A 57,671-nucleotide genomic window follows, 5' to 3' on the forward strand; every position below is an offset into this window, starting at 1 on the left:
CTTTTAGTCAAAGTGGTAATTTCTGCGGTGAAACTGATGCAGAATTGACAAAAGAAGGCTTACAAATGGCAGAGAGTTTTGCCGATGTTTATCACAAATTGAAGTGGGAAGCGGTTTATGTTAGCCCAATGAAGCGCACAATTGCAACTGCCAAACCATTTTGTGATGCCATTGGTATGGATATGCAGTTGCGTGACGGACTTAGAGAAGGTAGTTACGGTAAATGGGAAACTAAAAGTAAATCGTTTGCCCAAGAGAAGTACGCCGAAAACTATGTTAAATGGTTGACAGAACCTGCTTGGAATGCGCCCATTGGCGGAGAAACGGCGGTAGATATTGCTAACCGTTCGATGCCTGTAATTGCGGAAATTCAAGAAAAACATCCCGCAGGTAATGTTTTAGTAGTGTCCCATAAAGCGACGATTCGGATTCTGCTTTGTAGTTTGCTGGGTATTGATTTGGGACGCTATCGCTATCGGGTGAATATTTTGGTTGCGTCGGTAAGTATGGTTAAATTTGATGTGAATGGCCCTTTGTTAGAAATACTAGGCGATCGCCATCATATACCCGATCATCTCCGCTCTCGTGCCGGAACCTAAGCGGCTGTCTCTAAATGAAATTCCATCATCTCAGCATTTTGCTATCGCTGACAGCTACCCTCGCAAAAAGTTATGCTTTATAAATAATTAAAAAATTCCTGAGGAACTAACCTCAGTTCACCAGCTTTAAAGCGAGCAATTTCTAACCACAATGCCCGATGATGATGGTTTCCTGATTCAGAAAACATCAGACTTTCGATTTGGTAAAACTTCGGTTCGGCAAAATCACATTGATAAAGTTGAATTATTTCATGACCTTGCCGATTGTTATAGATAAATAAGTTTTCGATACAACCCAAATAGCGAATATTAGTTAACTGGGCTTGAATTTCTTCTTGAAATTCTCGCTGCAAAGCTTTGTGACTGGTTTCCCCAAAATCAACACCACCACCCAAGGCGCGGTAGAAAGTAGACTTGTCTGCTGGATCATAGCCTTCAGAAACAAAAATGCGATCGCCATCCCGAATTAGTCCTAAAGCTATGACCCGAATTTCTCCTGACTTACCCATTTTGTCAACTAATTATCGTAAATAGAGTACGAGCGGCTGTCCTCCTCTTCAATCGGCCAATCTTCATTTTCGCCGCCAATATACAATTGTTCAATAGTGACATATTCTTCGCTTAATTGGGTGAGAGCGTTGATTAAAATATCCAACGCGATCGCATCGCTAGTTCCTAAATCAAACCAACAACGCGCCCATTGTCCTTCATACTCAATCTCGCCCATATTGTGCATCAGTGCTAACAGGCTTTTGTCATATCCTTGAGGATCATAATCCATATAGCTGATTTCCAGCCCGGTTTCCTGAACTTGCAGGTTTTCGGCGTTAAATGCACCTAATTTACCTAAATAAAACCAAGAGTTAAACACCTCTTCTATATACTCTTTTTCTCGCTGCGAAGGTATGGTGCTAAACTGTAACCAAATCCAAACATCAAATGGATTGAATTCACGAAACTGAATGTGCATTCAATATATCTCAATTACTTTTACTCAAATAAGCATATCAAAGTGGTGAGTTAAGAGTGAACTACCTACACTGACCGCTTGCTGCAGTGTAGGCTTCCCAATTCATTGGGGATTGCCTCAGACTTGGTGGATTTTTTACGTCCACAAGCCTTTGGTCTTACATCCCCTCCTTGGGCAGAAGCGCTAGTTCCTAACGCCCATAATCGCAAACCTTCATTTCTAATATTGATTGCAGCATTGATGTCTCTATCATGCTGACGCAGGCAGTGTGGACAATCTACAAACCTAACACCCAATGAATCATAACCCTTGTGCAACATTGGAATTGGTAGTAGATAGAAGCCGAAATTTCCAGCTACTATTTAGCCGACGAAATTAAAGGTACTTACAGAGGAATGATGATTGCCATTCCCCCTAATGAGTGGTGTGTTTTTCGGAACATGACCTTCTCAGAATTATCGCAAACTCTCAAACATCTGGCAGGCCTTGTCAAGCTGAGAACTTTTCGCCGTCATCCGCGCGCTCCTAAGAAAGCTCAACCTAAACGAACTTATCTCAAGAACAAGCCTCATATCTCAACTGCTAAGATTCTAAACCAGAAAAAGCTGCAAAATCACACACCTTGAAAGGGCTAGTTTCTAGGACTTACACCTTGACAAAGTAGACGAACAATGCAGAAGCAGGAATCAGGATAAAACAGGCGATCTCTAGGACAACATCTTCTGTGCGAGACGCTACACGAAAGACGAACGCTAACTAGTTTTGCAGCCAACGCCAATTGTAGCGGTTCCAATCATAAACGCCGGAAATTTCCAATTCAGAGCCATTATAAAAGCGCACAGTACAATTGCAAGATGAGTCTTGAGCTTCACTAGTGTCATCGACGCGAATCACTGTACAAACAAACCATTCCCGCTTGCAAGGGCCATCATCTTGTACCCATTCCCAAAGAGCGTTGGAAACTTCAATGCGATCGCCTATTTTTAACTTAATTCCATCTTTAAAATCAGCATACTTGTCAAAATGATATGTTTCAACTCGATTTAACCATTGCAAACCATAGCGTTCTCTAATAAACTGCACTGAGCCTGAATCTTGATTATGCAGCCAGTCATTCAGTAATTGCACTTTCCAAGTACGCTTTTGTTGTTCCTCGGTTTGAACAAACTGTAAAAATACTAACAATTCTTCTGGAGCTAATTCATCTAAAGGATTAGCTATCTCAGACATCCTAGCGGGGGAATTCCCTGGAATTTGCTTGACTACTTGCAGTAATATCTGTTTCTGCATCTCAGAGAGAGGACAGCTAGCTACATCACAACGTTTAAAAGCTGTTTGCAATGCTGTTTCAATCTCGTCTGGGTTCATAGGTTAATAGCAATTTAAGGGTTATGTGATTAATTATTACAAAAGTTAAATAAAAGTCTCCAATCTCTTCGTTATGAAATTCAGGTAAGCTGAGGTTAAAAACAGTGCTAAGTGTTGAGTAATCACGGTAACTCTTCAGCACAAAGTCCACTGAAATTAACTAGCTACCTTTTGAAATATGGAAAAACAAAAGACCAGAACATTTTTATTAAATTTGCCAACTTTTGTCATGCAGAACTACTCGAAACTAACTCAAATAATCTTGACTTGCTGCTTCATATTGCTGATATCTTGGGTATTTATCCCTACAGCTGAAGCCTTGACACAGATTAAACTATCTGACATTTCTTATAAAGATTGTCCCCCAGAACTGGCCAAAGGAGCCGTTACTAGTGGTGGTAGTGCAGCAGCCGCTAATTGTTTTATTGTGACAGGTAAAGCAGAAAATGGCACTTATAAAACTGTCTACGACGCAGATATCTATGGTCGGATTTATGATGCGAATAACGACCCTGTATTGCAAAACCGTACCCGTCTTGGTTCTATTGCTGAAGTTCCCCCAGGAACTAGTGATTTTGAACTAAGAATTTCTGTCCCAGCAAATCAGCCACTACCTTTGCAATTAAAGCAATTTAAAGCCTCAGGATTTAGCAGTCAAGTCCGGCGTTAAGTCATGAGTGCTGAGTATAAATTTAGGATTTTTCTCAGCTTTGACCTAAGTGACTACGCTTGGCTAACAAATAATTAAGTCTGGGTTAACTAACCCAGACTCAACATCATTAAAGTAATTTGATAGTTACACAAAGCCTTGTAGACCACCAACCAGACCACTTACTACTTGGCCTACTATTTGTAGTAGTATGATTGCCAACATTGGAGAAATATCAATACCACCCAAGGGAGGGATGAAAGAACGGAAAACATTGAGATATGGGTCAGTAACTTGGCTTAAGGCAGAAAAGGGTTGATTGTACCAGTTAATAGTTGGGAACCAAGTTAACAGAACTCTAATAAATAAAAGAGCAGTATATATCTGTATGAAGGTATTAAGAGTGCTAATCAGTAAGAACATGGATGTTTTAGTTTCCTGCTAAGTTTTACAAGCGTCCTTATAGTTGATTTTAGTTTAGTCGCTGTCATGGTGTCTGTGAATTAGTGCTCATTTTGACTATGACTAGCATTTTGGGCGTATTTGATGAGTCTGATTGAGTCAGGCTATTGGTAGATTATGACATCAAGTCCATTAAAGCAGTTATAGTTGAGTGCATATTTGCCAGAAGCCGCAAAACCTCCTTGCTTGCCAGCTTCATAATTTAACGTTGCCTAGAAAAATATACTACTCTTGTAGTGAGGAACGATCGCCTGAGTTGGGAGTAGCATTACCGTTAACGTTACCCAATTGATTTCGCACTTCATCAATTGTGGCATTTAACTGAGCGATTTTATCTTCGAGCGATCGCCTAGCTGATTCCATTTCCAAACTTCCTGTGTCTGAGGCTCTCATCCGGCGTTTTGTGAAAGTTTTTTTCCCTTCTACTGCACCATTATTTAGTTCAGTTTCTTCCTCGATTGATTCTGTATCGAGCCGAGAAGTAATTATAGCCCCCAATAGGCCGCCCACTACACCACCAAAAACAGCCCCTGCTATAAAACCACTAGCAAAACCATCACGCTGACTCATATTTACCGCCTTGAAGCAATCTTACATCTTTTATTTTGTTGAGCGATTTTCCTTCTCTAGCTGCATAGTAGCTTAAGTACCAAAAATGCGATCGCCTGCATCTCCTAATCCCGGTACAATAAAACCGCGATCGTTGACGACTTCATCAATAGTTGCAGTGTAAATTATCAAACTTGGATAAGCCGCACTCAATTTTTGTAACGCAGGCGGAGCCGCCACTACACTGACAATTCGCGTCAAAGCAGGATCTACCCCCCGTTGTGTTAATTCTGCCATCGCCCGCATAATCGAGCCGCCAGTTGCTAACATCGGGTCAGTAATTAGCACCCTAGTTTGGGGGTCAAATTTCTGTGGCAATTTATTGAGATAACACCGAGCTTCTAACGTTTCTTCATCACGCGCCAAGCCCAAATGATAAATCGAAGCCAAAGGTAACAAAGTTTGCGCGCCTTCTAGCAAGCCTAATCCCGCTCGTAAAATCGGCACTACTGCCACAGGAACCTCTGGATTAATAAATGTTGCTGGGCAAGTCTCCAAAGGAGTCTGCACCGTGCTTTCTAGCGTCGGCAACCACTCTCGCGCCGCTTCGTAAGTGAGCCATCGACCTAACTCAGTAATCGCACTCCGAAATAATACTGAAGGTGTAGCAGCATCACGCGCAACTGCTAGCCAGTGCTTAATTAAGGGGTGGGGTGGAACGTAAACACGCAACTGTACCGTCATAGCCGAAAATTGGCACTTTTGATTCTAGATGAACTGAAACCTCATCATACTCCTTCCTGCGTATGGCTGACAGCTAAAATCAACACCCTAAAAATTATTGAAAATCTTTTTCATTAACAGTTGACAGCTATTCTCAATCACAGTTATATTATTAGTCAGTGTTCTCCTCTCTTTAAGGATCGGCAGACGGGATTAGCCAGCGGTAGCAGGCTTGTCCCTCTTTTTTTGTGTGTTGGTCATTAGTCAATTGTTTGGGTTTGAGGTGTAAAAACACAGTGATGAGGAAAATCGCTAAATTTGCTCCATAAAATGAGATGAGCCAAATCTTTTTGTATTTTGTATTTTGTAATACTAATAACCAAGGACAATTGACTAATCACAAAGGACAAATTATCAATGACAAAAGAATTTGATGCCATTATCATCGGCTCTGGTATAGGTGGCTTGGTGACAGCAACTCAACTAGCAGCCAAAGGCGCAAAAGTCTTAGTGCTAGAAAGTTATCTGATTCCTGGTGGTAGTGCAGGCTATTTTGAACGTCAAGGTTATCGCTTTGATGTTGGAGCCTCAATGATTTTTGGACTAGGACACAAAGGTACAACAAATTTATTGACGCGCGCTCTTGATGCCGTAAATGTTCATCTAGAAACAATACCCGATCCAGTCCAAATTCATTATCATCTTCCCGATGGATTAGATATTAAAGTTGATCGGGTTTATGACAAATTTTTGCAAAATCTTACTGCTTACTTTCCTCAAGAAGCAAGAGGTATTCGTTGCTTTTATAACGAATGTTGGCAAGTTTTTAATTGCCTTAACAGTATGGATTTATTGTCACTAGAAGAACCTCGGTATCTCATCCGAATGTTTTTACAGCACCCTTTAGCGTGTCTTGGTTTAGTGAAATATTTGCCAAAAAATGTTGGAGATATTGCCCGACTTCATATCAAAAACCCCCTGTTGTTGAAATTTCTGGATATGGAATGTTACTGCTGGTCGGTAGTTCCAGCGAACATGACACCCATGATTAATGCGGGGATGGTCTTTTCTGACAGACATTATGGTGGTGTGAATTACCCTAAAGGCGGAGTCGGAATCATTGCTCAAAAATTGGCAGAAGGCTTAGAAAAAGCTGGAGGTCAAATTCAGTATCAAGCTAGAGTAAAAAAGATTCTGATTCAAAAAGGCCGTGCTATCGGTGTTGAACTAGCTAATGGTCAAATTTATCGAGGTAAACGCATAGTTTCTAATGCTACACGCTGGGATACATTTGGTAAATTAATTCCCGTAGATAAAATACCCAATAATGAGAAAAAATGGCAACAACGTTATGAAAAATCACCAAGCTTTTTGAGTTTACATCTCGGGGTGAAAAGTTCTGTTTTACAAAAAGATACAGAATGCCATCATATTTTATTGGAAGATTGGGCAAACATGCGCGCCGCAGAGGGGACTATCTTTGTTTCCATTCCCACATTGCTCGATCCAGATTTAGCACCTGAAGGATATCACATTATTCATACCTTTACGCCTCACTGGATAGATGAATGGGAAGGGTTATCTGTCAGTGAGTATGAAGCGAAAAAAGAAGCAGCCGCTTGGCGAATTATTGACCGCTTAGAAAAAATTTTTCCTGGTTTAGATGCAGGCTTAGATTATTTAGAGGTAGGCACACCCCGCACCCACCGCCGCTTTTTAGGGCGAGAAGACGGCACATACGGGCCAATTCCCCGACGCAAATTATGGGGTTTATTAGGAATGCCCTTTAACCGCACAGCTATTCGAGGACTTTATTGCGTCGGTGATAGCACTTTTCCCGGTCAAGGGTTAAATGCTGTAGCTTTTTCTGGCTTTGCTTGCGCCCATCGCATCGCTGTAGATTTGGGAATTGGTAAGTAGGTCGTTTCAATTCAAGCAACTTGAGAAATTCGTTGTTGGATAGGAATTTTGACGAGAAATTCTGTACCAGATCCGGGAGTAGATTTACAGCTAATGTAACCACGGTGCTTGTCTACAATAATTTGGTGGCTGATAGATAAACCTAATCCAGTACCTTTACCTGTGGGTTTAGTCGTAAAGAAAGGTTCAAATAACTTTGCTTGGACTTCTTGGGAAATTCCAGGGCCGTTATCCACAATGCGAATCACAACCCAATCATCACCAATTTTGTGGGTATGAATTTCAATTCGGCTAGGGTTGTGGTGAATTTCTTCTAAAGAACGGCGTTTATCATATTCTTCTAAAGCGTCAATGGCGTTAGAAAGAATATTCATAAACACTTGGTTAATTTGCACAGCGTAACATTCTACGGGTGGTAATAGACCATAATATTTGATGACTTCAATTTCGGGATGGTCATATTTTTGTTTAAGTCGATAATTTAAAATTGTTAGTGCCCCTTCTAGACATTCATGAATGTCTGTTTGGCTGAGGTTTGTATCGTCTGTACGGGAGAAGATACGCATAGATTTGACAATTTCTCGAATGCGGCGTGCGCCAAAATTCATAGAATTGAGTAACTTTAATAAATCACTTTCAATAAATTCTAGGTCTGTGACTTCTAATTGTGCTTGAATGCGCGATGTTGGCTGGGGATATTCGGCTTGATATAAATGCAAAATATTTAATAATTCTTGAGTATATTCGTTGGCATGAATGAGATTGCCATAAATGAAGTTTACGGGGTTATTAATCTCATGAGCGATGCCTGCAACCATCTGTCCTAGGCTGGAAAGTTTTTCACTTTGAATTAATTGAATTTGGACTTTTTTGAGGTTGTCGTAAGCTTGGCTAACTTCAGCAACTTTCTGCTCTAATAGCAGATTTTTATGTTCTAGTTTGACAGTTAAATCATGTAATTTTAAGTGTAATTTAACTCGTGATAAAACTTCTTCTTGTTGAAATGGTTTAGTGATATAGTCTACTGCACCAACTTGAAAACCTGCGATTTTGTTGGTGGTATCAGATAAGGCCGTCATAAAGATAACGGGAATATCTTGAGTATGGCGATCGGCCTTTAATAGACGACAGGTTTCAAATCCATCTATTTCGGGCATCATAACATCTAATAAAATTAAGTTGGGTAGAGCATATTTAACTCGCTCTAGGGCGATTTTTCCTGATTTTGCTACCCACACTTCTAGACCTGCCTGATCTAAAGCATCAGACAAAACACCTAAATTAGCAGAATTATCATCAACAATTAAAACTGTTGGAGTTTGTTCGATTGTAAGGCTCATAAAGCTTACTTGTGAGGGTGAATTAATGCCAGAATTTCTTGGTCTTGAAAGTCTTGTGCTAGTTGATGCAGCTGTTTAGTAAAGGGAAGATATTTGGGATCTATTTGTGAGATTAACGCTGCTTGTTTTATGATTCCCTTAAAATTCCCCTTCATTACTAATTCATAAAGAGTTTCTATCTCGGCAGGAGGTGGCAATACTAGTTCAGTACTATCTAGAATTAATGGGTTTTCTGTGGTTTGCTCTTCATACAGCCACTCTAAATCGAGATATTTTCGCAATTTTTGAAATAATGCGATCGCCTGCACTGGTTTCGCCATAAAATCGTTACCACCAGCTTCAATGCTGCGATGTTGGTCGCTTTCAAACACGCTGGCTGAAGACACAATAATGATGATGTGTTTAAAAGTTTCGGACTGGCGAATGCGGTGAATTAACTCAAAACCATCCAGTTCTGGCATTAACAAGTCAGTAATCACTAAATCTGGCTGAAATTGGGCGATTTTTTGCCAACCTTCTGCACCATCATTGGCTTCTGTAACTTCAAACCCAATGGGAGCCAGCAAGTTATAAATCACAGAGCGATTTTCCCATTTATCATCTACAACTAAAATCTTGGGTTTGCGGTCTTTAATGCCGATAATTTGTCCATAATCATCAGCTTGGGAAGTTTTCACCCATTCTTGCGCTTCTGGTAAGTCAACATCAAACCAAAAAATACTGCCAATGCCAATTTCACTTTGAACGTGAATAGTACTATCCATCAGTGCCACAATTCTTTGGCTAATGGCTAATCCTAAGCCTGTACCTTCGATTTGTCGCCGTCTGTCGCCTACTTGCTCAAAAGGTTGAAAGATGGCTTGGAGTTTTTCTTGGGGGATACCTACACCTGTGTCGCGGACTTCAAAGCGGATTTTACCTTCGGCGGCATAGCTGATGGTAAAGCTGACTTGACCCGCATCAGTAAATTTAATGGCGTTACTGAGGAGGTTAATTAAGACTTGGCGCAGGCGTTTTTCATCGGCGCGGATACCAATGGGTAATTCGCTGGCAAATTGATAACTGAATTGAATACCTTTGAGTTCCGCACGAATGCGACACATTTCGGCAACACCTTGCAGAAAAGCCGGCAAGTGGAAATCACTGGTCATCAGTTCCACTTTTTGGGCTTCGATTTTTGACAAGTCGAGGATGTCGTTGATTAAGGTGAGCAAATGGGAACCACACTGATAAATCACATCAATGCGCGATCGCTCGTCTTGTTGAAGATGTTTGGAACGTTGTAAAATTTGGGCATAGCCGAGAATACCATTGAGTGGTGTGCGTAATTCATGGCTCATGTTAGCTAAAAATTCGCTTTTGGCATAACTGGCTGCTTCTGCGGCTTCTTTGGCTTGGGCGAGGGCAAATTCAGCTTGTTTGCGATCGCTAATATCGCGTGTTATGGCAACCATACCGAGAATATTGCCTTGGGTATCTCGCCAAGGTGCTTTTGTCGTGAGAAAAGTGGTTGTCACTGCATCTTTGACAACTTCTTCCTCAAAAGTCTGGGGTTTGCCTGTGGTGATCACTTCCCGGTCTTTTTCCATGATTGCCGAGGCTAAATCTAAAGGCAAAATTTCCGTGTCGTCTTTGCCAATAATCTCTTCGATTGGTTTGCCGATAAAATTGGCTAAATTAGAGTTTAAGGCGACATGACGACCTTGGCAGTCTTTGACAACAATAAAGTCTGGCGTACTTTCTAAAATCGAAGCTAGGAGGATGTTGTTTTCGCGTAACTCTTCTTCAGCTTGTTTGCGATCGTGAATATCAGTACAAGTGCCAACCCATTCCTGGATACTACCATCTGCCGTTAATATCGGTACACCCCGCGTGATGATATGACGATACTCGCCATCATACCGTCGCAGTCGAAATTCTTGCTGATATTTGGTGCGCGTTTGCACAGCAATTTCCCATGCTTGCGCTATGTGAGGACGATCATCAGGATGAATCGCATTTAACCATCCCCAACCTTGAGACTCTTCTATGGTTTGTCCAGTAAATGTGTTCCAAGCTTGATTTTCATAGGTCGTCACGCCATTGGCTGGTACTGTCCAAATCATTTCCGAAGTGGCAGTACTCAAATATCGATAACGTTCTTCGCTACGTTGAAGAGCAATTTCAGTTTCTTTGCGTTGTGTAATGTTTTGGGTAAACATCATGATGCCACCAATTTCACCATTAGCGAGATGCCAAGGACGAATTGACCAATTCACCCATTCTATGGAACCATCAGCACGGGGGAAGGAATCTTCTTCTTGTTGAGCAATTGCTCCTGCTAAACACTGTTGGTGAACTTGTTTCCAGGCTTCAGGTACATCAGGAAAAATTTCGTAATGAGATTTCCCAATAATGTCTTTGGTTAATTTATAGTCTTCTAGCCATTTATGGCTGACAGCTAGATAGCGCATATCTCGATCAAATATGACTATCCCCATCGGGACATATTCAATTGATTGATGTATGGCTTGTTCTATTAAATTGAAATTTCTTTCAGTTTTGGCTTCCATCCCCTCAGATTGAGCTTGTTGGGGGTTGGTTTGCTCTGATGTTTCGCTCATGCTTGTTGGTTATTTGTTCTCCTGCAAGTTTTCTGAGGGGAACCCACTATGTAAATGTGTGGGTTAATATCGGGAAATAGATTGGAGTCGTTAGCAAACCTACCTGATATTCAGAGTTCCCTAAAAATTCAGCAAACGAACAACAAAACAGTGAAGATGAGCAGATTAAATTTATTTAATAAAATTAAAATTTATGATTTATAGCGTTGCCAATTCTGGTGATGTACAAAATCACAGCCTACGCAGAAGCTCATTGCCCCTAGCTGATACTAAAAATATCTATTTGATTTATAGCGTTGCCAATTCTGGTGATGTACAAAATCACAGCCTACGCAGAAGCTCATTGCCCCTAGCTGATACTAAAAATATCTATTTGTAGAGTTTTTTCTCACCCAGAGTGAGAATACCCCATATTTGGGGCATCCTATGATTTTAAATTTGTTCAAGTCGAAATAATTTGAACTTTACTTGCGGCTGTTGTGGCTTTTTCTCTTGCTTGTTGAACATTCTCAGCCTGAGCTAAAGCGACACCCATACGGCGATAAGGATGAGCCGAAGGTTTACCAAATAATTTTATATCGACATTTTTTTGGGCTAAAGCTTCAGCCACACCAATAAAAGAAATTGAATCTGATTTTTCTGAGGCTAAAATTACTGCACTCGCTGAAGGGCCAAACTGTTCAATATGAGGAATGGGTAAGCCTAAAACCGCCCTTAAATGTAATTCAAATTCATTCAAATTTTGAGAAATTAATGTCACCATCCCTGTATCATGGGGTCGGGGTGAAAGTTCCGAAAAGATGACTTCATCTTTAGTGATGAAAAATTCCACACCAAAAATTCCGGCTCCACCTAAAGCATCGGTGACTTTTTTCGCTATAGCTTGAGATTGTAAGATTTTATCTTCAGCTATGCCTGCTGGTTGCCAAGACTCTTGATAGTCGCCTCTTTCTTGACGATGACCGATAGGTGAACAGAAAATTGTTGGGGCATTCCATTGCTTAATTGTCAGCAATGTAATTTCAATTTCAAAGTTAATAAATTCCTCTACAATGACTTTTTGACTATCACCTCTAGAATTTGCGATCGCATAATTCCAAGCCTGTTCAACTTCATCTTGATTCGCCACTACAGATTGACCTTTTCCAGAAGATGACATTACAGGTTTGACTACATTGGGAAAGCCAATTTCATCAGAGATTGCGATTAATTCTTCTAAAGTGACAGCATAACCATATTTAGCAGTTCTAATGCCTAACTCTTTGTTTGCCAATTCCCGAATTCTATCGCGGTTCATTGTGTAGTTAGTCGCCGCCGCCGTCGGAATAACTGTAATCCCTCTTTGTTCAAATTCTAGTAGCTTTTCTGTTCTAATTGCTTCAATTTCTGGTATTATTAAATCAGGCTGATGCTTTGTCACCACTGCTTCTAAATCATCCGCACTCAGCATAGAAATAACTTCCGCACAATCAGCAACCTGCATCGCTGGGGCATTGGCATAGCGGTCAACAGCAATTACATAATTACCCAACCGTTGCGCCGCAATTACGAATTCTTTTCCGAGTTCGCCTGAACCCAAGAGCATCAGTTTTTTGGGCAACTTAATCGAATCACTCATCAATTTATCCAGAAAATTTTCAGTATCATCATCTTATAATTTTTTGGATTTTAATCATCATTACTTTGATGAGTAAATTTAGCCCCGCGCAACTTTAAATCTTGATACTGTAGCTGAGTTAAACCACTACCTTCACCAAACTGACATCCTGCGACTAAAGCCTCTGTCCAAATAGTTTCATTCAGCGTTGCACCTGTTAAATCAGCGTTGCGTAAGTCTGCTTTCGTAAAGTTAGCAAACAGGAGGTCAGCATTAACTAGGCTGCTATGTTGTAGATTTGCATTAGTTAAGTTACCTCTAATAAAATTTACCTCATCTAATCTCAAATTAGATAAATCAGCCCCAACTAAATAAGGAAACTTTAGCTGCTGAGGATTTTGTAAGAATCGCATCATACACACTATATTGGCTTCATTTAATTGAATTTTGGTTAAAAACTCATAACGCCCTATTCCCAATTGCTTGAGAGTTTTTAACCGTTGTTCAGGATGCTGTTGTAAAAATTCAATTGCTCTATTTTGTAATTCTCGAGTGGATGAATCAAGCATTATGAATATTAAACACTGTTAAGAAATATTTTATACTTATTTAATAGGCAAGACTATCTTAATTGTAGTACCTTTGTTAATCCGGGAAATACATTCAATAGAGCCACTATGTTGCTCAACAATGATTTGATGGCAAATAGATAAACCTAAACCTGTGCCTTGACCAACAGGCTTAGTAGTAAAAAAAGGTTGGAAAATACTTTGACAAATATCTTCGCTCATCCCACAGCCATTGTCAGTAACTGAGATAGTAACTTGATTTTCCTGGGATTGGAATGTGCTAATCCAAATAGTTGGGATTTCATCTTTATTACCATTAAAAAAGCTTTCTTTTTCAGTTAAAGCATCAATGGCATTAGTAATTAGGTTGAGAAATACTTGATTTAAAAGGCGAGGATTACAATAAATGCGGGAGATTTTTCCGTAATCTTTCACTACTGAAATAGCGTGGTTGTTACTGGCAAAACGGTTAAGTCGATGTTGCAAAATTACAAGTGTACTATCAATACCTTGATGAATATCAGCTTTTTTATAGTCAGATTCATTCAAGCGCGAAAAACTAGAGAGTGATTCCACAATTTCACTAATTCTAGTTGTCCCAGTCTCCATTGATTCTAACAGTTTTGGTAAATCTAGATGGATAAACTTTAGGTCGCTGTTGGCAAGAGCTTTAGCAATTTTAGCTTCTGGGTTAGGATATACAGTGGCATAAGTCGCTAAAAGATTGAGTAAGTCAGTAGTATATTGGCGCAGATATTGTAAATTACCATGAATAAAACTGATAGGATTATTAATTTCATGGGCAACACCAGCCACCATTTTTCCTAACGCTAACATAGTTTCGCGTTGAATTAATTGCATTTGATATTGCTGTGTTTCTTTTAATTTAGATAATGCCGATTCTGCATTTTCTTTGGCTAGGCGATATTGTTCTTGAACTAAAAATAAGCGTTGTAATGTTCTGTAATAAATAGTAACACTAAATAAGACAAATAATGAGCCAAAAAAGAAAACCATTCCCGTGAGTAAGGGTATCCACTCAAATAGGCGGTTAATCGTTAAATAAATACATAAGGAATAACCACCTAAGAAAAAAACCATCAGCGAAAACATGATTCGCCAACTGAGTTTATCTGGTGCTATCTTGAATAATTTCAGAATTTTTCGTGTTTTGAGAATGGATAGTACCATTACTCCAGCGCCAAGACTAATCAATGTGGAAATCAAAGCCAGAATTATTGATGAACTTAACATCGTATTCAGCCAAAACTAAGAGCAAAATAGGCTAAACTTTCACCAAACACATAGGGAAATATTCGTTTTGAGTTGACGGTATCACAGGAATTTTAGTAAGAGAAATGATGGAACCAATATTTTAAACCTGACTGGCTAAAGTTGAAAATATTTTAATGGCAGCATCATAATCTCATCATAAAAATACCCTTACCAAAGAGCAAGGGTTGACAGACTCTATCAAGACAAATCAAAAAAACTTCAAGACAGCTTCATTAATTTTAAGATTCGATTTCGGCTAATTCTAACCAGCGTTCTGTAGCAGTATCAATTGCTTGTTTGAGGTTTTCTACTTGTTCGTAGATTTTTTGGACTTGGCTATAATTTCCTGGCGCAACTTTATTCATGGCTGTTTCGGCTTCAGCTTTTTCGGCTTCTAGTTGAGAAATTTTAGCTTCTAATTGTTCAAATTCACGCTTCTCCCAATTGGATAACCGACGGCGTTTTTTGGGTTCGCTATCTTTAGTTTGAGTAGCTGTTTGGGCTGCGGAATTTTTAGGTTTTTCTTGAGTTTTTGCTGCTTCTTGTTGTGCTGCTTCTTCGGCTTTTTTATAATCGAGATAAACTGAATAATTCCCCGGATATTGCCGAATATTGCCGCCTTCTTCTAAGGCAAAGATTGTGTCTACAGTGCGGTCTAAAAAGTAGCGATCGTGCGACACTGCTATTACACTACCAGAAAAGTCTTCTAAATAGTCTTCTAAGACTGCTAATGTCTGCACATCTAAATCGTTAGTAGGTTCGTCTAAGATTAAAACATTGGGCGCGCTGATTAATATACGTAGCAAGAATAAACGGCGTTTTTCGCCACCCGAAAGTTTATGAATTGGCGCGTACTGTTGGTTTCCGGGAAAGAGAAACCTTTCTAACATTTGGGATGCAGTAATTTTTGTGCCATCAGCAATTTGCACAAATTCGCCTTCTTCTTTGATGTAGTCAATCACGCGCTGATTTTCATTCAAAGCTGTGAGTAATTCTTCGGAATGTTGGTCAAAATAACCAATGTGAATTGTCGAACCAATCTCTACATTACCAGAATCTGGCTGTACACGTCCGGTAATCATATTCATTAAAGTAGACTTACCTGCGCCGTTTCCGCCAATAATACCAATGCGGTCTTCGGGGCTGAATTCGTAAGTAAAATCTTTAATCAGAGTTCTATCGTTATAAGCTTTAGAAATATTCTGGATGTCAATAACTTTTTTACCGATGCGGCGGCTGACTGTGGAAATATCTACTTTGCCTAAACCTTGTTTAAATTCGGTTTCGCGCATGGCATGGATGCGCTGAATTCTGGCTTTTTGTTTGGTACTTCTAGCTTTGGGGCCACGCTTTAACCATTCTAATTCTCGCCGCAATACTCCTTGATGTTTGCGTTGAGTGCTGGCGGCTGATTCTTCGGCTAGGGCTTTCTTTTCGAGGTAATATGAATAGTTACCTGTGTAGGTGTAAATGTCACCTCTATCGATTTCGATGATGCGATTGGTGACTTTATCTAAGAAATAGCGATCGTGTGTAATCAATAATAATGCGCCGCGAAAGCGATTTAAATAACTTTGTAACCATTCTACAGAGAGTGCATCTAGATGGTTTGTCGGCTCATCCATCAGTAAAACATCTGGTTCTGCAAGCAAGGCTGTAGCTAAGGCTATGCGCTTACGATATCCTCCCGATAATGTAGCTATGGGTGCATCAAAATCGGCAATTCCTAATTTTGTCAGAATTATTTTCGCGTTAGTTTCTAGTTCCCATGCGCCTGTTGCGTCCATTCTTTGCATAACGCTAGACAGGCGAGACATTAACTGAGTATCTTCAGGATAATGGGCGAGTTTATCTGATAGTTCTTCGTATTGGCGTACTAATATCATTTGTTCGCCACTGTCAGCAAAAACTTGCTCTAAAACTGTGCGACTTTCGTCTAAATCTGGTTGTTGGGGTAAGTAAATGATTTTAGCACCGGAGTTGGTGATAATTTGCCCACTATCAACTGTTTCTAGCCCGGCAATCATTTTTAATAGTGTTGATTTACCAGAACCATTAGTACCAATTAAACCAACTTTATCATTAGCATCAATGCTAAAGTTAGCGTCTTTTAATATTTCTTTGATACCAAAATCTTTTTTAACAGATTGGAGCGTAATAATACTCATAATATAGATTTGTTATTTGCGATCGCCCGCCAGTAGGCAAGGTTCTTACCTTACCTACATTGTCCCAAATTTTAGGCAAATAAATCGAGGGGTAGATGTCCATACATTTCGTTGATTCCTCTTTCATCATAAGATTGGCAAGATACTAATACACCGCGATGATGTCCAGCGTAGGAATCAAGGTAGCACAGACCATTTTTGCCGTTTAATTTGATATAAACTGGCCCTTCGGTGGTGGGTAAATCAGCTGGGACTCCATAACCTAAAGCCCGTGAGTAAGTTTTCATCGCCAGTAGAGCTTCGGCGGCTGTGTCAGCACAAATGCCCAATATTTGATAGTCAGAAAGTTTGGTAATTAAAATTAAAGACTGACGCACCAAGGCTTTTTCCGCATTATCAAGGACTGGGGCAATATCTAAACAGTTGAATTTGTTGAGGAATTTTCTAGCATCAGCAACAGTCAGGGGGAGTTGGTTGGAGTTTGGCATAGATTTAATCATGGTTTTCGAGAATTTGCCTTTTGTGTGAGGTGAACAGAATCAATTTTAGATTTTGGACTTGGGATTTAGGATTGAATCTTGACTATAAAAGAAAGCAACGTGGGTGAGCATGATTCCTGGCATAAAGCAAAAAATCTCCCATCTTTAACCTAAAATTGTCACTGTGAAATATATTTGGTTAATTTACCTAAACTACTGTTGATTAGGAACATTCCCCAGGTTGAAAATAAAGGGTACACCACTTTGGGATTTATCACCCATAACCAAAACTTTTGGCATTTGTGCGCCACCTGTTTTCCAGGCTTCAATTGCTTCTTTTTGCAAAACTAACTGTCCGCCTTGAGCTTTGAGCGTCTCGGCTAAAAGTCTTTGTGCTTCGGCTTTACCTTTAGCGCGATTAATTTCTGCCTGGGCTTCTTGTTCTGCTTCTCTGGCTATATAAACGGCTCTTTGGGCGCGTTGTTCGGCAATTTGTTTTTCTTCTACGGCTCTGGCAAATTCAGGCGAGAAAGTCAAGTCAACTACACTAGTATCTAGCACAATTATTCCGTATTTGTCTAAGCGATCGCCTAACGCATTATCAAAGTCTTCTTTTAGTTCACTCCGTTTAGTAATAGCCTCTTCTACTGTTCTTTTGGCTGCTGCAATTTTAAATGCTTCTTGGGTTTGGGGAGCAATGATTTTTGATACTATATTTTCTAAACTTCCTTGTTTTCTTCTCACTTCTACTACCTGTGAAGGATCAAGACGGAAGTTAATGGCGAATCGTGCCGATAAATTTTGTAAATCTTTGGTGGAACTTTCGGCTGGAACTTCAAATTTCTGTACTGTTAAATCATACACATCGATCACGGAAATCAAGGGCGGTTTCAAGTGAATTCCCTCCAATAAAGCACCATCTCTAGCTTTCCCCAAAATACTAATCACGCCTGCTTGCCCTGGATTGATAATGATAAAGGCATTCAGCCCAATAATCACCAGTATTCCTAACAAAATTCCTAAAATTGTCGTTTGCCAATTACCAAATTGTTGATTTCTCAAGGTTGTATCTCCTTTTGGATTTTCCCGCAACTCCCATGTGATTGTGAGACTATATTTGCCTGTTGAGGCTGGCTAAATTTTACAAAAGTCAGATACTTCCTCTCCGTGTTATTATCAAATGCACACAATTTTAAACGACTGTGGCCATAGCATTTAATTCTCGTCAGATATTAAACCAGCGTAGACATTCAGTGCATCCCCTCCACCGCCTGCTTGACTACGGACACCAGTATCGTAAAGAAATCTGGTTGGCAATTGGTTGTTCTGTTCTGAACAAACTTTTTGATTTAGCCCCACCGGGGTTAATTGGCGTAGCAGTGGATGTAGTAGTCAAACAGCAGGATTCTATCATTGCCCAGTTGGGTGTCAAAGATGTCTTTGGACAATTTTTAATTATTTCCCTACTCACGGTTGTCATCTGGATACTAGAGTCAGTTTTTGAGTACGCTTACGCCAAACTTTGGCGCAATTTGGCGCAAAATATTCAGCATAACCTGAGATTGGATGCTTATAACCATCTACAAGATTTAGAATTAGCTTATTTTGAAGAACGCAGTACTGGTGGTTTGATGTCCATCCTTAGTGATGATATCAACCAACTAGAGCGTTTTTTGGATGTGGGAGCCAATGACATTATCCAGGTAGCCACGACAGTAGTCATTATTGGTGGAGCTTTCTTTATCTTGGCTCCTAGTGTAGCGTGGATGGCGATGTCGCCGATGCCCTTTATTCTTTGGGGTTCCTTTGCTTTTCAACGCCTGCTTGCACCGCGTTACGCTGATGTGCGCGAAAAGGTAGGTTATTTAAATGGGCGACTGGTAAATAATTTAAGTGGGATTACTACTATTAAAAGTTTCACCGCCGAAGATTATGAAAGCTATCGTTTAGCCCAAGACAGTGAAGCTTACAAAAAAAGTAATTCTAAAGCAATTAAACTCTCGGCTGCATTTGTTCCCCTCATTCGGATGCTGATTTTAGTTGGTTTCACCGCATTACTATTATATGGTGGAATGGCTGCGGTTGCGGGACAAATGACTGTTGGCACTTACAGCGTGTTGGTGTTTTTAATTCAACGGTTGTTGTGGCCTTTAACTAGGTTAGGTGATACCTTTGACCAATATCAACGGGCGATGGCTTCAACTAACCGGGTGATGAATTTATTAGATACACCAATTGCCATTCATCCGGGAAATATCGCCTTACCTGTGGAGAAAGTGCGTGGCGAAGTGCAGTTTAAAAATGTGACTTTTGCCTATAAAGATAGATTATCGGTAATTACTGATTTATCTTTGCTGATTCCGGCTGGTAAAACCATCGCCATTGTTGGTTCGACGGGTTCCGGGAAAAGTACTCTGGTGAAGCTGTTACTGCGGTTTTATGAGGTACAAAACGGCAGTATTACGGTAGATGGAATTGATATTCAAGACTTAGGTTTGCGTGATTTACGCCGTTGTATTGGCTTAGTTAGCCAAGATGTGTTTCTGTTTCACGGTACGGTAGCGGAGAATATTGCTTACGGCACGTTTGATGCGACTACCGAAGAAATCATCCAAGCGGCGAAGGTGGCAGAAGCCCATGAATTTATTCAACATCTGCCCCAAGGTTATGAGACAATTGTCGGGGAACGGGGACAAAAGTTATCTGGTGGACAACGCCAAAGAATTGCGATCGCTCGTGCAGTGTTAAAGAATCCGCCAATTTTGATTTTAGATGAGGCGACATCAGCTGTAGATAATGAAACCGAAGCCGCTATCCAGCGATCGCTAGAAAAGATTACAGTAGATAGAACCACAATTGCGATCGCTCATCGTCTTTCCACAATTCGTAATGCCGACTGTATATATGTCATGGAATATGGACAATTAGTCGAGTCGGGAACCCATGAGGAGTTGTTGGAGAGAAATGGAGTTTACGCGAGTTTGTGGCGTGTGCAGAGTGGTTTAAGATAAGTTTCGCGCAAAGGCGCAAAGGCGCAAAGAAATGATGTTTGGTAGTACCCAGCCGGAAACAGATGATAATAAATGGCGTAGTCAGTTGGATAGGTTTGTGAAGGCAAATCAACAAGAATTGGCGGCGTTATCTTGGGCATTATGGTTAGAAAATGGGGATAGCCAGGGTACTATCGGCATTGATTTACAGCCGACTCCGCATTTTGTTTATTGTCCCCAAGAAGCGGTAGAGAAATTAAACGAGAATGTGGAAAATCGGCTGCAAGAAATTATCGGAATTATTGCCCATCATCAGCCAGAAGTGGAAGTGTTGATGATTGGTATTGGTAAGGGAGAAGTTAAGTTAATTCAATTTGCATCAGAACCAACACCGCCTGAATGTTTTGCCCAAGTTGGTCAAGATGTAGATGGGTTGTTGGATTTGTTGGAACAGCGAATGAGTGGCGAGATTGTTGTTTAACGCAGAGGAATGTTGAGGAAAGCGCAAAGTTACGCAGAGAAAGATATCAATTTTCTCTGCGTGGCTTTTTGATTTATTTGCTGTGCCAAAGTTGGTAAAACTCTGGATAGTTTAGATTTTTGAGTGCCAAATTCAATTTTGAATCTTAACAGCTTATCGTTTTTAAGCACTTATCTATAAAAACAGAAAAAATTAAAAACCTCGGATATTTAGATACCGAGGCAGGGTTATATGCTAGCTAGCGGTTTTGATTACCGTTTTTATGTAGTTAATTTTTAGCTTATTTTAAGATTGCTGCTCTACTATCATGAGTAGGATAGCTCATACTAAAAAATTCAACAAAACCTCTAGCTAAAGATATAGAGACATTTCATAAAGCTTCGATTAATCGTTGCTGGGCATTTCGGCCTCAGCAATTGCTTGCTCTAAGAAAATCTTTGCATCTTCTACCTGCCCAGCTTCTAAGCAAGCATGAACGATTTTACACCATTCTACTAGCACTTTTAGCTTTTGGGTGCGACTATCAATAATGAGTGAATTTGGAACTGTAGAGTAAAGGCGAAGATTATGCATTGTGATACCTCCTGAGAAAATTTTCCTGTATCTCCATACTTCACAAATTCTCCTTTCTATTAACTTGCACCTCAGATAGATAATTAAAAATCTTTAATGTTATCTTAAGATTCTAATTTAGAATTATTTCACTAGCGATCGCAACACACATTTGGCAGAGATACAAGTAAATTTATCTCTACCCATCACTCTTTAGAGTTATCTTGAGATAGTGAAAAACTATCTTTGATATAAACTACAATTCTATTTGCCCAATTTCGCAAAACCCAAATTTTGAGCAATATCTACTTTAATACCCTATTCCATTACTGCTAACACAGACTTGGGCAATAACTTATCTTTAAACCAGACAATTCTTGCTGGTACATCATTTAATTTTACGCCAGCCTTGTCTAAATTCAGCCGCTCAGAAATTGCCAAAATCAAATTATCACATCCTGCCCGCCGCACCTGCGAAAATTTCTTTTGTAAATATTCTGGTCGCCAATAACCAACGATTTCTAATAAAAATTCCCTCCCATCAGGATGCACTAAGCGAAAATCAGGAATCATGACACTTCCAGGAATAGGAATTAAATCAACTTCTCGCTCTAACACCCAATCAGTTTTTAAAGCATCCCATTTATCAGCAAAAGAAGCCTCTAGCATACTATCGTAAGGCTTACCTTTAGAATAATGCGATACTAAACCACATTCAGAATTGAGAGTAAATCTGCCTGTTTTCCATGTATCTGTGTAAACATCACGGGTTTGTAATGTAGCTGAAAGACTCCATTTTGTAACATGCAGTAAAGCCGGAATTAATTTAGCGATCGCCAACCCATAACGCGTACTAGGATTAAATAAACTCGTCGGCCCATCTACCGTAATTGTAAAGCCGTGGTCAGCATCACCTTCTATATAAGCCATAAGTTGAAATAATTTTAAATAGCGAAATAACAGCTTATATTCTCCCGGTACATTGCGATGAGCATTTAACACTAACTGACTCGCTTTATAAAAAATTCCCTGCACTTGAGACAAATTATATCTATTTAAGATATCTACAGGCGAAGGGGTATCAAATTGCGTCAAAATTTTATTTTCTGATAAGTCAGCATACAAACCAGTCTGCACCTGTTCTAACAAAACTTCTCGCTCTAATTCTTGACTTAATTCATCAGCGATTTTGCTTAAAGTTGCTTGGGTTGATTCTCGACTCGCAACAGACTTCGCCGCCAAAGCAAAAACCCGTTCTCTTAACATTGGTGGTTCCAAAGGACTTACTACTTCAAAAGTACAAAAATTGCTTTTGATAATATAAGCTAATCCCCGTTTTATCCGATAATCTGTAGCATCACCTTCTAAATCTAAAAGCTGCTTTTCTAACTCCCCTTGAGTTTTACCTTGCGCCGCTTGAAAACACGCAATTAATTCATTAGTCAATGCCAAATGTTTATCATCAATCTTCAGCCTCTTCGGAATGATTTCTTCTCCGTTTAGGCGATGGCTTAGTAACTCCGTTGGTAACATCTTGTGAATTTTTAGTTGAATATTTTATTTCTAATTGTTCTGCCGCTTTTAAACCTTTTTCCTTACCACTTCCATAGACCACCTGCAAATTCCCTTTCTTCTCTGTGCGTCCTCCGCGCCTCTGCGGTTCGTAATCTTCCCCTCGTCGCCGCGCCGAAGTCCCTTCCTCACTCGTATCTTCTGCGATTACCTCATACAAAATCGCTTGTTTATTTTCCACATTTCCCTTACGTAAAACCCTCCCCAAACGTTGAATATATTCCCGTGTTGAACCTGTTCCCGAAAGAATAATTGCCACCGAAGCCGCCGGGACATCAACACCTTCATTCAACACATGAGAAGCCACTAAAGTATTATATTCACCTTCGCGGAATTTGGTTAAGATTTCATGGCGTTCTTTGACTGGGGTTTGATGAGTAATTGCCGGGATTAATAAGTCTTGGGAAATTTTATAAACCGTCGCATTATCAGCAGTGAAAATTAACACTCGTTCAGGATAATGGGTGGCTAATAAATCCGCTAAAATTCGCAACTTACCATCAGTTCCTAAAGCGATTTCTTTGGCTTCACGATGTGCTAACATAGCTCTACGGCCAACTTGCGATCGCGCACTCATCTGCACAAACATTTGCCAACCTTGAATACTTCCCAAAGAAATTTTCGATTGGCGTAAAAAATCATTGCGCGTTTGAATTAATTGATTGTATCTTTCGCGCTCTAGTTGGGATAATTTCACTTTTATTTGGACAATTTCATGTTCAGCTAAGGCTTTCCCCGCTAAATCTTCCGCACGTTTACGATATACCTCTCGACCAATCAAAATATTTAAATCAGCGTGTTTCCCATCTGTGCGTTCTGGTGTAGCTGATAATCCTAACCGATAAGGTGCGATCGCATATTCGGCAATTACCTTGCTAAAATCTGTCGGTAAATGATGGCACTCATCAAAAATAATCAAAGCATATTTATTGCCCAAAGCTTCTGCATGAATCGCTGCGCTATCGTAAGTCGCCACCAATATCGCTGTCTGATCCCGCGAACCGCCGCCTAGTAACCCCACCTCAGCATCGGGGAAAGCCGCCACTAAATGTGCATACCACTGGTGCATCAAATCCAAAGTTGGGACAACAATCAACGTAGTGCGGGGTGTGGCTTGCATCGCCATCTGTGCCAGATAAGTTTTACCCGCCGCCGTTGGTAGCACTACTACACCTTGTCTCCCCGCCAACTTCCAAGCCGCTAAAGCTTCACTTTGGTGGGGGTAAGGTTCCATTTCTAAACTCGCCACCAACTCTATCGGATAAAATGCTTTTGCCTCATCGATAAAATCTACATCTTCCGCTTGCAGTGCTTCTACTAAAGCGCGGTAACGAATCCCCGGAATCCGAAACTTTTCCACACGGTCATCCCAGGTAGCATAATCCATCCAAGCTTTACCGCGTGGTGGTGGGTGCAAAATTAATGTACCGCGATCGAAAGTTAATCTGGAAGTGCGAGCCATTGTCAGTTGGTAGAAGCAGACTGTAGGAGGCGTGAAAGAAGATGAGTTTCTTGTCTCAGTTCCTTCTTGATTATTAATAACGCAAAATGAGTATGATTACTGAAAATTTCTCCAAGGGGTGTTTGTATACATCAGGACTTACGCAAAAATTCGCAATTTAACAAATCAAACCCCAGAATAGCCACTGCGCTAGGCAGTTTTCCCGACTCCTTCAGTGGCGTGTGCAGATTTTAATAGTTGATGTTTTAAAAATTAGCCTGATCAAGAATATCAAAAGCAGCATTTTTAATTATAAATTTCCTTAAAATACACATATTCACAAATCAAATTATCACTTGATTGTGAGTGAGTTTAAACTTATTTTGGTTGATAGACAAAAGTTTATTTAAATTTCGCGTGATTTGAATAACATACATTTGTAACTATTTGCAAAAAACTAATTGTAATTTTACGTCTTTAGATAGATAAATACCTAAAACTATATGTATACAGGAATTCTGGGTGCAAAATAGATATTAAGCAATGGCTATGCCAATATCTCTGGCAAACCAAAAATGCTTCATCTATCTAAAGAAGTACTTTTAGCTAGCAGCATCAAAGGAGAAGCTACTTGAAAGGAATACGCTTTTTGTTTGCAACATACACTGTAGCAGTGCTAGTTGTCAGCATTGCAGTGTTGCTCACACTATTACTACAGCCATTGCTCCAACCAACTATATTTTTATTATTTTTTGCTGCTGTAGTCATCAGTGCTTGGTATGGTGGCATCAAACCAGGATTGCTTGCTACGGGTTTATCTGTTTTAACTGTTAAATTCTTTTTTTTAGAAATAAAATATTCGCTGCTGATTGTAGATAAAGATAGTTTAGTGCGTTTAAGCTTGTTTGTCTTAGTAGCAACACTAATGAGCATTTTAAGTTCCGAATTACGTGATGCCAAGCAGCGTTTAGAAGTCAGTCTGCAAAAACTAAATGCCACTGAAGCTAAGTTTAGAAGTTTAGTAGATGCCAACATTATTGGTGTAATTTTTGCTGATATAACAGGAGAAATTATTGATGCTAATGATGCTTTTTTAACAATAGTAGGTTATACACGAGAAGATTTAGTAGCTGGGCGAGTGCGTTGGCGAGATATGACACCGCCAGAATATTTAGCAATCTGTGAACGGGCAATTTCCCAACTGCAAATTCAAGGCAAGGTGATGCCTTATGAAAAAGAATATATTCGCAAAGATGGTAATCGCGTAACTGTACTTCTAGGCTGTGCTGCTTTAGCAGATAATCAAGAACAAATAATTGGTTTTGTTTTAGATTTAAGTGCTAGTAAACAGGCTCAAAAAGCACTGCAAAAAAGTGAAGCTAGATTACGAACACTCACAGAAAAGGTGCGTGTGATTCCTTGGGAAGCGGATGCTACTACAGGCGATTTTACATATATTGGGCCACAAACTACAGATATACTTGGTTATTCTTTATCCGACTGGTATAAACCTAATTTTTGGACAGCACATATCCACCCAGAAGATAGAGAATGGGCGACTAAATATTGTATTGAATCTTCTTTAATTAAAGATAATTACGAATTTGAATATCGAATGTTAGCTGCTGATGGCAGAGTTATATGGCTATATGACATTGTAAATGTCGTGCGGATAGCAGGTAAGCCAAAATTACTATATGGCTTTATGTTTGATATTAGCGATCGCAAACAAGCAGAACAAGAACGCGAACAATTATTAGAACGGGAAAAAGCCGCCCGCACCGAAGCCGAAATCGCAAGCCGACTCAAAGATGAGTTTCTCGCTACACTTTCGCATGAACTGCGCACTCCGTTAAGTGCCATTATTGGCTGGGCGCAGTTACTCAGAAACCGCAAATTTAATGAAAATACTATTAGTAAAGGTTTAGAAACTATCAGTCGCAACGCCAAAGCCTTAGCAGAAATCATTGAAGATATTCTCGATGTTTCGTGTATCATCCAAGGCACACTGCATCTTAACACTCAACCCGTGCAATTAATCCCAATAGTAGAAGCCGCTATTGAGAGTGTGCATTATGCTGCTAATGCCAAAGAAATTCAAATCAATTACACAGTGACAGCAGATGCAGAATTAGTTGTCGGTGATGCTAAACGCCTGCAACAAATTATCTGGAACTTACTCTCCAACGCTGTTAAGTTCAACTCCCATCAAGGCAGAGTGATTGTGCAAATAGAACGCATAGATGAAACAATCCAAATTAAAGTTAGTGATACGGGAGTGGGAATTGCACCCGAATTTTTGCCTTATGTGTTTGACCGTTTTCGCCAAGCTGACAGTTCCACTACGCGATCGCACAACGGGTTAGGATTAGGACTAGCAATTGTCCGTCATTTAGTAGAATTACACGGCGGTACAGTCACCGCCGAAAGCCCAGGAAAAGGACAAGGAGCAATTTTCACCGTCAATTTACCAATGAAAGCCGCAACTGAGTAGAAACGTTGTATACAACGTCTCTACTTAATTTTTCCCTGATTTGTTAAGCCGAAAAATTAGCATTGTGTCGCAGTAAATTCATAAACTCCTCACGAGTCCGCCCATTTTCTGCAAACACACCACGCATTGCACTAGTCACAGTCCAAGAACCAGGTTTCTGCACACCGCGCATCACCATACACATATGGGTAGCTTCGACCACAACAGCAACTCCTTGGGGTTTGAGTAACCCTTGCAACGCATCAGCAATTTGTAAAGTTAGACGTTCTTGCACTTGTAAACGTCGCGCGTACATTTCACAAATGCGCGCGATTTTCGATAACCCTATCACCTTACCATTAGGAATATAAGCAACATGAGCGCGACCAATTATCGGTAAAATATGATGTTCGCAAGAACTAAAAATATCGATATCCCGAATTAATACCATTTCATTGGCATCTTCTGTAAAAACTGCACCATTGAGCAGTTCATCTAAAGATTCATGATACCCTTTAGTGAGAAACTGCAAAGCTTTGACAACTCGCTTGGGAGTATCTATTAATCCTTCTCGGTCAGGATTTTCGCCTAATCCAATCAGCAAAGTACGTACAGCTTGCACCATTTCTGCTTCTGTGACTTTTGGTAACTGCTGAGTAGGTAAAGATGAAACTACTTGAGCAGCAGAATGAATATCGGGACGAATCGATAGAGTCATTTTATTGTTTAATTGGGAGAAATTTTGAAATTAGTTGATAGTCAGATAGGCAAAATGACTATTAACTAATTTAACTAACTTAATACTTCTTAATCATATCAAACATTCAGTAAGTTGTGCATAAATTTGTTGAGGCTCTAATTTTCTTCCAATAAAAACTATTTGATTTTTTGGTGGAGTTAGCCATTCATCAGCGTGTAAATTATAACGAGGGCCACTCAATTGAAAAATATGGCGCAACTCACTATCACTAAACCATAAAATTCCTTTAGCGCGAAATACATCTGCTGACATTTCTTCAGTCAAAAAATTCTCAAATTTATGCACATCAAAGGCTCTCTCACTTTGGAAAGAAATTGAAATAAATCCATCATTTTCTAAATGATGTGAGTGATGATCGTGATGATGGTCATGCCCATGATGATGATCATGATCATCATCATCATCATAAGGAATATACTCATCTTTTGGCGTTAAACCCACATTCAAAATTAATGGTAATGCTATTTCCCCAAATTTGGTGTGTAAAATTCTCGCATCGGGTTTGACATCTTGAATAAAGTTTTCTACTTCTGTAATTTTTTCGGGAGTTGCTAGATCAGTTTTATTCAGGAGAATAATATCGCCATAGGTAATTTGCTTTAAAGCTGCTTCACTTTGAAAATGCTCTTGGTTAAATGTTTCAGAATCTACTACAGTTAAAATTGAATCAAGGCTGGTTAAATCTCTTAACTCTGTCCCCAAAAAAGTTAAAATAATGGGGAGTGGGTCGGCAACTCCTGTGGTTTCAATGACTAAATAATCAATTCGTTCTTCTCTTTCTAATACTCGATAAACAGAATCAATTAAACTATCATTAATCGTACAGCAGATACAGCCATTGCTGAGTTCAAGCATATCTTGATCTACAGAAATCAATAATTGGCTATCTATGTTAATATCACCAAACTCATTCACAAGCACAGCAACTTTTAAATCCTGTTTATTTTTGAGGATTTGATTGAGGAGAGTGGTTTTGCCGCTGCCTAAAAAACCCGTGATAATAGTTACAGGCATTCCATGTTTGGGGATATCTAGGCTGAAATTTTCAGTTGGAGTTGTTACTTGAGTCATTAATTATCTCTACCTTTGATGATTAGCAAAATTGCTGTGGTTTGATTGCAGTCAAAATTTAGTGGACAACACCAAGAATTCACTACCTCACTAATTTTGAAATTAGGAAAATTGCCCAAAATTGATTAGCTTGCTTGTACGCTCATCACAGTGGGAGAAAAAGCGACACTCGGTTTCACAATGGCTGGGACAATTTTTTCACACGCCATTCTTGCACCTGATAAATTTCTGGCTGTCGGCCCTACTTGCAGCGCAGCTAAACCACCCATAATAAATAATTCACAGCCAGGCCAACGCAGACAAGTATCTAATACTGGCAAGCCTTTAACGATGGGAATAGGGTAAGCCGCTAGAATATTTTTTAATAAAGGTTCAGTGGTGACATCAAATTTAGTCCCAGTAGACAGCCAAATATAATCACACTCATGTTGGCTACCATCACTACATTGAATGTGCCAACTTTCACCCAACCATTGAGCTTTGACAATTTGGCAGTTTTCGTCAATTCTGATGTTACCACTACGCATTTGTCGCCGCAGTTGAGTAGCGATCGCCGGGGTCATCGAACCACCATTTCTCGCTTGCTGAATCATCTCAAAGCGTCGCTGCCAATTTGATTCAGCAAAAAAATCTTTGAGATACTTTGGCCCCAACCAACCTGGTTCCGCATCAAACAACTTTTCTGCTAACTGTCGCCGAAGGAGTAAATGCACCTTTGCACCACGAGCAATTGCCCCTAGTGCCAAATGTCCACTCGTCAACCCACCACCAACAATTAATACTCGCTGACCCGCCAACTGCAATTTCCTCAAATCAATTGTTTGGGAATGGCAAAGTCTATCTGATGGATATGTTGGAATGTTTTTCACCCAATCAGGTATTTGTTGTTTAGCACTACCTGTGGCTAACACTACCCGCTGTGCTATTACTTCTTGTCCGTCTTGCAAACATAGCCGAAATCGAGAACGCACACGATCAGGTAAGGGTTCAATACTCCTCACCCCTAAAGGAATAACTTGGTTTTGCAACTGCCAAACTCGAATGACATCTTGGCAAAAATCTGCAAATAATTGCGTCCCTGGTAAATCATAGGGGGCAAATAACTCATGGGGACGAGGTTCCGCAAACTTGCGTAAAGCAAACGCATTGGGGTCGGGATGATGCACGGCGGGTGAGCGCAAATGCGGAATTTCAAATGCTGCAAATTGCTGCTTCCAGCGACTCATCCACATCCCACTGGGGTCAAATACCCAAAATCTACCTCTGATTGATTGTCGTTTTTGCAACAAATGGGTAGTTACAGTCAGCGCATGAGGCCCTGCACCAACAATAGCCAAGTCAATGTTTTTAGTCATTTTTCATGCTTGAAGGGAAACAAAGATAATTTCAGACTTCATACTTCTTAATCAACGCGACTTCTTTGGCGAAGTAGGTCAAAATTAAATCTGCGCCCGCACGTTTTATACTGGTTAAGCTTTCTAAGATCATTTGTTTTTCATCTATCCAACCCATTTGTGCAGCGGCTTTAATCATGGCGTACTCACCACTGACGTTGTATGCAGCAATCGGTAATTGGGTAGTGCGGCGGATTTGTTGAATAATATCTAGATAAGCCAGTGCAGGTTTCACCATAACAATATCTGCACCTTCAGCAATGTCTAGTTGGACTTCTTTTAAGGCTTCTCTAGCATTGGCTATGTCCATTTGATAAGTCTTTTTGTCGCCAAATTTGGGAGCGGAATCTAAAGCATCCCGAAAAGGTCCGTAATAGGCAGAGGCGTATTTGGCGGAGTATGCCAATATCCCTACATTGCTATAACCCTCAGCATCTAAGGCTTGACGAATTGCGCCGACTCTGCCATCCATCATATCGGAAGGAGCGACAAAATCGGCTCCAGCTGCGGCTTGTGCCAGTGCCATTTTGACTAACACTTCTACTGTCTGGTCATTTAAGATAGTGCCGTTTTCATCGATTAAACCATCGTGGCCGTGTGTGGTGAAGGGGTCAAGAGCAACGTCGGTAATGACGACAATTTCAGGAACGGCTTGTTTGATAGCTTCAATGGTTTGTGGGACTAATCCTTTTGGGTTGTAGCTTTCAGTTCCTGTGTCGTCTTTTTTGTATTCGGGGATGACAGGAAAAAGTGCGATCGCATTTATTCCTAAGCTAGACACTTCGGCGATTTCTTTGAGCAGCAAGTCTAAAGAATATCGATAACATCCTGGCATAGAAGTAATCTCTACTTTTTGCTCTGCCCCTTCCATAACAAACATGGGATAAATCAGGTCATCTACACTCAGCGTCGTTTCTCTCACCATTCGCCGCAGTGTTGCAGTCCGACGCAAACGCCGGGGACGTTGTGTGATGTGTGAGGGTTTGATGGACATGTAAATAAAATGATAATCATTATTAAAATCCAGTATAATAATGATTATCATTTTTGCAAAGGAATCCTTTCAATATCTTGCACACAGACAAAACCAGCCTGTGCGGTTTCCCAACTCTTGATAGAGATACCATCAAAAAGGTAAGGCAACTGACCCTACCAAATATTTTGCTGCACTAGAAAATCAAGATTTAGGCATTGTTAAACGCCAAAGAAAACCAAACATGAAGCTCATCGTTGCGCCCTTCCCTGAGAAACAACGAGGCACACCTGAATTTTTTTCAGCCACCTTCCCAAATCCCCTTGACTACTGCCTTACAGCTTTAACTTGTTACCAATGGTGCTAACCCCATCCCCTAAATTGCAAATTTCCTAACTCTTTATTGTTCCACAAAACACTTTTGCAAGGTTATCTTAACTATTTGAAACAATTATTCATATTCCCTGTGTATAGAAAAAGTATTATTGTCTGTAGCATATTTGCTTATACGCGTTAAGTTGTAATTTAATTCTACATGAATAGATAGAAGTGCGGAATGTGGGATATATGTTTTTCCGGTTCCCCCCTAGCCCCCAGGGCTGTTTCATTCGCTCAGATGAGGATTTTGTCAAGAGTATCAGCCAAAAATTTTAGTGAGTCGGCAATCGAAAAATTACTGTTTCAAGCAGAAAATTTAAGTGTGATCGCCTGGTTCATCAGGAAATTAAGTTGTTGAACTACCTGACTTTTTTGATTGATACGCTTGTAAATTATGGACTTTTAGGGAATGAAACAGTCCTGCTGGGGGCTAGGGGGGATCTGATTCTATGCAGCTTCATAAAAAACTGGTATAACGCAGTGAAACACAACAATCCAAAATCTCAAATTTGATGATTTAGCCTGGTGTGCGGACATAAACTTCCTGACCACGAGAATCGTAAATCACCAGTGGTAAATTAGCATTCTCACCAATAACGCTGAGGGCTTCTTGTAAAACTTGCCAGTGATTTGTGACTCCAATTGCTGGGTTAGGATTTTCAGGATTGGCTTGTGTCAAATTAGTTTGGATGGTTTGTTCGTACTCAGGGGTAGTAGTAACAATAATCCCTGTATTGTTGATAGTGAAGGTGCAGATGCGAATTTCACTAGTACAAGTTTTATTTAAGTCGAGGCGAGTTTGTTGCAAATTATTAGTTTGTTGGACTTTTGCTTGTGCTTGTTGGAGGCTAGCTGAGTAAGGTGCAACCAGACTTTGGGCTTGGGCGTAGTACAAGCTATCTTGAGCAACATTTTTCGCTGTTTGTAACGCTTGCTCCCAGTAGGCGGCAGCAGCTTGCCATTGATTAGATTTTTCGTAGGCTTTAGCTTGTCTGGCAATGTCAACTGCTTGCAGATAGCTTTTGGCTGCTAATTTTTCTAAGGTGGCGCGATCGCGCGTTTTGGCTAATTGGGGTTTATATTCAATTAAGAGCTTTTGTGCTTCTGGATAGGCAGGGCTACTAGCCGGAATAATAATCAAAGCATTCACCGCAACTTGCCAAGTAGATTCGGCCTTTTGCCAATCGCGCAATGTTTTAGCAGCAGTTTCTTGCTTGCTAGCAACCTGAGCGACAACTTTCGCCGCCGCGAGTTTTTGTATCCATCGCTCTTGAACAGCTAACTGCTTATTAACAGATTGCAAATTGATGCGATACTTTAACAATTTTGGCTGAATGAACCCATAAAGTTCACTGTTAGGATTAACAGCTTCTAAAGGTGCGATGGCTTGTCGCCACAGGTGTTGTTGAGCTTGCAATTCCTTTAAACTATTTTGAGATGTGAGAGTTTTCTGCTCGGCATTAGCTCCTGTCTGTAAAGCGGAAACTACTAGGCTAATCTTTTGGGACTGTCCAGACAAACTTGTTTTGAGTTCCTCGGCTTGCTGATAACGCGGCGACCATTGGGGAATCACTGTCAAAGCGTTGCTAGTTGTTTCTAACTTGTCTTTGACGGCTAATAATTCTTTTTCTGACTTAGCGCGGTACATTAGTTGCCGAGATTCTGTTTTGAGTTGCTCTGCGTCTGCTATTTCTTTACACTCAGACATCACGCAAGGGCGAGTTAATAAATATGCACTAATGCCCAACACAATAATTCCTAACAACCCTCCACCTAGCAACAGTGGTGAAATCACCAGCCGTTTGTGTCTGAGAGTAGTTATATCTGGTGCATCGGCTAGGGGGTCAAATATTTCTTCTTCGGGTTCGGCGGTTAAATTTTCATTCACAAACGATTCATCAGGGTTTCCCAGAGGTGGAAATAACTCCGCATCCGGTAATACATCCTGCGCCCAGCCCCCTTGGTTGCCTAAAGGTGGAAATAACTCGGCATCAGGCAATTGTGTAGTGTTTTCTGGCTCTGGATGAGTATCTTCTTTTTCCTGGTGTTTGATGGTAATTTCTCGTTTGGCATAAGGCAATTTTTCGCCATTCATCCGCAAGAAACACTGCACCCGTTGTTCGCTGTAACTTGGTAGCGACTGTAATGCGTCTTCAAGCACAGCAAAAATTTGCTCGATGTCAACTATTAAGCCGACTGGATGTTGAATAAGAATCATCAACTCGTCTTTGTTGACAGCACACTTAATTTGGAAGACTTGACCAGATGGAACTTGTGCAAGAACTTGCTCTTGCAAGGTTCGGGCTAAAAGCTGTAAATCTTCCTGCTGGACTGCTACTTTCATAGAGCGTTCCCGCTGGTTATCTATAATTGTTTTTTTATCTTTGAGGGAAATAGAAGAATCACTTGCGTTTGTTGAATGCAGATGCACAATTTAACCAACCACAGCCGAAAATAAAATAGACCAACTTTCTAACACAGATTTTGGCTATTTCGCAAAAATTCGATATCAGTAATTATTCGTATTTTTAGGAATTGTTGATTTGATGTGCGCGAATTTACTAGTTAGGTAATTAATAATAAATTTAAAATCTAGAATTATCAGGAATAAATTTTTATCTTTAGAAAGATAGTTAATTTGTATAAACTAAAGATTAGATATTGAAATTTGATGAATAGCCGGGGGCTATCAGGCAACAAAACTTATACCTATTTTCTGCCTCTTTGAGTAGTTTACAAACCTCAGCAGAATGCTACATAATATCTCAAAATTTCCCGATACAGCCTCAACAATCGGTAGTGAGAGTTAGCGATCGCCTGATTGGATGAGTAAGTTTACAAATTAAGTATAACTGTTATATCAGTGACAAAATTATCTCAAATGGTAGAAAAAACACTATACCAGAGTTTTTTGACATAGTTGCTAGTTTTGTTATATGCTGGCAATTCCCCTGAGGATATTAATTACATTCTATAGCTCTAAAGCAATGGATTAATGATACAAAATAATGGCTAGATTTGCCAAATTCGATAGAATTGATCCATCAAAAATTAATTTATACAGATAAACTAGGCTTGATCAGACCATTATATTGCTGTAAAAAATAAACAACAGCACCAAAATACTTCTGAGGAATTTAAACATCAGGTGCATAACAATGGATTTATTAGAGTATCAAGTTAAAGAATGGTTTAGGCAAATAGGTATTCCGGTGTTGCCTTCCCAAAGAATCGACCACCCCACAGACCTCAAACGATTAAAGATTCGCTATCCCATTGTCCTCAAATCTCAGGTGTATGCTGGCGAAAGAATCCACGCCGGCGGAGTGCGAATCGTCGAAACAACAATCGATGCGATCGCCGCAGCCCAAACCATCTTCAATTTGCCAATTTGGGGCGAGTTACCAGAAGTTTTATTAGCAGAAACGAGATACGATAGCAAACAAGAATTTTACCTAGCTGTAGTTTTAGATACCGCAGTCTGTCGCCCAGTCCTTTTAGGTTGCAAAGAAGCCGATATTGACTGGGAATCGGCGGGAGAGAAAATGCAGTATGTCGTCGTCGAACAGGAATTTTCGCCCTTTTACGCGCGGCGATTGGCTTTAAAAATGGGACTCCAAGGCACACTGATGCAGTCAGTTAGCAATGTGGTGGAGAAAATGTATGAATTATTTATCCAAAAAGATTTGGACTTAGTAGAAATTAACCCCCTCGCCGTGAATGCGGCTGATGAAGTGATGGCTTTAAATGGCAAAGTCAGTATTAATGAGCGGTCAATTAGTCGTCATCCCGAAATTAGTGAAATAGCCGCAAAAATTAACAATCGCCACAGTCATAATCAAACCAACGGCCGAGCAAAAGATTGGAGTGGTGGAGACAACCACGGCAAAATTGGCATACTGGGCAATGGTACGGGTTCAGTAATGGCGACATTTGATTTAGTTACCAGCACAGGCGGAAATCCAGGTCATTCGATGAATCTGCGACATGGTTTTTTAAGTGATACTTCCCCGACTACATTTTGCGATCGCTTGGCTAAAGGTCTAGAAATTCTCACAGCTGACCCCAGCATTCAAGTAATTTTAATTAACCTCCTCGGCAGTATACCCAAACCCGAAGCCGCCGCAGAAGTAATTGCCAAATTTATTCACGACCATACACAAGAATTTGCCACTCGGAATCATCGCAACTACCAACAGATAGATATTCCCCGCTTAGTAATTCGTCTAGCTGGTTCAGAATTAAATGCAGCGAAAGATTTATTGGCAACCCTGGAAAATCAAGGTCAACTGATATTAGTTGAAGATTTAGATGAAGCAGTCGCTCAAGCTGTGCGACTGGCCAAACCAAGTGCCTATCAATCCCTCAAAACTATCAAAACTAAAAGTTAAAACTGCATTTTTTTATGAATCTCACGCCAGATAGTAAAGTAATTATTCAAGGCTTCAGTGAATTTATTTCCGCCACTCATATTGCCCAAATGAAGGGCTACGGCACAAATTTGGTAGCTGGGGTAAATCCTGGTGGTGGTGGTCAACAGCAATATGATTTACCTGTATTTGATTTAGTAGAAGAAGTCGTGGCGCAGTTTGGCACAATTGACACCACAATTATTTGCGTCCATCCTTATCAGGTATTAGATGCAGCTTTAGAAGCGATCGCCTCTAATATTCGGCAAATTATTATTATCTCAGCTGGTGTACCACCATTAGATATGGTGCAGTTACTCCGCAAAGCCGAAGCCTGCGAAACTTTGATTGTCGGGCCAAATAGTCCCGGAATTATCGTACCTGGCAAAATTCTTTTAGGCACTCATCCGAGCGAATTTTATACACCCGGCCCTGTGGGAATTGTTAGCCGTAGCAGTACCCTTACCTATGAAATCGCCAGAGAATTAACCAAAGCAGGTTTAGGACAATCAATTAGCGTCAGCATTGGTAGTGATGCAATTGTTGGTTCTTCATTTTTACAATGGCTACAAATTTTAGATGAAGATGAAACGACAGAAGCAATTGTCTTAGTTGGTCAACCTGGTGGCGGTAGTGAAGAAGCCGCCGCCAGATATATTACAGAAGCAATTGATAAACCTGTAATTGCTTACATCGCTGGTAGACAAGTACCGCCTGCGAAAAATTGGCGACAAACAGGAACTCTCGCCACAGTCATTGGCCGTGACCCCAATTTCGGCACAGCCCAAAGTAAATTAGCAGCGTTCAAAGAAGCAGAAGTCCCGGTAGCTGAACGTCCTTCATTAATTCCTGATTTGGTGAGACAGGAATTAAATATCATTCCCGTTGCGTGAAATCAGGGGTATAGGGGTGTAGGGTGTCAGAATAGTAGGTTGGGTGTAGCGATAGCGTAACCCAACAAAGTATGCATGAATGTTGGGTTCCGTTCCTCCACCCAACCTACACCATTCTAAGTTGTTGCCTTAACTGAACTGTATTGGGGTATAGGGGTATCAGGGTGTAGGGTGTCAGTTAGCAAAATCCTAACACCCTTAGGACTTACGCACAGCCTACGGCAAATGGAACTGAGTAGGCATCAAACGCAATATCATCTTCTCCACCCTCAAATGCTGCCAATATATCTTCTGGCAAAGGCGCATCAAAGTCGAATGGTACAATAAAGCGTCCTCGGCCTAACCCTAAACTAGCTCGCCGATTAGATGGGTTATGAAACGGAACCAACTTGGCAATTGGGATTCCTCTGTTGGAAATAATCAGGACTTACGCACAAGCTACGGAAAATCGAACCACAGAGGCGCAGAGTTCACGGAGAAATGAGAGTTTGAGAGATATTTTGCGTAAGTCCTAATAATAATTTCTTCTCCAAGTTCCACACGAGACAACAAGCGTGAGAGGTTTGTTTTGGCTTGATGGATATTTACACTTTCCATACTTTTGAAGAACTAAGTCCATAAACTTAGTTTAGTTTAGCGATACATTGTATTGCAATGGCTGATTAAACACTGACCTCTATATCATCGGGTAGCGTAGCATAACAATTAGTTACTCTAAATAAGGATGTTATGGAAATAGAAGAGTGTGAATGAAACCGCCACTAACTTTTGAAACTCAACGATTGTCCTTAAGACAACCAGTTGCTGAAGATGCAGCATTAATCTTCAAGCAATACGCACAAGATATAAAAGTAGCTAAATATACAAGTTGGCGACCCCATCAATCGATTGAAGAAACCCATCAATGGATCAGCCGATGTATCTCAGTGTGGTCTAATGCTTCTGCATTTCCTTATGTCCTGATTCGCAAGGAAGATGCTCAACTCATTGGCATGGTAGAAATTCGCTTCAATAACTTTAAAGCAGATTTAGGATATGTTCTGGCAAAATCAGAATGGGGTAAAGGATATATGCCAGAAGCCGTCCAAGTATTAACAGATTGGGCATTAGAACAAGATGAGATTTATCGAGTCTGGGCTGTTTGTGACCTCGAAAATTCCGCTTCAGTGAGGGTTATGGAGAAAGTTGGAATGCACAGAGAAGGGATATTAAAACGGTGGTTTATTCATCCAAATATATCTCAAGAGCCACGAGACTGTTATTGCTATGCAGTGAGCAAGTAATCCCCAGAAGCACCAGTTGGTGAGTGATGCTATGCGGAACTTTGCTTAGGTATTAGGTATTCCTATGCTTGATCCCCAATTAATGGCGATCGCTTTCACTCAAATTTATAATTAGTTTGTCCTTGCCAGCACTGACCAAAAATGCGATGGCGTTCCGCCCACCGTAGGTGATCGCATTTAAAACTGTGACCGTGGAAGCGATCGCCAAATCGCACTAATAAATTAATTCATCCTTTTATTCAGTAACACCACATATTTTATATGTAATCTAATGTAACTCTATTTTGACTATGATCAGCAACTAAAATAAATGATTTCAACCATCGAGAACCTAATAAAATTTCCTGTATTTCATCTCCAGCAAATACAGGAATTTCCCATTCTTGATTATCTATAATAACTCTACCGCTATAAACATCAAATTCAGTTTCTCCTTGAGCAGTTCTCAATTTATCTTGATTTAAAAACTGCCAATCAAGACTTTCTATATCTTGTTTGTTCATGGCTAAAAACTCAGTAAATCCTGTATCTAGCATTGTTTCTACAGGAAAACTCAAGCCATCCCCTGCAATTAAATCTATTTCAAAATAAATTTGTCCATATTCTCCAAATCTTCCCTCAATCATATTCTGCCACTTACACCTGTTTCGTTAATGCCAAAAATATGATGAATCACTTGAGGGTGTTTTTCTCTAGCCATTTTACTGGCTACTTCTTTATCCTGGTCAATAAAATAATCACCGCTATCAGGTTCAATGGCAATATACCAGCCAGAATATTTATCCAGTATTTCTGGTTTTAAACGCTCAAAAATTACCCAACAACGCTCATAAAATGCTTGTCTTCTGGCTCTATCTTTGGCTTTTTGGGCTTCTGTCCACTGAATTTCCGGGAATACTCTTCCACGTCTGACTATTCTTTCGGGTGAAGAGTGTGTCATATTTTTTACATAGTGGCGGTTTATTTTTCATATTCTATTATAAAGCGATCGCCCTTCCTCATTCCCCAAGAGCGATCACTTTCATAATTCACTTTGAATATTTACTCTCTTATTCCTTGTTCTTTCAATAATCTATCCAGCCATTCTCTATCTTTTACCAACAACTCTGGTACAGGAGGTTGATTATAATCTAAGGTCAATTCAAATCCGGCTTGGTCATATATTTCTAGCAATAAATTCTGTAAATTTAATTCTACTTCTTGTTCTTGTTTTGCTAAGGGAATAGTAAAGTTAGGGATAGCTTCTCTTACAGTAAAGGCGAATAATTGAGCCGAGGGTAAACAATCAGACCTGACAACTAAAATCCGATAGTCTGTATCCGTAATATTTGTCAGTATTGGCATTTTATCGCCACTTCTAATTAAATCAATTTCTACTAAGTTAGTATCACTTTGTAAAATTTTTTCTCTTTTTTCTAAATAAGATTTTCTTCCTTCCTTTGTGCGTTTATTGGTGGGAGAAAGCACTTCAATCACTGTAATTACTTTACCAGTAGACACTTCTCTAATTTCTAAATATCCTTCTTTGATTTCTAAAGGTAATGGTAATGTAACAGTAATAGATTTATCGGCTGTATCAGTGGGTAAAGTTGCTATTGCTGTTGTATTATTTGATTGTTTTTCTTTTTGTTTTGCTGATAAAATCGCTACATCAGGAATACCAATTAAGATGGCATCTTCCGTATTCATTCTATAGGTACGTTTTTCAATCGCTACTCGATATTTAGGACGCAAAGGAGGAGATATAGCAATAGCGATCGCTGTAATTAATCTATGGTGTACCTCTGACCATAAATCAGGGTTTTCTAAATAGGGATTCATCCCTGGAAATGGATACTGCATAAATATAAAATTTATTAACTTACTATAAGTGTATAGCGGTTTTTAAGCTTAAGAAGTAAGTATTTATATTGTTTTACCAGATAAAGCGATCGCTCCCACTCTTATTAGAGAGCGATCGCACTCCATCTAAGTCCAATGAATATGTTTAGAACGGAAAGCTCTTTCCCAATCGTTAGCAATGACTTCCATCATGTTAATCATACCTTCATAGCCAAAATATGGTCTATCAAGATAAGTCTCTCTGTTAGTCGGACTAAATACATCAAAAGCAATTTTAATTCCCAATTCCTCGGCCATATATTTTTCCCAAGCCGAACCAATCACAGCATCAGTATCAACATCAGTCAAGGCTTGTTTAATCTGATACCCATCGGCAGAAAATACCACACGGGGAGCAATACCCATACTTTGTAATTCTCGCTCTAGAATTGAACGAGATTCGCGCATTCCTGAACGGAACAACAACACCTCTGGAATCATTTCCAACTCTTCAAACAGCATTCTTACCAACCCAATACCCATCGTCCCATCCGCAGACACAGCAATTCTACAGTTACGATATCGGGGAATAATCATCAATGCGCGTTTGCGGAGGGTTTCGACAACTTTGTTTTCACCTTCTTTGATGAATGGTTCTACTTTTGTTTCGTCGATTTTGAAATGCGCCGCTAAAGCCTTCAACCAGCGTGTAGTATTCTGCACACCAATGGGTAAAGGTATATCATCCAGAATTAGGGGTATATCATGGGTTTGCTGCATTTTCCGCGCAAACTTATACCCCACATCATGACTGAGAAGAATATTGGCGGTTGCGTTACCCGCTTGTTCCAATTCTTCAAAGGAAGTACCATGAGAAATTACTGTCTGTACCTTAATTCTCAAAGATTTTAAAGTCTGCTTCACCCATTCCAAGTCAGCCCACCAGGTAGGATTGACATTGGCTTGGGGTGCAATAATATTCACAATTCTGGGCTTTTTACCACCACGCCGCTTCTTTCTTTTGTGGATGAAAGGAAGTAAAGCTTCTAAGCCCATTTCCAAGCCATCGTAAGCATTACCGCGAAAACCACCAGCCAGCAGAGGTACAAGCTTGGCGTTGATTTCTGGCTGGATATTATTGCATAGTCCTTGAATATCTTCACCGATAATATCTGCGGCGCAAGTACCAACGACAAACATTACTTTTGGGTTGAAAGATTGATCAGCCTCTCTAATCAAACCTTTGAGTTTATCAGATGCACCCATGACAATATCTGACTCAAAAAGGCGCGTACAACCAACTTTGCGCTTAGTGAAATCAACCTCATGGTTATCATAGCCAGCCGCTACTGTAGAGGCGCAACCTTGGGGAGAGTGAATCACAATACTGACATCTTTAATCCCCGCAACCATGTTGGCAATACCTTCCAATGCACAGCCAACAATCGGATCTTTGCTGTGGTCACAATTATCAAAGGTTAGTGGCTCTGTGTGAGAGGGTATGACATTGAGTTTTTGGGAGTTTTCACTTGTTATTGCTGAGGGCATTTTCCTGTTCTCTTCTTTGCATATAAGGTAAAATCGGCTGAATTATTACTCGTTAAAACATTTGCCCCGCTTCTTACCTGCATATACAGTGCAATCTGGCAAGTCTTGGGCTAATTTGCCGGTGAGTGATTGAGCAGATGCTAAACCTGAGTTTTTCGGGAATACCATTTGCTTGGTTAGGGAACTGCGGGGTCTAAAACCATATTCAAGGGCAGTTTTAATACACTTAGCGACCTTTAAAGCTCCGCGATAGCCAAATCTAGGACGATTTAAGATGGCGTTTAAATCCACAACGGGGATATGGGGGAAACTCAAAGAAGAACCGAAGTAAACTACAGAATCAGCATCTAAACCACCGATAAATTCTAGTAATTCATCTTCAGTTTGTTTCATTGATTCATACTTACCAAAAGCTAAAGTCCCCTTGGTAATCAAAATTTCTGGGTCTAAGCCTGTTTCTAGCAAATAATCTACGCTGGTTTCCCGTGCTTCTGTACTCCAGGGATGGAAGTTATAAATAACAGCACGCATCCCAAAATCGCGTTCCAACATATGGGCAATGGACAAGCACTTGATAGCGTCATGTCCTTCGATAATGGCTAACTTACCTTCGATATATTTCTTGGCTGCTTCAAATTCTGTTTTGATGGCTGCATATTCCCGTTCCATCAGGGCTTCTGCTTGTGCTTCCATCTTTAAATATTTTGCTGCCCCGCGCAACCATTTTTCTGTAGCACTGATACCATAGGGCAGAATTGTCGAATTTAAAGGTGTACCGAATCTGTCTGACATAGCTTTACCGATGGTATAGCCCAGATCCAAACATAAGGTACAGTTAACGGCTGCGCTTGGTGCTTGTTTGAGTTCTTCTAGTGTGCAGTCACCAGCAATCACGCTGTGAACTCTTGCACCCATCCCTTTAATCAGTCGTTTTAGTTCCTTAACATCTCCTTCTACTTCCGTCCTTTCTGGCCCCATCTTCGCACCGACAATATTGACAGAATCGGCTAGTTGTGCTTGACATTCTGGAGTCGGGGCTTCCATGAAGTCTACAATTTGGCGGAAGACAATATCAAACCCACTACGATACTCTCCTGCGAATCCTTCGCAGTGTATCGTCATGATTTCTGCGTCGATTTCACTACGGGCTTTACCCACTACTTCATCTACACAATCGCCAATAATCCCCGACGCGCAACTAGTAGCAACAACGATCGCATCAGGATGATATTTTTGATCTACTTCCAGAATCGCACCCCGTAATTCCTTTTCGCCACCAAAAATCACCGCTTTCTCACTCATATTAGTAGTGACAACAGGTTCATAAGGCGAACCACTGTTACGGCTATTGGTGAGTTTATACGCTCGTTTCACCCCATAAGCACAGCCACTAGGCCCGTGAGAAATGACGATCGCATCTTTAATTCCACTTAAAATCTTGGTTGCAGTCCAAAATTTACAAGGTCGAGTATGACTACCTTGTAAAGTAGTTTTAATCTTGCCCTCTTTTGCCAGTTGATACAGTTCACTTAAATGCCCGTAAAATACAACATTTGCATCTATCTTTGCTGCCATAATTCCTCTCTCCCATTTTTGATGAAAACGCAGAGAGTCGCTAAGGTGAGCGCAAAGTAACGCAGAGAACTTGATTTAAAACTCTGCGTTCCTTTGCGTTATACTTCGCGTACCTATGCGTTTAGAAAACTCTTACCAAACGTTTAAGATCCACTCGCGGTCATGCTTGTATTCCATGTCTGCAAACAAGGCATTAGCGATCGCATCTCCCAAAAATTCCGCACCACGATAACCAATTACAGGATGTTTCCACATACCCGCACGGTCAAAAGTGGGGAAACCTACACGTACCATTGGGATTTTGTTGTCAATCGCAATATAACGACCTTTGGAATGACCCAAAATCAAATCGATATCGCCTTTTTCTTTAACGCGGCTTTCCAATTCCCACAAGTCAGCATTCCAAATCACTTCGATGTCATACTCAGCGTGATTTGCTCTCTTTTCTAACTCAGCTAATCTGGGGTCTTTGGAAGGAGCTTGGTTATCATCACCCAACAACAGCAATACTGGTTCTAATTCAACTTCTAAACAGAACTCAGCCAAGCCAATTACTAAATCGGGGTCGCCGTAAATAGCTACACGCTTGTTAGCAAAGTACATATGAGCTAAGTCAGCTAAAGCGTCAATTGCTTTACCCCGTTCGATAACCAAGGATTCTGGGATTGCCTTACCAGTTAGTTTCTTGATATTTTGCAACCAGATGTCAGTATTTTTGATCCCAATTGGTGTAGGGCCAACGATCGCAGGAACGTCAAATTGCTCTTGTAAGAATTTAGCAGCGTTACCACCTTCATACTTGCACAGAGCGATCGTTCCTACAGCATTAGCAGAACCAGCAATATCTTCAATGGTGGTATTACCAAAGGTGAAGCTGTTTCTATCTGGCATTGTAGGAGCATTGAAGGTTTCGGTATCGAGTAAGATATTACCTTCAACACCCATTTCGCCGAGGATGTGCTTAACTTCAGTCACATCTCCAGGGTTAACCCAACCAGTAATGATGTTTAACTTACCGTTTGGTTCACCTTTTTTCGCCAAGTTAGTAATCAAGGAAGTGACACCAGCATCATATCCTGTCACCTGACTACCACGGTAACTAGGAGTATGTACAGGAATCAACTTCACTTCCCGATTTGGATACTCTTTCTTTAAGAACTTGTTGACTTTGTTGATTGTACCTTCTACGTCATCCCCAATAGTTTCAGTAGAGCAAGTAGTGATGATAGGGATCAAACGCACATCAGGATAGCGTGCTACTATTGTTTTCACACCTTCTTCGATCCGTGGCATCCCACCAAATACCGCACTAGCTTCATGGAGTGAAGAAGATGCAATATCAAAGTTTTCTTTCAAGTGTTGAGCAAAAATCAAGCGGACAAACATACTGCAACCTTGTCCACCATGCACCAAGGGGATACAATCTTTAACACCGATGGTTGCATATTCAGCACCCGCAGGCTGACAGGTAAAGATGGGATTGATTACCCCAGCACGTTCTTTCTTACTTACAGCTAAAGTCATCTAAATTGCCTCCAGAATAGGGTGAAATGTGTGGGGGAAATAGAACTCAGAACCGATATTTGAATCGAATTCCGCCTAAATTTTGCAGTTCTGAGTTCTATGTTGGTGATTGTCTAAGTTCGACTGGGGAGAAGATTTTATAGATTCTGTGTTTCTCTCACCCTCTCTGCGCCTCTGCTTACTGAGCGAAGTCGTTCGCGTTAGCGTCTCCGAAGGAGAAGTATGCGACTCTGCGTGAGACTCTTATTAATAGAGAGAGTGGTGCAATTCACCGTTAAGAGAACCAGAAATAGCAATACCGACTAGATTTTGCTTAACTGACTCTAATACAGACTTAACTTGCTCTTTATCCAACTCTTTGATCCAAGGTAAGTTGCGTTTGAGTTCAGACACCAAAATCTTCGCATCTGCATAATGCAGCTTGTCAGTCAGTGTTTCCTGAACTGATCTTTCTCCTCTTAAGAGTTCGGCGGCTTTTTTGATAACACCATTGATGTTCTCTTCTCTGTCCCATGCACGGGAGTGGAATTGCCACAAACAACGTTCTTGAATGTAGGTTGTGATATTTGTCACTTTTTCATTCAAGTGTTCAATTTCTTTTGTCTTGGCAGGAGCTTTAGGTGCATCATCACGAACATCAAAAGCAGCAAGCTGCATCAAAGGAGAATAAATGGCGTTGTACAAATCTCTTGCCATATTCACAGCACCTTCAAAGCCCATGTATGGCCCATTGTGATAACCATGACCATTGATATAAGGCAAGTGCAACTTCTTCACTAACGCGCCTACCCGTGGCCCAGTCAACACCACATCAGGACGAATCATTTCCAGAACTTCAAAGAACTCTAGTTCATTACCATCATCAATATAGATTGTGCCTTCTTGACCTCTGGCAATGACTTTTTCAAAGTCTTCTTGGTGTCCGAACTTGGAAGACATGGATACTACTTGCATTCCTAAGTCATCTTCCAATGCTTTTGTCCAGTGCCATAGTCTAGGGCCACCTGTCCAAATACAGACCTTTTTACCTGTGAGTCTTTCCTTATACCAATCCATTTTCTCTTGGTATTTGGCGACTTCTTCAGCAATCACAGCCTCGGCTCTGTCTTCAATGCCGAAGAATGCGCCGATTTTGCGTAGTGCTTCTTGGCAATAGTCAAAACCCCAGGTGTCTACGTCCAGACGGGGAATACCATATCTCTTTTTGAGTTCGTTGGCGATGTATCCGGCTGAACGCGCACAGTTGGTGACGTTGAGTTGCGCTCTGTGCATCCCCCGTAATGAGTCATAAGTACCGTTACCTGTAAAGTGGGCAATGATTTGAATGCCCATTTTTTCCATGTACTTCTCTAGAACGAAGGTGTCACCTTGGATGTTGTAGTCACCGATAACGTTGATGGTGTAGGGTGAGGTGATTTCTGGCTCTAGTGTGCCGACTTTTTCGTTAATCCAGGCGATGTTGAGGACGTGGTGTCCTTTGGATTGGCTCACACCAGCAAATCCTGGACATTCTACGCAGAAGATGTCAACGTCACCAAGTTCTTGCTGTGCGCTTTTAACGACGGCGCGGATGTCATCACCAATCAAGGCGGTGGCGCAGGTGGTGTAGACTATCATCCGTTTGATGTCGGGAAATTCTTTGAAGGCTTCTCGGATGGATTTGCCTAGTTGTTTTTCGCCACCGAAGACGATGTGAGATTCTTTCATGTCTGATGACCAGACATATTTGAGTTGAAAGTTACCGTTGTCGCTAGGATAACGTTTGGTGTGCCAGGTGTCGTAGGCGCAACCGATGGGGCCGTGAATCATTTGGATGGTGTCTTTGAGTACGCCACCAATTACGAGTTTGGCTCCGCAGTAGCTACATCCACGTTCTGAGAGGGAACCGGGGATGGTTTCGATGTTGGAGAGGGGGAGAAATTGGGTTGTGTCTTCGCCTTTTTCTTTGATGTATACGTGTTTTTCTCTTTCAGGAATTGATTCGTCGCACTTTAATAGTTTTAGTGGCATTCCTTTATTCTCCTTTGCTGATTTCTTTTTCTTTCTTCTTGCTTTTAATTGATTGCCGCCTCAAGAAGAAATCTTTTTCTTTTGTCTTTCTAAAGATTAACAATTCTTCTAATTATTAAACAGTATTTTGGATGACAAAAGCAAAATAAATATAAATAAAATGTGAGCATTTTTAAGTTATAAAGACAGGTCTGTATATTAATAAAAAAGCAATTAATATATTTGGCAATTAAACAAAATAAAATAGACAGAATATTCTATTTACAAGACATCTATTAGAGTAAGTTAAATATATTTATCGGGAATATATTTTTTCTATAAAGCCTTGTCATATAATGTTTAAAGCAATAAATTGACTTCCAGGCACTTAGCCAACTTAGGTTTTACTAGAAAGATATTATTATCTTCTAGAACCAAGAGTTATTATTCTGAATCTGGATGATTGATAATTTCAATATTTATGATTTTTAGTTATAAGTAACAAAACAAAATCATTAATAAACTGAAGATTTGTGTAGGTTGCTTGGAGGAACATAACCAAACATTCACGCATACTTTGTTGGGTTACGCTATCGCTACACCCAACCTACTATTCTGAAGTATTTATTCATCTTGCACATAACTTATATCAGAATTTTAAAGATAAGCAGAGATGTTGTACACAACATCTCTACAACGCACATATTGAATGTGATCAAAAAGATAAATTATCAAATTTTACTACTCAGTTATACCTCTATCTCCCTTGTCCCTCTTTTCTCTACTTATTCATCCCATCAAAGATGTATCAAACCCATATTTAGCTAATATTTCTTGTCCATCTGGAGAGAGTATATACATAGCTAAAATGACCGCAGCACTATATGAATTGTTGATAACAGTCATGCCATAATTGACGCGAACGGCTAAATTTGTAGGTAACTCTACTATTTGTAAACTCGGTGCAGCTAAATGTGCTAAACGAGCATCGGTGTAATAGCTTAAAAAAATGTCTACTTGTTGTGTTTCTTGGATGAAATAGGCAAATTTATTTTTTTTGTCGCCGATGATAGGATGATTACTACCTCCGACTAAATGTAAAGCTTTACTATTTAATTTTTCAAAGCTACCGACACGAAGTTTTTCCGCTTGGTGAAAGACTGCTTGGGCATAATCTTCAAAAAGGTCTGGTTTGGGTGCTGATATGCCTAAGTGAGTTTGAGGTGACAACATCAAATCTAGTAAACTATCTGAAGTGACTGTGAGATCAGATTTGACGATCGCACAAATTCTATTTCTAACAAAGTTCACCACAGGGCTGCTTTTACTAGCTTGCATTAATACACGCGGATTGTAAACATCATCTGCAATAAAGATATCCGCCGTTTCACCTTCTAAGATGCGTTCGCGCAGCACATCTGCATAGTCAAACTCCAGCTTTATCGGAATCTTGTATTTTCGGGTAAAAGCTTGAGCAACTTCCGAAAGAACGCCTTTTAAGCTATTGGCAGCGTATAATCTGACTAGGAGGCGATCGTTATCGTCAAACAAAACTATGTTGTTAGTTAATTGCATAGATGATTCCATAGGTTAGTACCGCATATAATAATCAGGCTTGATTTTTGAGATTATCTGTACAGGCGAGGAGTGGGGAGTAGATTTGCTTGTAATTCATTTAGGACTGCTATTTAGGTAAATAAGCTAAGAGAGATTAACTAGTGAGAACTATTGAGGGATTTGATTTTTTGCGTGGTAATTACTAAGGCAATAATTCCTAGTAATTCTAAAGGTATAATGGAAAACTTCAGGCTGATGCAAAAGCATAATAGTCCTAACAATATGATTGGTAGTTGCCAGATTGGATTAAGGATTATTAACCCAATCATCCAAAAAAGTATAGCCAGCCCTAGAATAATGAAAGATAGTAAAAGCATAGCGATCGCCAATTATCTCCAGTTGCCAAAATTAGCCCAGTTACAATTAAAATTGCCACAAGACTTAATGATTTAGAAGTAGCTAAAAAACACAACTCATAAGTTGTGAGGATTGCAAATTCCCAAATATTAGAGAAAATAAAGGGCAGATGGAGTGTAAAATATAAACTCCATCTGCGTCATTTTACTTACCAACAAGCAGCGTAGTAGCCACAAATCAAATTTATGAGCCAGATTCTCTCAAACACTTGGTTTTATTGTGATAAAACCTCACGCAATCAAGGCGGAATATTACATTTGAGAGGTGACACAATTAATTTCTAGTTGTTACGTAGCAAAAACTTCCAGCTTTGTATTTGTCGCACTTCACACATCACAGGTTGCAGAAGTAATTGTATAAAAGTGCGGTTGATTCCAATTGAATTGATGAACTGCAAGCAGACCAAAGTTTTCCCCATACTTCAGACTATTACCGATCTAGTAACTCTACAATACCTCCAGAAACTTGCAGAGTTAGACCATCAGTTCATCAAAGAATTAGTTAACTTACAGGATTGAACTCTACTACATCAACCAGATACTACAATGCCGTACCTGTTATAGACTTGATTTGTTTGCTTTACGCTTTTGATTCCTTATATGTCAAGAATAACATACATCTTGCAATTTTACTTGCGTTAGAAAAATTTTTTTAGCAGTTCAGTAATTTGACATTGTTATAGGTATATTGATTTATCTATAAAACACTGAGTAATTCTGCACAAATCTTGTCAGTTGAAACTTAGTGTAGAATATTGTGTTGTAATAATTTTAACTTATATTTCATTTAATAACTTACATCTTTTAGCTAATCTTTAGCGGTGGAAGTTTTTGTAAGCATTACAGCACTTATTAGTGAAATAATTCCAGATTTACTAATATAAATAGACAGACTATTCTATCTAAAATCAGCAACATGAATTATTTGATTTTGGGCTTGAGTAGAAATAGCTTATATGATGAATTGATGATATTTCACAACTCAAAAAATCAAAGCATAGTGCAATTATGAGCTTTGATTTCTTCTGAGTGTGAACTAGTTGTAATCACAAATACTGTTTGTCAAAAATTTGATTAGCGCAAGTAAATTGGCAAGATGTATGATATTCTTGATTTAGGGGAATCTCAACCGTCAAATTACAACTCCTCATGTGCTTGCCAATTGAATATCAGCCCAGCCTAGTCATTAATTAGTGACGGCTTAACGTTAATCGAAAAGGAGCAAAGCCGTCCAAGAATTCGGTTTTTCGTTTGGCGAAGCTGTTTCTAAATGTCAAGCTGGACTGATTTTTCTATACATAGCTTTTTTAGAAGAAATTAGTCTTCATCTGACTGTGATGAAGCAAAAATTTTGCATCTACTTGCTGTAGTTGTGGAAGTTTTGGCATTTTTAGCAAGGTTAACTATTGATGTTTCGCGCCTTTGCGCCTTTGCGCGAAACAAAAAACATCCCTCTAATCAGCAACGCCTTAATTTTTAATTCCACAATGCAAAATTTAACTTGCTACAACGGAGAGATAAAACCTCATGAAAATGGATGTGAATCTATGCAACAATCTCAAATCAATTAGAACCCGCTTGGGTATGAGTCAGCAAGATTTAGCTGATATGGCTGGCGTAAGTCGTCAGAGTATTAGTGGTGTGGAATCAGGCGAACATGCTCCTTCTGTGGGGATGTCTCTGCGTTTAGCCAAGGCGCTGGGTTGCAAAGTTGAGGATTTATTTTGGTTTGAGGAAGAGTTAGCAGATAATTTTGAGCAAACAATGACAGATTCATCGCTTGGTGTGGAAGTTGGCAGTTTATCAGTCAATATTACAGTAAACGGAGTTGGCGATCGCACAGATAATGCTGCTTTGTCAGAAATTCTGATGACATTGAAGCACATTTACGATATCCGCACAGGAATTGTACAAAAGGGCTGCTGCAACTGTCTTGGTTATTTGCTCAAGCTGTCAACTAGTCAGTTACCTCCAGAAAAGTGAAGGATATCTGATTTTTTGAAGCAGGTCAGAATTAAGAATCTAAAAATAGGATAAAGACAGTAATTGTTAACTAAAAATATTCGAGTTTTTGATTAATTGTGACCGCAAATACTGTTTGAAAATAATTTGGCGATCGCAAGTAAATTTGCCAAATGTATGATATTCTTTATTTAGGGAAAAGCAAACATACACTTAAAGTTCAATGATTTTCCTGATGAGTTTGAGATATATGTAACTTCGCTTAAAGGTATGACCTTTATCTCTCCATAGCTCATTCATGTTGGAATCAATTTGAGTCAGTCAAGTATGCTAAATTTTGCTTAAAGGCATTAACTTGCCCGTGAAATAAATGGCATTGATATACTTGCGTTTCAATTTAATGCCAAGGCAATTTAACGTACTAAAACTACAGTTGTAGTTTACTGAACAGCAAATTATTTTTCTACAATCTGTAATTATTAATTTTACGATTTTCGCTCTATAAAGACTCAGCAAGTCTGCAAAAAATCAAGAATTATGATTGTTTTGTTCATTAAAAGGAGTGTTAATCCAACATCAGTAATTTTAGCAGCTAAACAATTGTGAAGTATTGATTATTAACTACTAAACACCAACTAACCGATGAGTAGAACACTATGCTTGAGAATTTTCTGAACAATCACAATTTACCGTATCCAGATACAATCCATCCCATCATTGTCCATTTTGTAATTGCAATGGTATTGTTTGCGTTTTTATGTGATGCTATTGCCTACTTTACGCATAACTATCGCCTGTTTGAGGTGAGTTGGTGGAATATGTTTTTCGCTACAATTGCCATTTTTGTAGCTGTTGTCTTTGGTCAATTGGAAGCAGGTTTATCACAACCTTATAATGCCGTTCGACCAGTACTTAATTTACACACGATTCTTGGCTGGTCACTTTCAGGCATCCTGGCTGTTATTACAGCTTGGCGTTATGTGATTTATTGTCGTACTCCCAAAAAAATATCAATTTTGTACCTAGCAGCAAGTCTATTTGTGACTGTTTTGGTGGGCGTACAAGTATATTTCGGTGATGAATTGGTTTGGATATATGGACTGCATACAGCACCAGTTGTTGAAGCTATGAGGAAGGGCTTACTACAATGAATCTTGAAATTATTGACCAATTGAAAACTCATCTAAGCGCGAATGGATTACCCTACCCTATACCCATTCACCCAAATCTAGTCCATCTGACTATAGCTTTGTTCATCCTGGGTATTACCTTTGATTTTATTGGTGCATTGTTCTCCGTACAAAAACCAATTTTTAAGTTTTTAGCTGTTCCTACCAATCGTTCTAGTTTCTTTGAAGCTGGTTGGTATAACATAGTTGGTTCGGCACTTGTCACATTGTTTACAGTGGCCGCAGGTTTTTACGAAATGATGTTGGCAGAACCTCCCACTGGAGTCAAAAGTGCTTGGGGGTTGGACGCGACAGCAACAATGCTTTGGCATGGTATGGGTGGTGTTTTCCTTGGTGGGCTAATTGTCGGGATGGCTATTTGGAGAGGATTACAACGCTATCTTTGGGATTTAGATGACAATCAACAGGTGCAGTGGAGTTATTTATTTTCGGGACTATTCATCATATTGATCATGTTCATCCACGGTACGTTAGGAGCGCATCTAGCGGCTGAGTTTGGAATTCACAATACTGCTGATATGTTGTTGCGCTTAGGTCAAGACCCTAACTTACTGCTGAGGTAATCTATGAAAATCCGAAATGTTTTGATATTGAGTGTAACTGCGATCGCTTTAACTGGTATTAGTTTTTTGGTAGGACAGTGGACGTATTCTTGGCTACCTCCTCAAGCCGCAGCCGAATCACGTCTTGTTGATAAATTGTTTAGTGTCTTAATCACCCTGGGAGCATTTATCTTCTTTGGAGTCACAGGAACACTTATTTACTCTGCCATTTTCCATCGAGCCGAGAAAGACGACACTAGCGACGGCCCCCACATTGAAGGAAATATCACCCTAGAAATCGTCTGGACAGCAATTCCTGTATTACTAGTATTTTGGATTGCCAACTACAGCTACCAAATCTACGAGCAAATGGGAATTCAAGGGCCTATGGAAACTATGCATATACATATGCCAATGGCTATGACATCTGCTTCTGCTGCACCAATCAAAGAGGACACAGAAAGTGTTAATGTTCTGCCAGTTGAAGACATTGAAGTTGATGCCAAACAGTGGGCTTGGGTTTTCCGCTATCCAAAAATAGACATTACCAGCACCGAACTACATCTACCCGTTAATTATCGCATTCGTTTGGCGTTACATTCCGAAGATGTGCTTCACGGCTTTTATATTCCGGCTTTCCGGGTCAAGCAAGACATTATTCCCAACCGTAACATTGACTTTGAATTCACCCCTATTCGCATCGGCAAATATCAATTGACCGATTCCGAATTTAGCGGTACTTATTTTGCAACCATGCAAGCAAATGTCGTTGTCGAGTCTTCTGAAGACTACAAACAATGGCTTGCCCAAGCAGCAAATCGTCAACCATCCACTGCAAACAATCAAGCGGCTGCTGAATATGCTCACGCATCAAAACAATCAATCAAAAGCTGGGCTACGGTAATACCTGCAAAAGCCCCCGTAGTTAACTACAGCAATTAGTCAATATTTAGATACAAAGGACAAATGACAAATATCTCCGTTGAAGACATTACAGGTCATACACCTCAACACCAACCGACAACGAACTGGAAGCAGTACTTCAGTTTCAGCACAGACCACAAAGTTATCGGTATTCAATATATTGTTACGGCTTTCCTTCTTTTTTTAGTAGGCGGCTTATTGGCAATGATCATTCGGGGGGAATTGATTACCCCAGAATCAGACCTAATTGACCGTAGCGTCTACAATGCAATTTTCACCATGCACGGCACTGTGATGTTATTTGGCTGGACATTTCCCATACTGACAGGTTTTGCTAACTATCTTGTGCCTCTGATGATTGGAGCGCGAGATATGGCGTTTCCCAGACTTAATGCTGTTGCCTTCTGGATGATACCTATTGCTGCTGTATTGTTAATGGTCAGTTTTTTTGTCCCAGGCGGCCCAGCACAAGCAGGTTGGTGGTCATATCCTCCTGTCAGTCTGCAAAACCCAACAGGAAACTTAATTAATGGCCAAGTAATCTGGCTTCTGGCAGTGGCAGTATCCGGTGTTTCCTCAATCATGGGGGCGATTAACTTTGTGACGACAATTGTCAAGATGCGCGCACCGGGAATGACATACTTCCGTATGCCCATCTTTGTTTGGAACGTATTTAGCGCCCAGCTTATCCAACTATTTGGACTACCTGTGTTAACAGCAGGTGCAGTTATGGTTTTACTTGACCTAACAGTGGGAACTAGCTTTTTTAACCCCGCTAAGGGAGGCGATCCTGTTTTATTTCAGCATTTTTTCTGGTTTTACTCCCACCCTGCCGTCTACGTGATCATTCTGCCAGTCTTTGGAGTTTTTTCCGAGATATTTCCAGCTTTTGCGCGTAAACCTCTGTTTGGCTACAAAATCGTCGCTATTTCATCACTTTTGATTGCCGGAGTTAGCGGTATCGTCTGGGTACACCATCTGTATGTTAGTGGTACTTCGGGTTGGATGCGAATGTTTTTTATGCTGACAACCATGTTTGTCTCTGTGCCGACAGGAATTAAAGTATTTGCTTGGACTGCAACGATTTGGGGTGGCAAAATACGGTTTGATACCCCAATGCTATTTGCGTTTGGTGCATTAATCTTGTTTGTGTTCGCAGGTATTACTGGCATCACCCTTTCCTCTGTTCCGATTGATGTCCATGTCAACAATACTTACTATGTGGTTGGTCACTTCCACTATGTTCTATACGGCACAGTCACGATGGGGATGTTTGCGGCTATTTATTTCTGGTTCCCCAAAATGACTGGACGGATGTACTACGAAGGTTTGGGCAAGTTGCACTTCGCTCTGGCGTTCATCGGTACTAACCTCAACTTCTTCCCCATGCACCCACTAGGCTTGCAAGGAATGTTACGTCGAGTTTCTTCCTATGCTCCAGAGTATGAATTTTGGAATATTATCGCCAGTATCGGAGCATTTTTGCTAGGTGTTTCTACTTTACCCTTCATTTTGAATATGATTAGTTCTTGGATGCACGGACAACAAGCACCGAAGAATCCTTGGCGGGCAATTGGGCTGGAGTGGATAGTTGCTTCACCACCTCCTGTCGAGAATTTTGACCAAATTCCAGTTGTTGTCGGTGAACCTTACAGCTACGGTAAATCTGAACCATTAGTAGCCGACCATTAATTTTTTAACGCAAAGTAGCGCAGAGTTCAACGCAGAGGAACACAAAGAGCGCGATTTCACACTAATTTTGCCCTCTTTGTTTGCGACTTTGCGTGAGACAAACACATAGGAGTTTTCCAGCAATGGATAGTTCAATCATTTCAGCAGACCATACTGATGATGAAGAAGGCAGCAAGATGTTCGGCTTCATTGTGTTCTTGCTTTCAGAAACTTTCATTTTTCCTCGTTTTTTTACAGCATATATTGTCTATAAAACAACCATTCCCGATTGGTTGCTGGCTGGTGTTTCAGGACTAGAAGTACAATATCTGGCAATTAATTTGGATTGCTATATGAGGTCAAGAAAGCACTCAGCAAATTTACATTAAATTAAGATTATTGCAAGTGAAATTCGTCAAATTTAACAACATCTGAATCAGGTTTGCGCGTATCAAAACGGTAGCTGCTGATTTTACCTGTTGCAGTCTCAAAAATACTAAAAACAGTGATGTCATTACTAGCAATATAGGGCATAGGTTTACCATCTTCACTTAATATAGGCGCAATGGCAGGCATGACTGGTGCTAAACCGTTGGGGTCGCCAATTGCCACATATTCTTCTTGATAATTTGTCGGAACTTCTCGCTTTCTTTTGCCCCAAGCTGCACCATAACTATTGCCAACATTGGATGTTTCTAAAAAGTGCATTCCTTGATGATTTACAAAGCGATTCCATAAATGGGAATGCCCATAAAATACTAACTGTACTTTGGCTTCTTCTAATAATGGCAGAACATCACGAATGATGTAGTCGGCATTTTTAGGATATTCATAACGCACGGATGTAATTTTATCTTGACTGTTTCGTTCTATAATTTGCACTGGCTCGGTGTATGCAGGGACGATATTATCACCCAGGGTGTGGGGTGGGTGATGAAACATGACGACCTTATATTTTGCTTGTTGAAATTCTCTGCTGTTGAGTTCGGCTGCTAACCAATTATATTGTGTGCTACCTTTGGCTACTGGCTCATAAATTATTTGCCCATAACCCCAGTTTTCCGGGTTATCTAAATCTTGTTTAGCTTCTCGATATCTACCTGTATAATTTTCGTCTAATTTAGGAGTGCGCCACATGTTTGTGATGAATAAAACGACTAAGCGCACATCACCAAAACTGACTGCATAATATTTTTTTCCACCTTCTTGGCTTTGGGGTAAGGTTAAGATTTCTTCGTAGGTAATAGTATTGTAAGAATTATCAATTAAAGATTTGCCGCTATAAAGTTTTTGAGCCACAGCACGGGGAAGGGTATCATCAAATTCATGGTTTAAACTTCCTGTTCTTTGAAACCTACCCATGACTTCATGATTGCCAATGCAAGTATATATAGGTGCGTGTTGAATTATTTGCCCACCTGTATAGGTTGTTGTCACGCCGTCATGCTGCATTTGATAGTTAGCAAGACCTTGCAAACCAGGAAAAAAAGCATTCCCCCGATTATCATCAAACCATTCCGAAGCGCGATCGCTCACATTAATTAAATCACCAGCAAACCACACTGCATCAACTCTGCCAACTGTTTCTACAACTTTTTGCAAATTGGCGGCTGTCATTGGCTTGAGTTGATGGTCAGAAGTCAGGAGAATTTTTAGTGGTGTACCTGGTTCTGGTTTGGGTGTAAGGGTGAAGACTTCACTGCTTATCGTTGCGCCATCTTCTCTGGTGCTGATGATGCGATAGTTTACCCTGACTCCTGGTTTTAACCCAATTACTTCGGCTTCGTGTCGCCAAATTTCACGCTTGACAGGTTGTTGATAAATTTGTCCGTCTTGGGTTTGCTTCCCGACGCGTGATTTTTGGTCTTCCCTGGTGCGGCTAAGTTGAGTAGTGGTGGCTTTAGCTGTTTGCTGCAAGTCTTCACCGTAGTTGACCAGATGTTGAGTACCTGCAAACTCAGTAAACCATACTACTCTTACTGATGTTGCCGTTGGCAGTTGCAAAAATGGATCTGTCAGCAGTTGCGGTGGTGCGGTCATAATTGTTTATCCAAAGTCTGGCACGCTTGACCTTGGTCAAGCATAAAACAATCAGCAGGACTTACGCAAAAGTATGAAGAAACGAACCGCAAAGGACGCATAGACGCGATAGCGGCTTCCCGCAGGGTAGGACACGAAGTTATAAGAGTTAGAGAGAGTTTTTGCGTAAGTCCTAAATCAGGAAGAATTTTGATAGCACGAGGGCGACTGAAGTCGCTGCTACACAGGCAAAACCCGCCTGCGCGGGTTGAAAAACCTTGATTTTACGAGCAAGCTTTCCGTATTCAATCTCAAGAAATGGTTGCCATGACTAATTGAGGAGGATTTTCTGCTTCTTTCTGAATTAAAGATGCCACAGTAGAGAGTAATTCACGTTCTAAATAGGGCTTAGTCAAGTAAGCTTTAGCACCCAGTTCTTGGGCGAGTTGGCGATGTTTATCTGCACTCCGCGAAGATAAAATGACTACAGGAATTTTGGCAATTTGTGGTACTTTTTTGATGTTATTTAATAATTCAAAGCCATTCATATGCGGCATTTCCAAATCAGAAATAATCACTTGAATGCGGGGATATGTTTGCAAATGTTCTAGTGCTTCTACACCATTTTGAGCTTGAATTACTTGATAACCATCTCTTTGTAATGTGAGTGAGAGAGTTTGCCTCAAACTAATCGCATCATCTACTATCAAAACTGTCTTTGGTGATTGATAGCTGGGTTCTGTAGGTGGATTTAATGGTAGGGTTTGAGTATCTATCAGTACTGGCGGAGGTAACTCTTCTACGATTGGTTTGAATTGAATTGGAGCAACTGTGGCTGGCAGATTAAGCGATTCTAAAAGTAGAGTTCCATCAATGACTAAAATCAGATTTCCGTTAGCTGAAGTACTGCAACCATAAACATATTTTGGCGGTGCGATCGCATTTCCTACAGGTCTAATGACTAATTCTTGTTCGCCAATAATTTGCTCAAC

General features: G+C 40.2%; 47 protein-coding genes and 4 pseudogenes (2 of these 51 cut by a window edge). 16 read left to right on the plus strand and 35 right to left on the minus strand.

What is annotated here, in order from left to right:
* Positions 1-599, plus strand: the 3' portion of a protein-coding gene (locus H6G69_RS13240; protein ID WP_190687256.1) for a histidine phosphatase family protein. 40 nt of this gene lie to the left of the window's left edge; the window shows 599 of its 639 coding nt (coding positions 41-639); its start codon lies beyond the left edge, outside the window; it ends in the stop codon at positions 597-599.
* A gap of 77 nt (positions 600-676) precedes the next feature.
* Here H6G69_RS13240 and H6G69_RS13245 read toward each other — a convergent pair whose 3' ends face one another.
* The 4 genes from H6G69_RS13245 to H6G69_RS13260 all read right to left on the minus strand — a co-directional run bounded on the left by H6G69_RS13245 (position 677) and on the right by H6G69_RS13260 (position 2,937).
* On the minus strand, positions 677-1,108 hold the full coding sequence (locus H6G69_RS13245) for an NUDIX hydrolase (protein WP_190687258.1): 432 nt from the start codon (positions 1,106-1,108) through the stop codon (positions 677-679).
* 8 nt (positions 1,109-1,116) lie between these two features.
* Positions 1,117-1,569, minus strand: a complete 453-nt coding sequence (locus H6G69_RS13250) for a DUF3531 family protein (protein ID WP_190687260.1) — start codon at positions 1,567-1,569, stop codon at positions 1,117-1,119.
* A 65-nt stretch (positions 1,570-1,634) separates the two neighbouring features.
* The gene (locus tag H6G69_RS13255; protein ID WP_397326923.1) at positions 1,635-1,889 is read right to left on the minus strand and encodes a zinc ribbon domain-containing protein; all 255 of its coding nucleotides are present in this window, start codon (positions 1,887-1,889) and stop codon (positions 1,635-1,637) included.
* Positions 1,890-2,325: 436 nt separating this feature from the next.
* The gene (locus H6G69_RS13260; protein WP_190687262.1) at positions 2,326-2,937 is read right to left on the minus strand and encodes a hypothetical protein; all 612 of its coding nucleotides are present in this window, start codon (positions 2,935-2,937) and stop codon (positions 2,326-2,328) included.
* 229 nt (positions 2,938-3,166) lie between these two features.
* Between H6G69_RS13260 and H6G69_RS13265 the strand changes: the two genes are divergently transcribed.
* Positions 3,167-3,607, plus strand: coding sequence for a biotin carboxylase (locus H6G69_RS13265; protein ID WP_190687443.1), 441 nt, complete (start codon positions 3,167-3,169; stop codon positions 3,605-3,607).
* Between the two features lie 126 nt (positions 3,608-3,733).
* On the opposite strand, the gene H6G69_RS13270 is transcribed toward H6G69_RS13265, so the two are convergent.
* The 3 genes from H6G69_RS13270 to upp form a co-directional block, all read right to left on the minus strand.
* On the minus strand, positions 3,734-4,009 hold the full coding sequence (locus H6G69_RS13270; RefSeq protein WP_190687264.1) for a YggT family protein: 276 nt from the start codon (positions 4,007-4,009) through the stop codon (positions 3,734-3,736).
* A gap of 264 nt (positions 4,010-4,273) precedes the next feature.
* Positions 4,274-4,618 carry a hypothetical protein gene (locus H6G69_RS13275; protein ID WP_190687267.1) on the minus strand — a complete coding sequence of 115 codons (345 nt, stop codon included), beginning with the start codon at positions 4,616-4,618 and terminating at the stop codon, positions 4,274-4,276.
* Positions 4,619-4,690: 72 nt separating this feature from the next.
* A complete protein-coding gene (gene upp, locus H6G69_RS13280) occupies positions 4,691-5,341 on the minus strand; it encodes a uracil phosphoribosyltransferase (protein ID WP_190687270.1) in 651 nt (216 codons plus the stop codon).
* A 396-nt stretch (positions 5,342-5,737) separates the two neighbouring features.
* On the opposite strand from upp, the gene crtH reads away from it, so the two are divergent.
* Positions 5,738-7,240 carry a carotenoid isomerase gene (gene crtH, locus H6G69_RS13285; RefSeq protein WP_190687273.1) on the plus strand — a complete coding sequence of 501 codons (1,503 nt, stop codon included), beginning with the start codon at positions 5,738-5,740 and terminating at the stop codon, positions 7,238-7,240.
* Between the two features lie 11 nt (positions 7,241-7,251).
* Here the strand turns inward: crtH and H6G69_RS13290 are convergent, their stop codons facing one another.
* The 8 genes from H6G69_RS13290 to H6G69_RS13325 all read right to left on the minus strand — a co-directional run bounded on the left by H6G69_RS13290 (position 7,252) and on the right by H6G69_RS13325 (position 18,333).
* Positions 7,252-8,580 carry a sensor histidine kinase gene (locus H6G69_RS13290; RefSeq protein WP_190687276.1) on the minus strand — a complete coding sequence of 443 codons (1,329 nt, stop codon included), beginning with the start codon at positions 8,578-8,580 and terminating at the stop codon, positions 7,252-7,254.
* Between the two features lie 5 nt (positions 8,581-8,585).
* The gene (locus H6G69_RS13295) at positions 8,586-11,183 is read right to left on the minus strand and encodes a PAS domain-containing hybrid sensor histidine kinase/response regulator (RefSeq protein ID WP_190687279.1); all 2,598 of its coding nucleotides are present in this window, start codon (positions 11,181-11,183) and stop codon (positions 8,586-8,588) included.
* Positions 11,184-11,625: 442 nt separating this feature from the next.
* Positions 11,626-12,801: a formate-dependent phosphoribosylglycinamide formyltransferase gene (gene purT / locus H6G69_RS13300; RefSeq protein WP_190687283.1), complete on the minus strand. Its 1,176-nt coding sequence runs from the start codon at positions 12,799-12,801 to the stop codon at positions 11,626-11,628.
* Positions 12,802-12,851: 50 nt separating this feature from the next.
* A complete protein-coding gene (locus H6G69_RS13305) occupies positions 12,852-13,349 on the minus strand; it encodes a pentapeptide repeat-containing protein (protein ID WP_190687285.1) in 498 nt (165 codons plus the stop codon).
* A gap of 36 nt (positions 13,350-13,385) precedes the next feature.
* Complete coding sequence (locus tag H6G69_RS13310; RefSeq protein ID WP_242072056.1) at positions 13,386-14,540, minus strand: sensor histidine kinase; 1,155 nt, start codon at positions 14,538-14,540, stop codon at positions 13,386-13,388.
* A 323-nt stretch (positions 14,541-14,863) separates the two neighbouring features.
* Positions 14,864-16,792 carry an ABC-F family ATP-binding cassette domain-containing protein gene (locus tag H6G69_RS13315; protein ID WP_190687291.1) on the minus strand — a complete coding sequence of 643 codons (1,929 nt, stop codon included), beginning with the start codon at positions 16,790-16,792 and terminating at the stop codon, positions 14,864-14,866.
* Between the two features lie 71 nt (positions 16,793-16,863).
* Positions 16,864-17,280 (minus strand): DUF1824 family protein, encoded by a 417-nt coding sequence (locus H6G69_RS13320; RefSeq protein ID WP_242072057.1) that lies wholly within the window; start codon positions 17,278-17,280, stop codon positions 16,864-16,866.
* A 204-nt stretch (positions 17,281-17,484) separates the two neighbouring features.
* Positions 17,485-18,333: a prohibitin family protein gene (locus H6G69_RS13325; protein WP_190687297.1), complete on the minus strand. Its 849-nt coding sequence runs from the start codon at positions 18,331-18,333 to the stop codon at positions 17,485-17,487.
* Positions 18,334-18,473: 140 nt separating this feature from the next.
* Between H6G69_RS13325 and H6G69_RS13330 the strand changes: the two genes are divergently transcribed.
* Positions 18,474-20,282 carry an ABC transporter transmembrane domain-containing protein gene (locus tag H6G69_RS13330; protein ID WP_190687301.1) on the plus strand — a complete coding sequence of 603 codons (1,809 nt, stop codon included), beginning with the start codon at positions 18,474-18,476 and terminating at the stop codon, positions 20,280-20,282.
* A gap of 31 nt (positions 20,283-20,313) precedes the next feature.
* A complete protein-coding gene (locus tag H6G69_RS13335; protein ID WP_190687304.1) occupies positions 20,314-20,742 on the plus strand; it encodes a hypothetical protein in 429 nt (142 codons plus the stop codon).
* Between the two features lie 384 nt (positions 20,743-21,126).
* On the opposite strand, the gene H6G69_RS13340 is transcribed toward H6G69_RS13335, so the two are convergent.
* The 3 genes from H6G69_RS13340 to H6G69_RS13350 all read right to left on the minus strand — a co-directional run bounded on the left by H6G69_RS13340 (position 21,127) and on the right by H6G69_RS13350 (position 24,328).
* The gene (locus H6G69_RS13340) at positions 21,127-21,315 is read right to left on the minus strand and encodes a hypothetical protein (RefSeq protein ID WP_190687307.1); all 189 of its coding nucleotides are present in this window, start codon (positions 21,313-21,315) and stop codon (positions 21,127-21,129) included.
* A gap of 297 nt (positions 21,316-21,612) precedes the next feature.
* Positions 21,613-22,827: a DUF790 family protein gene (locus H6G69_RS13345; RefSeq protein WP_190687311.1), complete on the minus strand. Its 1,215-nt coding sequence runs from the start codon at positions 22,825-22,827 to the stop codon at positions 21,613-21,615.
* Entirely contained in the window at positions 22,757-24,328 is a 1,572-nt protein-coding gene (locus H6G69_RS13350) for a DEAD/DEAH box helicase family protein (protein WP_190687313.1), read from the minus strand. Before H6G69_RS13350 ends, H6G69_RS13345 begins: the two co-directional genes overlap by 71 nt.
* 628 nt (positions 24,329-24,956) lie before the next feature.
* On the opposite strand from H6G69_RS13350, the gene H6G69_RS13355 reads away from it, so the two are divergent.
* A complete protein-coding gene (locus tag H6G69_RS13355) occupies positions 24,957-26,801 on the plus strand; it encodes a PAS domain S-box protein (protein WP_242072058.1) in 1,845 nt (614 codons plus the stop codon).
* A gap of 43 nt (positions 26,802-26,844) precedes the next feature.
* Here H6G69_RS13355 and folE read toward each other — a convergent pair whose 3' ends face one another.
* The 4 genes from folE to hemB all read right to left on the minus strand — a co-directional run bounded on the left by folE (position 26,845) and on the right by hemB (position 30,999).
* Positions 26,845-27,498, minus strand: a complete 654-nt coding sequence (gene folE / locus H6G69_RS13360; RefSeq protein ID WP_190687319.1) for a GTP cyclohydrolase I FolE — start codon at positions 27,496-27,498, stop codon at positions 26,845-26,847.
* Between the two features lie 93 nt (positions 27,499-27,591).
* Positions 27,592-28,611, minus strand: coding sequence for a GTP-binding protein (locus tag H6G69_RS13365; RefSeq protein ID WP_190687321.1), 1,020 nt, complete (start codon positions 28,609-28,611; stop codon positions 27,592-27,594).
* Between the two features lie 125 nt (positions 28,612-28,736).
* Positions 28,737-29,966 carry an FAD/NAD(P)-binding protein gene (locus tag H6G69_RS13370; RefSeq protein ID WP_190687324.1) on the minus strand — a complete coding sequence of 410 codons (1,230 nt, stop codon included), beginning with the start codon at positions 29,964-29,966 and terminating at the stop codon, positions 28,737-28,739.
* Between the two features lie 31 nt (positions 29,967-29,997).
* Positions 29,998-30,999: a porphobilinogen synthase gene (gene hemB / locus H6G69_RS13375; protein WP_190687327.1), complete on the minus strand. Its 1,002-nt coding sequence runs from the start codon at positions 30,997-30,999 to the stop codon at positions 29,998-30,000.
* Between the two features lie 130 nt (positions 31,000-31,129).
* Here hemB and H6G69_RS33535 point away from each other — a divergent pair.
* Positions 31,130-31,325: pseudogene (locus H6G69_RS33535) on the plus strand (IS4 family transposase); the annotation flags it as partial.
* Positions 31,326-31,873: 548 nt separating this feature from the next.
* Here H6G69_RS33535 and H6G69_RS13380 read toward each other — a convergent pair.
* Entirely contained in the window at positions 31,874-33,700 is a 1,827-nt protein-coding gene (locus tag H6G69_RS13380) for a hypothetical protein (protein WP_190687330.1), read from the minus strand.
* An 814-nt stretch (positions 33,701-34,514) separates the two neighbouring features.
* Between H6G69_RS13380 and H6G69_RS13385 the strand changes: the two genes are divergently transcribed.
* Together H6G69_RS13385 and H6G69_RS13390 are read left to right on the plus strand one after the other, a co-directional pair.
* Positions 34,515-35,747, plus strand: a complete 1,233-nt coding sequence (locus tag H6G69_RS13385) for a succinate--CoA ligase subunit beta (RefSeq protein WP_190687332.1) — start codon at positions 34,515-34,517, stop codon at positions 35,745-35,747.
* A 14-nt stretch (positions 35,748-35,761) separates the two neighbouring features.
* Positions 35,762-36,658, plus strand: coding sequence for a CoA-binding protein (locus H6G69_RS13390; protein WP_190687335.1), 897 nt, complete (start codon positions 35,762-35,764; stop codon positions 36,656-36,658).
* Positions 36,659-36,863: 205 nt separating this feature from the next.
* Here H6G69_RS13390 and H6G69_RS13395 read toward each other — a convergent pair.
* Positions 36,864-37,255: pseudogene (locus H6G69_RS13395) on the minus strand (type II toxin-antitoxin system Phd/YefM family antitoxin).
* A gap of 152 nt (positions 37,256-37,407) precedes the next feature.
* Here H6G69_RS13395 and H6G69_RS13400 point away from each other — a divergent pair.
* On the plus strand, positions 37,408-37,941 hold the full coding sequence (locus H6G69_RS13400; protein WP_190687338.1) for a GNAT family N-acetyltransferase: 534 nt from the start codon (positions 37,408-37,410) through the stop codon (positions 37,939-37,941).
* A 79-nt stretch (positions 37,942-38,020) separates the two neighbouring features.
* On the opposite strand, the gene H6G69_RS34380 is transcribed toward H6G69_RS13400, so the two are convergent.
* The 9 genes from H6G69_RS34380 to H6G69_RS13440 form a co-directional block, all read right to left on the minus strand.
* The gene (locus tag H6G69_RS34380; RefSeq protein ID WP_277883384.1) at positions 38,021-38,149 is read right to left on the minus strand and encodes a hypothetical protein; all 129 of its coding nucleotides are present in this window, start codon (positions 38,147-38,149) and stop codon (positions 38,021-38,023) included.
* Between the two features lie 49 nt (positions 38,150-38,198).
* Positions 38,199-38,567, minus strand: a complete 369-nt coding sequence (locus H6G69_RS13405) for an aspartyl protease (protein ID WP_190687340.1) — start codon at positions 38,565-38,567, stop codon at positions 38,199-38,201.
* Positions 38,564-38,881: a hypothetical protein gene (locus H6G69_RS13410; protein ID WP_190687344.1), complete on the minus strand. Its 318-nt coding sequence runs from the start codon at positions 38,879-38,881 to the stop codon at positions 38,564-38,566. Before H6G69_RS13410 ends, H6G69_RS13405 begins: the two co-directional genes overlap by 4 nt.
* 101 nt (positions 38,882-38,982) lie before the next feature.
* The gene (locus tag H6G69_RS13415) at positions 38,983-39,783 is read right to left on the minus strand and encodes a DUF4058 family protein (RefSeq protein WP_190687348.1); all 801 of its coding nucleotides are present in this window, start codon (positions 39,781-39,783) and stop codon (positions 38,983-38,985) included.
* 126 nt (positions 39,784-39,909) lie between these two features.
* A complete protein-coding gene (locus tag H6G69_RS13420; protein ID WP_190687351.1) occupies positions 39,910-41,310 on the minus strand; it encodes a nitrogenase component 1 in 1,401 nt (466 codons plus the stop codon).
* A 45-nt stretch (positions 41,311-41,355) separates the two neighbouring features.
* Positions 41,356-42,885: a nitrogenase component 1 gene (locus H6G69_RS13425; RefSeq protein WP_190687352.1), complete on the minus strand. Its 1,530-nt coding sequence runs from the start codon at positions 42,883-42,885 to the stop codon at positions 41,356-41,358.
* Between the two features lie 132 nt (positions 42,886-43,017).
* Positions 43,018-44,409: a V-containing nitrogenase subunit beta gene (gene vnfK, locus H6G69_RS13430; RefSeq protein ID WP_190687355.1), complete on the minus strand. Its 1,392-nt coding sequence runs from the start codon at positions 44,407-44,409 to the stop codon at positions 43,018-43,020.
* A gap of 246 nt (positions 44,410-44,655) precedes the next feature.
* Entirely contained in the window at positions 44,656-46,419 is a 1,764-nt protein-coding gene (vnfD, locus tag H6G69_RS13435; RefSeq protein WP_190687358.1) for a nitrogenase vanadium-iron protein, alpha chain, read from the minus strand.
* Between the two features lie 768 nt (positions 46,420-47,187).
* Positions 47,188-47,973, minus strand: coding sequence for a molybdate ABC transporter substrate-binding protein (locus H6G69_RS13440; protein ID WP_242072059.1), 786 nt, complete (start codon positions 47,971-47,973; stop codon positions 47,188-47,190).
* 1,925 nt (positions 47,974-49,898) lie between these two features.
* Between H6G69_RS13440 and H6G69_RS33895 the strand changes: the two are divergent.
* From H6G69_RS33895 to H6G69_RS13470, 6 genes and pseudogenes are all read left to right on the plus strand, one after another.
* A pseudogene (locus H6G69_RS33895) lies at positions 49,899-50,120 on the plus strand (helix-turn-helix transcriptional regulator); the annotation flags it as partial.
* Positions 50,121-50,989: 869 nt separating this feature from the next.
* A complete protein-coding gene (locus tag H6G69_RS13450; RefSeq protein WP_190687366.1) occupies positions 50,990-51,484 on the plus strand; it encodes a DUF2231 domain-containing protein in 495 nt (164 codons plus the stop codon).
* Positions 51,481-52,086, plus strand: coding sequence for a DUF2231 domain-containing protein (locus H6G69_RS13455; RefSeq protein ID WP_190687369.1), 606 nt, complete (start codon positions 51,481-51,483; stop codon positions 52,084-52,086). The genes H6G69_RS13450 and H6G69_RS13455 overlap by 4 nt, the downstream gene beginning before the upstream one ends.
* A gap of 3 nt (positions 52,087-52,089) precedes the next feature.
* Positions 52,090-53,007: a cytochrome c oxidase subunit II gene (locus H6G69_RS13460; RefSeq protein ID WP_190687371.1), complete on the plus strand. Its 918-nt coding sequence runs from the start codon at positions 52,090-52,092 to the stop codon at positions 53,005-53,007.
* Between the two features lie 24 nt (positions 53,008-53,031).
* On the plus strand, positions 53,032-54,681 hold the full coding sequence (gene ctaD, locus H6G69_RS13465) for a cytochrome c oxidase subunit I (protein ID WP_190687374.1): 1,650 nt from the start codon (positions 53,032-53,034) through the stop codon (positions 54,679-54,681).
* A 122-nt stretch (positions 54,682-54,803) separates the two neighbouring features.
* Positions 54,804-55,001: pseudogene (locus H6G69_RS13470) on the plus strand (heme-copper oxidase subunit III); the annotation flags it as partial.
* Between the two features lie 55 nt (positions 55,002-55,056).
* On the opposite strand, the gene H6G69_RS13475 reads toward H6G69_RS13470, so the two are convergent.
* Complete coding sequence (locus H6G69_RS13475) at positions 55,057-56,700, minus strand: metallophosphoesterase (RefSeq protein WP_190687376.1); 1,644 nt, start codon at positions 56,698-56,700, stop codon at positions 55,057-55,059.
* Positions 56,701-56,990: 290 nt separating this feature from the next.
* A protein-coding gene (locus tag H6G69_RS13480) for a hybrid sensor histidine kinase/response regulator (RefSeq protein ID WP_190687379.1) crosses the window boundary here: on the minus strand, positions 56,991-57,671 show its end. The gene runs 2,820 nt beyond the window's last position; the window shows 681 of its 3,501 coding nt (coding positions 2,821-3,501); its start codon lies beyond the right edge, outside the window; the stop codon is at positions 56,991-56,993.

Source organism: Nostoc sp. FACHB-110 (assembly GCF_014697425.1).
Classification (GTDB): Bacteria; Cyanobacteriota; Cyanobacteriia; order Cyanobacteriales; family Nostocaceae; genus Nostoc_B.

Coding starts and splice junctions, on each gene's coding strand:
- H6G69_RS13245 (WP_190687258.1), bottom strand. CDS start 1,108: ATGGGTAAGTCAGGAGAAATTCGGGTCATAGCTTTAGGACTAATTCGG.
- H6G69_RS13250 (WP_190687260.1), bottom strand. CDS start 1,569: ATGCACATTCAGTTTCGTGAATTCAATCCATTTGATGTTTGGATTTGG.
- H6G69_RS13255 (WP_397326923.1), bottom strand. CDS start 1,889: ATGTTGCACAAGGGTTATGATTCATTGGGTGTTAGGTTTGTAGATTGT.
- H6G69_RS13260 (WP_190687262.1), bottom strand. CDS start 2,937: ATGAACCCAGACGAGATTGAAACAGCATTGCAAACAGCTTTTAAACGT.
- H6G69_RS13265 (WP_190687443.1), top strand. CDS start 3,167: ATGCAGAACTACTCGAAACTAACTCAAATAATCTTGACTTGCTGCTTC.
- H6G69_RS13270 (WP_190687264.1), bottom strand. CDS start 4,009: ATGTTCTTACTGATTAGCACTCTTAATACCTTCATACAGATATATACT.
- H6G69_RS13275 (WP_190687267.1), bottom strand. CDS start 4,618: ATGAGTCAGCGTGATGGTTTTGCTAGTGGTTTTATAGCAGGGGCTGTT.
- upp (WP_190687270.1), bottom strand. CDS start 5,341: ATGACGGTACAGTTGCGTGTTTACGTTCCACCCCACCCCTTAATTAAG.
- crtH (WP_190687273.1), top strand. CDS start 5,738: ATGACAAAAGAATTTGATGCCATTATCATCGGCTCTGGTATAGGTGGC.
- H6G69_RS13290 (WP_190687276.1), bottom strand. CDS start 8,580: ATGAGCCTTACAATCGAACAAACTCCAACAGTTTTAATTGTTGATGAT.
- H6G69_RS13295 (WP_190687279.1), bottom strand. CDS start 11,183: ATGAGCGAAACATCAGAGCAAACCAACCCCCAACAAGCTCAATCTGAG.
- purT (WP_190687283.1), bottom strand. CDS start 12,801: ATGAGTGATTCGATTAAGTTGCCCAAAAAACTGATGCTCTTGGGTTCA.
- H6G69_RS13305 (WP_190687285.1), bottom strand. CDS start 13,349: ATGCTTGATTCATCCACTCGAGAATTACAAAATAGAGCAATTGAATTT.
- H6G69_RS13310 (WP_242072056.1), bottom strand. CDS start 14,540: ATGGTACTATCCATTCTCAAAACACGAAAAATTCTGAAATTATTCAAG.
- H6G69_RS13315 (WP_190687291.1), bottom strand. CDS start 16,792: ATGAGTATTATTACGCTCCAATCTGTTAAAAAAGATTTTGGTATCAAA.
- H6G69_RS13320 (WP_242072057.1), bottom strand. CDS start 17,280: ATGCCAAACTCCAACCAACTCCCCCTGACTGTTGCTGATGCTAGAAAA.
- H6G69_RS13335 (WP_190687304.1), top strand. CDS start 20,314: ATGATGTTTGGTAGTACCCAGCCGGAAACAGATGATAATAAATGGCGT.
- H6G69_RS13340 (WP_190687307.1), bottom strand. CDS start 21,315: ATGCATAATCTTCGCCTTTACTCTACAGTTCCAAATTCACTCATTATT.
- H6G69_RS13345 (WP_190687311.1), bottom strand. CDS start 22,827: ATGTTACCAACGGAGTTACTAAGCCATCGCCTAAACGGAGAAGAAATC.
- H6G69_RS13350 (WP_190687313.1), bottom strand. CDS start 24,328: ATGGCTCGCACTTCCAGATTAACTTTCGATCGCGGTACATTAATTTTG.
- folE (WP_190687319.1), bottom strand. CDS start 27,498: ATGACTCTATCGATTCGTCCCGATATTCATTCTGCTGCTCAAGTAGTT.
- H6G69_RS13365 (WP_190687321.1), bottom strand. CDS start 28,611: ATGACTCAAGTAACAACTCCAACTGAAAATTTCAGCCTAGATATCCCC.
- H6G69_RS13370 (WP_190687324.1), bottom strand. CDS start 29,966: ATGACTAAAAACATTGACTTGGCTATTGTTGGTGCAGGGCCTCATGCG.
- hemB (WP_190687327.1), bottom strand. CDS start 30,999: ATGTCCATCAAACCCTCACACATCACACAACGTCCCCGGCGTTTGCGT.
- H6G69_RS13380 (WP_190687330.1), bottom strand. CDS start 33,700: ATGAAAGTAGCAGTCCAGCAGGAAGATTTACAGCTTTTAGCCCGAACC.
- H6G69_RS13385 (WP_190687332.1), top strand. CDS start 34,515: ATGGATTTATTAGAGTATCAAGTTAAAGAATGGTTTAGGCAAATAGGT.
- H6G69_RS13390 (WP_190687335.1), top strand. CDS start 35,762: ATGAATCTCACGCCAGATAGTAAAGTAATTATTCAAGGCTTCAGTGAA.
- H6G69_RS13400 (WP_190687338.1), top strand. CDS start 37,408: ATGAAACCGCCACTAACTTTTGAAACTCAACGATTGTCCTTAAGACAA.
- H6G69_RS13405 (WP_190687340.1), bottom strand. CDS start 38,567: ATGATTGAGGGAAGATTTGGAGAATATGGACAAATTTATTTTGAAATA.
- H6G69_RS13410 (WP_190687344.1), bottom strand. CDS start 38,881: ATGACACACTCTTCACCCGAAAGAATAGTCAGACGTGGAAGAGTATTC.
- H6G69_RS13415 (WP_190687348.1), bottom strand. CDS start 39,783: ATGCAGTATCCATTTCCAGGGATGAATCCCTATTTAGAAAACCCTGAT.
- H6G69_RS13420 (WP_190687351.1), bottom strand. CDS start 41,310: ATGCCCTCAGCAATAACAAGTGAAAACTCCCAAAAACTCAATGTCATA.
- H6G69_RS13425 (WP_190687352.1), bottom strand. CDS start 42,885: ATGGCAGCAAAGATAGATGCAAATGTTGTATTTTACGGGCATTTAAGT.
- vnfK (WP_190687355.1), bottom strand. CDS start 44,409: ATGACTTTAGCTGTAAGTAAGAAAGAACGTGCTGGGGTAATCAATCCC.
- vnfD (WP_190687358.1), bottom strand. CDS start 46,419: ATGCCACTAAAACTATTAAAGTGCGACGAATCAATTCCTGAAAGAGAA.
- H6G69_RS13440 (WP_242072059.1), bottom strand. CDS start 47,973: ATGCAATTAACTAACAACATAGTTTTGTTTGACGATAACGATCGCCTC.
- H6G69_RS13450 (WP_190687366.1), top strand. CDS start 50,990: ATGCTTGAGAATTTTCTGAACAATCACAATTTACCGTATCCAGATACA.
- H6G69_RS13455 (WP_190687369.1), top strand. CDS start 51,481: ATGAATCTTGAAATTATTGACCAATTGAAAACTCATCTAAGCGCGAAT.
- H6G69_RS13460 (WP_190687371.1), top strand. CDS start 52,090: ATGAAAATCCGAAATGTTTTGATATTGAGTGTAACTGCGATCGCTTTA.
- ctaD (WP_190687374.1), top strand. CDS start 53,032: ATGACAAATATCTCCGTTGAAGACATTACAGGTCATACACCTCAACAC.
- H6G69_RS13475 (WP_190687376.1), bottom strand. CDS start 56,700: ATGACCGCACCACCGCAACTGCTGACAGATCCATTTTTGCAACTGCCA.